Origin of the sequence: Xanthomonas nasturtii, from assembly GCF_023337365.3 — a bacterium.
Lineage (GTDB): Bacteria > Pseudomonadota > Gammaproteobacteria > Xanthomonadales > Xanthomonadaceae > Xanthomonas > Xanthomonas nasturtii.
Genome location: NZ_CP142084.2, coordinates 980418 through 1036657 on the forward strand (window position 1 = coordinate 980418; position 56240 = coordinate 1036657).

Annotated in this window: 50 protein-coding genes, 1 other RNA gene and 6 pseudogenes (2 of these 57 cut by a window edge); 25 read left to right on the forward strand and 32 right to left on the reverse strand. The window is 65.5% G+C overall.

The features are described 5' to 3' along the window. Window positions 1–562: the beginning of a methionine adenosyltransferase gene (gene metK / locus M3O59_RS04105; RefSeq protein WP_064630915.1), read on the reverse strand. 650 nt of this gene lie to the left of the window's left edge; only the first 562 of its 1212 coding nucleotides appear in the window; the start codon lies at window positions 560–562; its stop codon lies off the left edge, out of view. Window positions 563–805: 243 nt separating this feature from the next. Here metK and M3O59_RS04110 point away from each other — a divergent pair, with 243 nt between their 5' ends. Beyond that, a complete protein-coding gene (locus tag M3O59_RS04110; protein WP_064630917.1) occupies window positions 806–1909 on the forward strand; it encodes a metal-dependent hydrolase in 1104 nt (367 codons plus the stop codon). On the opposite strand, the pseudogene M3O59_RS04115 reads toward M3O59_RS04110, so the two are convergent. From M3O59_RS04115 to M3O59_RS04130, 4 genes and pseudogenes are all read right to left on the reverse strand, one after another. After that, window positions 1903–2733, reverse strand: a pseudogene (locus tag M3O59_RS04115) (class I SAM-dependent methyltransferase). The gene M3O59_RS04110 and the pseudogene M3O59_RS04115 sit on opposite strands and share 7 nt — an antisense overlap. A gap of 28 nt (window positions 2734–2761) precedes the next feature. Beyond that, the gene (dusB, locus tag M3O59_RS04120) at window positions 2762–3760 is read right to left on the reverse strand and encodes a tRNA dihydrouridine synthase DusB (protein WP_116906934.1); all 999 of its coding nucleotides are present in this window, start codon (window positions 3758–3760) and stop codon (window positions 2762–2764) included. A 606-nt stretch (window positions 3761–4366) separates the two neighbouring features. Beyond that, window positions 4367–5323, reverse strand: a complete 957-nt coding sequence (locus M3O59_RS04125; RefSeq protein ID WP_116906721.1) for a ribokinase — start codon at window positions 5321–5323, stop codon at window positions 4367–4369. A 90-nt stretch (window positions 5324–5413) separates the two neighbouring features. Beyond that, complete coding sequence (locus tag M3O59_RS04130) at window positions 5414–6712, reverse strand: NupC/NupG family nucleoside CNT transporter (protein WP_064630923.1); 1299 nt, start codon at window positions 6710–6712, stop codon at window positions 5414–5416. 522 nt (window positions 6713–7234) lie between these two features. Here M3O59_RS04130 and M3O59_RS04135 point away from each other — a divergent pair. The 5 genes from M3O59_RS04135 to M3O59_RS04155 all read left to right on the forward strand — a co-directional run bounded on the left by M3O59_RS04135 (window position 7235) and on the right by M3O59_RS04155 (window position 12688). Continuing rightward, window positions 7235–8203: a potassium channel beta subunit family protein gene (locus M3O59_RS04135; RefSeq protein ID WP_249048567.1), complete on the forward strand. Its 969-nt coding sequence runs from the start codon at window positions 7235–7237 to the stop codon at window positions 8201–8203. Window positions 8204–8361: 158 nt separating this feature from the next. Further along, complete coding sequence (gene hemP, locus M3O59_RS04140) at window positions 8362–8601, forward strand: hemin uptake protein HemP (RefSeq protein WP_181920656.1); 240 nt, start codon at window positions 8362–8364, stop codon at window positions 8599–8601. Between the two features lie 267 nt (window positions 8602–8868). Next, on the forward strand, window positions 8869–11100 hold the full coding sequence (locus M3O59_RS04145; protein WP_249045630.1) for a TonB-dependent hemoglobin/transferrin/lactoferrin family receptor: 2232 nt from the start codon (window positions 8869–8871) through the stop codon (window positions 11098–11100). 5 nt (window positions 11101–11105) lie between these two features. After that, a complete protein-coding gene (locus M3O59_RS04150) occupies window positions 11106–11735 on the forward strand; it encodes a ChuX/HutX family heme-like substrate-binding protein (RefSeq protein ID WP_249045631.1) in 630 nt (209 codons plus the stop codon). A 29-nt stretch (window positions 11736–11764) separates the two neighbouring features. Beyond that, the gene (locus tag M3O59_RS04155; RefSeq protein ID WP_249054533.1) at window positions 11765–12688 is read left to right on the forward strand and encodes a DUF6607 family protein; all 924 of its coding nucleotides are present in this window, start codon (window positions 11765–11767) and stop codon (window positions 12686–12688) included. Window positions 12689–12900: 212 nt separating this feature from the next. Here the strand turns inward: M3O59_RS04155 and M3O59_RS04160 are convergent, their stop codons facing one another. From M3O59_RS04160 to M3O59_RS04190, 7 genes and pseudogenes are all read right to left on the reverse strand, one after another. After that, window positions 12901–13254, reverse strand: a complete 354-nt coding sequence (locus M3O59_RS04160; RefSeq protein WP_064630977.1) for a DMT family protein — start codon at window positions 13252–13254, stop codon at window positions 12901–12903. A gap of 248 nt (window positions 13255–13502) precedes the next feature. Continuing rightward, window positions 13503–13979 (reverse strand): annotated as a pseudogene (locus M3O59_RS04165) (ABC transporter permease); the annotation flags it as partial. Next, a pseudogene (locus M3O59_RS04170) lies at window positions 13976–14715 on the reverse strand (ABC transporter ATP-binding protein). The pseudogenes M3O59_RS04170 and M3O59_RS04165, both read right to left, overlap by 4 nt. A gap of 65 nt (window positions 14716–14780) precedes the next feature. Then, a pseudogene (locus M3O59_RS04175) lies at window positions 14781–15738 on the reverse strand (ABC transporter substrate-binding protein). A 39-nt stretch (window positions 15739–15777) separates the two neighbouring features. After that, window positions 15778–16670: pseudogene (locus M3O59_RS04180) on the reverse strand (TauD/TfdA dioxygenase family protein). Between the two features lie 6 nt (window positions 16671–16676). Further along, the gene (locus tag M3O59_RS04185; protein WP_064630939.1) at window positions 16677–19160 is read right to left on the reverse strand and encodes an ABC transporter permease; all 2484 of its coding nucleotides are present in this window, start codon (window positions 19158–19160) and stop codon (window positions 16677–16679) included. Further along, entirely contained in the window at window positions 19157–19756 is a 600-nt protein-coding gene (locus M3O59_RS04190) for an ABC transporter ATP-binding protein (RefSeq protein WP_039565510.1), read from the reverse strand. The genes M3O59_RS04185 and M3O59_RS04190 overlap by 4 nt, the downstream gene beginning before the upstream one ends. A gap of 109 nt (window positions 19757–19865) precedes the next feature. Between M3O59_RS04190 and M3O59_RS04195 the strand changes: the two genes are divergently transcribed. The 3 genes from M3O59_RS04195 (at window position 19866) to M3O59_RS04205 (ending at window position 22752) form a co-directional block, all read left to right on the forward strand. Then, window positions 19866–20534, forward strand: coding sequence for an arylesterase (locus tag M3O59_RS04195; protein ID WP_181920655.1), 669 nt, complete (start codon window positions 19866–19868; stop codon window positions 20532–20534). Window positions 20535–20625: 91 nt separating this feature from the next. Beyond that, window positions 20626–21339 carry a response regulator transcription factor gene (locus tag M3O59_RS04200; protein WP_002811889.1) on the forward strand — a complete coding sequence of 238 codons (714 nt, stop codon included), beginning with the start codon at window positions 20626–20628 and terminating at the stop codon, window positions 21337–21339. Window positions 21340–21480: 141 nt separating this feature from the next. Beyond that, window positions 21481–22752, forward strand: coding sequence for a sensor histidine kinase (locus M3O59_RS04205; RefSeq protein WP_064630945.1), 1272 nt, complete (start codon window positions 21481–21483; stop codon window positions 22750–22752). A 50-nt stretch (window positions 22753–22802) separates the two neighbouring features. Here M3O59_RS04205 and M3O59_RS04210 read toward each other — a convergent pair whose 3' ends face one another. Further along, a complete protein-coding gene (locus M3O59_RS04210; RefSeq protein ID WP_064630947.1) occupies window positions 22803–23501 on the reverse strand; it encodes an SGNH/GDSL hydrolase family protein in 699 nt (232 codons plus the stop codon). A 182-nt stretch (window positions 23502–23683) separates the two neighbouring features. On the opposite strand from M3O59_RS04210, the gene M3O59_RS04215 reads away from it, so the two are divergent. The 7 genes from M3O59_RS04215 (at window position 23684) to M3O59_RS04245 (ending at window position 28803) form a co-directional block, all read left to right on the forward strand. After that, window positions 23684–24064, forward strand: a complete 381-nt coding sequence (locus M3O59_RS04215) for a diacylglycerol kinase (protein WP_116906715.1) — start codon at window positions 23684–23686, stop codon at window positions 24062–24064. 94 nt (window positions 24065–24158) lie between these two features. After that, window positions 24159–24785 carry a LemA family protein gene (locus M3O59_RS04220; RefSeq protein ID WP_064630950.1) on the forward strand — a complete coding sequence of 209 codons (627 nt, stop codon included), beginning with the start codon at window positions 24159–24161 and terminating at the stop codon, window positions 24783–24785. 215 nt (window positions 24786–25000) lie between these two features. Beyond that, window positions 25001–25891: a TPM domain-containing protein gene (locus tag M3O59_RS04225; protein WP_249045636.1), complete on the forward strand. Its 891-nt coding sequence runs from the start codon at window positions 25001–25003 to the stop codon at window positions 25889–25891. Then, window positions 25891–26382 carry a TPM domain-containing protein gene (locus tag M3O59_RS04230; RefSeq protein ID WP_249054540.1) on the forward strand — a complete coding sequence of 164 codons (492 nt, stop codon included), beginning with the start codon at window positions 25891–25893 and terminating at the stop codon, window positions 26380–26382. The genes M3O59_RS04225 and M3O59_RS04230 overlap by 1 nt, the downstream gene beginning before the upstream one ends. A gap of 53 nt (window positions 26383–26435) precedes the next feature. Beyond that, window positions 26436–27326: a prolipoprotein diacylglyceryl transferase gene (gene lgt / locus M3O59_RS04235; protein ID WP_064633749.1), complete on the forward strand. Its 891-nt coding sequence runs from the start codon at window positions 26436–26438 to the stop codon at window positions 27324–27326. After that, window positions 27323–28117 carry a thymidylate synthase gene (locus M3O59_RS04240; RefSeq protein ID WP_064633751.1) on the forward strand — a complete coding sequence of 265 codons (795 nt, stop codon included), beginning with the start codon at window positions 27323–27325 and terminating at the stop codon, window positions 28115–28117. The genes lgt and M3O59_RS04240 overlap by 4 nt, the downstream gene beginning before the upstream one ends. Window positions 28118–28323: 206 nt before the next feature. Next, window positions 28324–28803 carry a dihydrofolate reductase gene (locus tag M3O59_RS04245; protein WP_116906469.1) on the forward strand — a complete coding sequence of 160 codons (480 nt, stop codon included), beginning with the start codon at window positions 28324–28326 and terminating at the stop codon, window positions 28801–28803. 53 nt (window positions 28804–28856) lie between these two features. Here the strand turns inward: M3O59_RS04245 and M3O59_RS04250 are convergent, their stop codons facing one another. The 10 genes from M3O59_RS04250 to M3O59_RS04295 all read right to left on the reverse strand — a co-directional run bounded on the left by M3O59_RS04250 (window position 28857) and on the right by M3O59_RS04295 (window position 38414). Next, the gene (locus M3O59_RS04250; RefSeq protein ID WP_249046815.1) at window positions 28857–29816 is read right to left on the reverse strand and encodes a symmetrical bis(5'-nucleosyl)-tetraphosphatase; all 960 of its coding nucleotides are present in this window, start codon (window positions 29814–29816) and stop codon (window positions 28857–28859) included. Window positions 29817–29844: 28 nt separating this feature from the next. Continuing rightward, window positions 29845–30228 (reverse strand): Co2+/Mg2+ efflux protein ApaG, encoded by a 384-nt coding sequence (gene apaG / locus M3O59_RS04255; RefSeq protein WP_064633755.1) that lies wholly within the window; start codon window positions 30226–30228, stop codon window positions 29845–29847. A 36-nt stretch (window positions 30229–30264) separates the two neighbouring features. Continuing rightward, the gene (gene rsmA / locus M3O59_RS04260) at window positions 30265–31053 is read right to left on the reverse strand and encodes a 16S rRNA (adenine(1518)-N(6)/adenine(1519)-N(6))-dimethyltransferase RsmA (protein ID WP_064633757.1); all 789 of its coding nucleotides are present in this window, start codon (window positions 31051–31053) and stop codon (window positions 30265–30267) included. Between the two features lie 120 nt (window positions 31054–31173). Continuing rightward, a non-coding RNA gene (locus M3O59_RS04265) (sX9 sRNA) lies at window positions 31174–31250 on the reverse strand. A 124-nt stretch (window positions 31251–31374) separates the two neighbouring features. Continuing rightward, entirely contained in the window at window positions 31375–32346 is a 972-nt protein-coding gene (gene pdxA, locus M3O59_RS04270) for a 4-hydroxythreonine-4-phosphate dehydrogenase PdxA (protein ID WP_249048062.1), read from the reverse strand. 19 nt (window positions 32347–32365) lie between these two features. Beyond that, window positions 32366–33766 carry a peptidylprolyl isomerase gene (locus M3O59_RS04275; protein WP_249048061.1) on the reverse strand — a complete coding sequence of 467 codons (1401 nt, stop codon included), beginning with the start codon at window positions 33764–33766 and terminating at the stop codon, window positions 32366–32368. Next, a complete protein-coding gene (gene lptD / locus M3O59_RS04280) occupies window positions 33763–36201 on the reverse strand; it encodes an LPS-assembly protein LptD (protein ID WP_064633811.1) in 2439 nt (812 codons plus the stop codon). The genes M3O59_RS04275 and lptD overlap by 4 nt, the downstream gene beginning before the upstream one ends. A gap of 126 nt (window positions 36202–36327) precedes the next feature. Continuing rightward, the gene (locus M3O59_RS04285; protein WP_116906456.1) at window positions 36328–37236 is read right to left on the reverse strand and encodes a histone deacetylase family protein; all 909 of its coding nucleotides are present in this window, start codon (window positions 37234–37236) and stop codon (window positions 36328–36330) included. Window positions 37237–37274: 38 nt separating this feature from the next. Beyond that, on the reverse strand, window positions 37275–37832 hold the full coding sequence (locus M3O59_RS04290; protein ID WP_064633765.1) for a cob(I)yrinic acid a,c-diamide adenosyltransferase: 558 nt from the start codon (window positions 37830–37832) through the stop codon (window positions 37275–37277). Between the two features lie 3 nt (window positions 37833–37835). Continuing rightward, on the reverse strand, window positions 37836–38414 hold the full coding sequence (locus M3O59_RS04295; protein WP_116906457.1) for a hypothetical protein: 579 nt from the start codon (window positions 38412–38414) through the stop codon (window positions 37836–37838). Between the two features lie 196 nt (window positions 38415–38610). Between M3O59_RS04295 and ubiH the strand changes: the two genes are divergently transcribed. The 5 genes from ubiH (at window position 38611) to M3O59_RS04320 (ending at window position 43508) form a co-directional block, all read left to right on the forward strand. After that, window positions 38611–39819 carry a 2-octaprenyl-6-methoxyphenyl hydroxylase gene (ubiH, locus tag M3O59_RS04300; protein WP_116906458.1) on the forward strand — a complete coding sequence of 403 codons (1209 nt, stop codon included), beginning with the start codon at window positions 38611–38613 and terminating at the stop codon, window positions 39817–39819. After that, complete coding sequence (locus M3O59_RS04305; RefSeq protein WP_249046813.1) at window positions 39816–40997, forward strand: UbiH/UbiF family hydroxylase; 1182 nt, start codon at window positions 39816–39818, stop codon at window positions 40995–40997. Before ubiH ends, M3O59_RS04305 begins: the two co-directional genes overlap by 4 nt. A 126-nt stretch (window positions 40998–41123) precedes the next feature. After that, window positions 41124–41843: an alpha/beta fold hydrolase gene (locus M3O59_RS04310; protein WP_064633773.1), complete on the forward strand. Its 720-nt coding sequence runs from the start codon at window positions 41124–41126 to the stop codon at window positions 41841–41843. Between the two features lie 83 nt (window positions 41844–41926). Further along, on the forward strand, window positions 41927–42358 hold the full coding sequence (locus tag M3O59_RS04315; RefSeq protein WP_064633776.1) for a nuclear transport factor 2 family protein: 432 nt from the start codon (window positions 41927–41929) through the stop codon (window positions 42356–42358). A 202-nt stretch (window positions 42359–42560) separates the two neighbouring features. Then, window positions 42561–43508 carry a SphA family protein gene (locus M3O59_RS04320; protein ID WP_239687011.1) on the forward strand — a complete coding sequence of 316 codons (948 nt, stop codon included), beginning with the start codon at window positions 42561–42563 and terminating at the stop codon, window positions 43506–43508. 177 nt (window positions 43509–43685) lie between these two features. Here M3O59_RS04320 and M3O59_RS04325 read toward each other — a convergent pair whose 3' ends face one another. Further along, window positions 43686–44360, reverse strand: a complete 675-nt coding sequence (locus M3O59_RS04325) for a GntR family transcriptional regulator (RefSeq protein ID WP_116906461.1) — start codon at window positions 44358–44360, stop codon at window positions 43686–43688. A 234-nt stretch (window positions 44361–44594) separates the two neighbouring features. On the opposite strand from M3O59_RS04325, the gene M3O59_RS04330 reads away from it, so the two are divergent. The 3 genes from M3O59_RS04330 to M3O59_RS04340 all read left to right on the forward strand — a co-directional run bounded on the left by M3O59_RS04330 (window position 44595) and on the right by M3O59_RS04340 (window position 46929). Then, entirely contained in the window at window positions 44595–45491 is an 897-nt protein-coding gene (locus M3O59_RS04330; RefSeq protein WP_116906471.1) for a gallate dioxygenase, read from the forward strand. 10 nt (window positions 45492–45501) lie between these two features. After that, the gene (locus tag M3O59_RS04335) at window positions 45502–45861 is read left to right on the forward strand and encodes a protocatechuate 3,4-dioxygenase (protein WP_064633780.1); all 360 of its coding nucleotides are present in this window, start codon (window positions 45502–45504) and stop codon (window positions 45859–45861) included. Between the two features lie 66 nt (window positions 45862–45927). Continuing rightward, entirely contained in the window at window positions 45928–46929 is a 1002-nt protein-coding gene (locus M3O59_RS04340) for a LysR substrate-binding domain-containing protein (RefSeq protein ID WP_064633782.1), read from the forward strand. A 176-nt stretch (window positions 46930–47105) separates the two neighbouring features. Here M3O59_RS04340 and M3O59_RS04345 read toward each other — a convergent pair whose 3' ends face one another. From M3O59_RS04345 to M3O59_RS04375, 7 genes and pseudogenes are all read right to left on the reverse strand, one after another. Then, window positions 47106–48584, reverse strand: a complete 1479-nt coding sequence (locus M3O59_RS04345) for an AMP-binding protein (protein ID WP_064633784.1) — start codon at window positions 48582–48584, stop codon at window positions 47106–47108. A 204-nt stretch (window positions 48585–48788) separates the two neighbouring features. Then, window positions 48789–50258 carry an aldehyde dehydrogenase gene (locus M3O59_RS04350; RefSeq protein ID WP_116906462.1) on the reverse strand — a complete coding sequence of 490 codons (1470 nt, stop codon included), beginning with the start codon at window positions 50256–50258 and terminating at the stop codon, window positions 48789–48791. 82 nt (window positions 50259–50340) lie between these two features. Continuing rightward, a complete protein-coding gene (locus M3O59_RS04355; protein WP_064633788.1) occupies window positions 50341–51168 on the reverse strand; it encodes a p-hydroxycinnamoyl CoA hydratase/lyase in 828 nt (275 codons plus the stop codon). A gap of 45 nt (window positions 51169–51213) precedes the next feature. Next, complete coding sequence (locus tag M3O59_RS04360) at window positions 51214–51687, reverse strand: MarR family winged helix-turn-helix transcriptional regulator (protein ID WP_064633791.1); 474 nt, start codon at window positions 51685–51687, stop codon at window positions 51214–51216. Between the two features lie 142 nt (window positions 51688–51829). Then, window positions 51830–52225, reverse strand: a complete 396-nt coding sequence (locus tag M3O59_RS04365) for an EF-hand domain-containing protein (protein ID WP_064633793.1) — start codon at window positions 52223–52225, stop codon at window positions 51830–51832. 208 nt (window positions 52226–52433) lie between these two features. Then, window positions 52434–53156 (reverse strand): hypothetical protein, encoded by a 723-nt coding sequence (locus tag M3O59_RS04370; RefSeq protein WP_064633795.1) that lies wholly within the window; start codon window positions 53154–53156, stop codon window positions 52434–52436. 82 nt (window positions 53157–53238) lie between these two features. Next, window positions 53239–54131: pseudogene (locus M3O59_RS04375) on the reverse strand (SMP-30/gluconolactonase/LRE family protein). Window positions 54132–54395: 264 nt separating this feature from the next. Here M3O59_RS04375 and M3O59_RS04380 point away from each other — a divergent pair. Next, window positions 54396–55505, forward strand: a complete 1110-nt coding sequence (locus M3O59_RS04380) for a Gfo/Idh/MocA family protein (protein ID WP_116906463.1) — start codon at window positions 54396–54398, stop codon at window positions 55503–55505. Between the two features lie 311 nt (window positions 55506–55816). Here the strand turns inward: M3O59_RS04380 and rlmM are convergent, their stop codons facing one another. Continuing rightward, window positions 55817–56240: the final stretch of a 23S rRNA (cytidine(2498)-2'-O)-methyltransferase RlmM gene (gene rlmM, locus M3O59_RS04385; RefSeq protein WP_064633798.1), read on the reverse strand. The gene runs 620 nt beyond the window's last position; only the last 424 of its 1044 coding nucleotides appear in the window; the start codon falls outside the window, past its right edge; the stop codon is at window positions 55817–55819.

Below are 56240 nucleotides of genomic sequence, written 5' to 3' on the forward strand. Positions count from 1 at the left end.
GCACCACCGCATCGATCGCGGTCGCCACGCCGTCTTCATAGCGCAGGGTCACCTGCGACTTGGCGTCCGGACGCAGCCAGGACAGCGCCGAGTTCTTCTTCTTGCGGATCTTGGCCTGCTGCTCGACCAGGCGGTGCGCCAGGTGGATCGCGGCCGGCATGAAGCTGTCGGTTTCGTTGGTGGCATAGCCGAACATCAGGCCCTGGTCGCCAGCACCCTGCTGCTCGGGGTTCTTGCGGTCCACGCCCTGGTTGATGTCCGGCGACTGCTTGCCGATCAGGTTGAGCACGCCGCAGGTCTCGCCGTCGAAGCCGACGTCGGAGCTGTTGTAGCCGATGTCCAGGATCACCTTGCGGGTCAACGCTTCCAGGTCGATCCAGGCACTGGTGGTCACTTCGCCGGCCACGATCGCCACGCCCGTCTTGACCATCGTCTCGCATGCCACGCGGGCGCGCTTGTCCTGGGCCAGGATGGCGTCCAGCACTGCGTCGGAGATCTGGTCGGCGATCTTGTCCGGATGGCCTTCGGAGACCGATTCGGAGGTGAACAGGTAGCTGGACATCAGGCTTATATCCCTTAATTCGGATGAAAAGATGGGTGCGGATGATACACGCCCCGTGTGTCGGTTGCATTGTGCGCCTGAATGGACCGCTTTAGGGTTAAGCCGAGGTCGGCGCCCCGGCCGCATGCACTGCCCGGTGCGTTGCCGCGGCGATTAACTGCCCGGTGACGGAGCGATGCCGGCCGGCCGAATGCGGTGTCTAACATCCACGTCAGTGCATGGCCGGCCTGCTAGCATCGGCCGATGGATTCATTGACCCAGATCGTTCTTGGCGGCGCCATCGCTGCCGCCATCGCGCCGCCCGGACAGCGGCGTGCCGCCTTGTTGGCCGGCGCGGCACTGGGCACCTTGCCCGACCTCGACTCGCTGGCGTTGCTGCCGCTGACCGACGATCCGGTCACCCTGATGACCGTGCACCGCAGCGTCAGCCACTCGTTGTTCGTGCTGCCGCTCGTAGGCTGGTTGATCTGGTGGCTGTTCCGCCGCTACGGCAACGGGCGGGTGGCCAGCGCACCCACGCGCTGGTTCTTGGCCATCCAGCTGGCACTGATCACCCATCCGCTGCTGGATGCCTTCACCGTTTACGGCACCCAGCTATGGTGGCCGCTGCAGCCGCACCCGACGATGTGGTCGAGCGTCTTCATCATCGACCCGGCCTACACGTTATGGCTGTTGCTGGCCTGCGCGGTGGCGTGGTTTGCGCGCGCGCGCCCCTTTGCGCAACACGTGTTGGTGATCGGGTTGGTGGCGAGCACCGCGTATCTGGGCTGGTCGCTGATCGCCAAGCAGCTGGTCGACCGCGAAGCCGATCGTGCGCTGGCAGCGATGGGTCTGGCCGATGCGCCACGCTTCTCGGTGCCGATGCCGCTCAACACCTTGCTGTGGCGCGTGGTGGCGATGACGCCCAACGGCTATGTCATCGGCGAGCGCTCGCTGGTGGCCGACAGCGGCCCGATGCAATTCCGCGGGTTTTCCAGCAATACCCAGGCCTTGGGCGAAGTGGCCGGGTTCGATGCGGTGCGCCGGCTGACCTGGTTCAATCGCGGTTTCATGCGTGCACGCCTGGTCGACGACGATCTGATGCTCAGCGACCTGCGCATGGGCCTGGAGCCGGACTACAACTTCAATTTCGTGGTCGCCCATCGCGATGACGGGCAATGGCAGCCGATCGTGCCGCGGCAGGTGCAGGCGGCGTATCGCGCGCCGGTGGCGCGCGACCAGATCGGCGCGGTGCTGGCGCAGATGTGGCAGCGCATCTGGCGCGAGCCCAGGAGCACCGTGTTGACCGGCGATCTGGAACACGCCGGCAGCACGCCGGTCGCTGCACCCGCCTCGGCGACTCAGTAGACCGTGGCGCGTGCCTGCACGAACGAATAGAAGAACACCGCGTTCGGGTCGCCTTGCACCTGCGCCAACTCGCGGCGCATGCCATCCACGATGGCTGCGTCCACCGCGCCGGCCTGCAACAACTGGTCGGCTGCCGACAGCAGCACTTCTTCCCAGAACGCGATCATGGTCTTGCGCCGGCCCGGTTCGCGGTTGTCCAGATGCAGCGTCTTGATCTGCGTCTGCACATCGCGGAAGCCGCCGGCCAGCAGCAGGTTGCCCAGCCTGGCACCGACGAACGGGTCGCCGCCCTGGTCGTACTGGAAGTCGTTGAACGCCATCCAGTAACGCCACAGGTTGGGCGAATACGGATGCAACAGGAACGAGGCATTCATCACAACGGTCACGTACACCGGCGCGCCGGGCGGCAACACACGCCGCACGTCGTTGAGCACGCGTGCAGGCGAGGGCACGTGTTCGAGCACCCAGCGCAGAAAGGCCGCATCGAACTGGCGCGCCTCGAACGGCAGGTCGCCCGCATCCGCCTGCTGTAGCGTCTAACGCGCGCGGCACCACGCCAGGAGGCGTTGGAGATTTGCCCACGCCGCGCCCAGCTGCGCCTCGCTCAGGTCCGCGCCGGTGACGTGCAGGTCGGGAAACCGCCGCAGCAGGATCTGGGTCTGCGCACCGACACCGCTGCCCACTTCCAGCAGGCGCCGCGCGCCGCCGTAATCGATCTGGTTGAACAATGTGGGCTCCAGCAAGCACGCCTGTTTGAGCAGGCGCGCCTGTTCGGTGGCCGAAAATCCGTGCAGACAGGTCGGGGTGTCGCCTGGTGCACTCATGCGTGCGGCTCCAGCAATGCAGAAAAACTCAGGCAGCGTCCGACAATGCGGGCGGCACGCCGGCGATCAAGGCGTCGAAGTAATCGCGCGTCAGCGCCAACTGCGCTTCCGGCGTTTCGGCACGGTTGACCACCGCACGGAAGTCCGCGCTTTGCGGGTGATCCTTGGCATACCAACCCAGGTGCTTGCGCGCGATGCGCACGCCCTGCGGTTGGCCGTAGAACGCATGCAGCGCGTCCAGGTGGCCGAGCAGGGTGTCGCGCACGAAGGCCAGCGATGGCGGCGGCAATACCGCGCCGGTGGCCAGAAAATGCGCCACTTCGCCAAAGATCCACGGACGTCCCTGCGCCGCGCGCCCGATCATCACGGCATCCGCACCGGTCTCACGCAGCACCTGCGCGGCCTTGTGCGGCGAATCGATATCGCCATTGGCGACCACCGGAATCTGCAACGCAGCCTTGATCTGCGCGATGGTCGCGTACTCGGCGCTGCCGGTGTAATGCTGGTCGCGGGTGCGCCCATGCACGGCCAGCGCGGCGATGCCGCAATCCTGTGCAATGCGCGCGATGGCCGGCCCGTTGCGGTGATCGCAATCCCACCCGGTGCGAATCTTCAACGTCACCGGCACGTTCACCGCCTGCACCACTGCAGTGAGGATGCGCGCCACCAGGTCTTCATCGCGCATCAGCGCCGAGCCGGCCCAGGCATTGCACACTTTCTTGGCCGGGCAGCCCATGTTGATGTCGATCAACTGCGCGCCGTGGTCGACGTTGTAACGCGCCGCCTCGGCCAGTTGCTGCGGCTCGGTGCCGGCGATCTGCACACTGATCGGGTCCGGTTCGCCGGCATGGTCCATGCGGTGCAGCGACTTGCGCGTGCCCCAGAAGCGCGGATCGGAGATGGTCATCTCCGACACCGCCAAGCCCGCGCCCAGCCGCTTGCACAGCAGCCGGAACGGCTTGTCGGTGACGCCCGCCATCGGAGCGAGGATCACCTTGGGGGCGATGGAGTAGGGGCCGATCTGCATGGCGGCATTGTAGCTGGGTGGGGAATGGGGAAGCGGGAAGCGGGAAGCGGGAAGCGGGAAGCGGGAAGCGGGAAGCGGGAAGCGTTTCCGGCCTTTCCTGCGCGGTTGCTGTGCGGTCGCACGACTTGATGGAACGAGGGCGGCGGCGAACATGTTGGCTGGCCGTACCCTCACCCCAACCCCTCTCCCGCGGGGAGAGGGGCTTATAGTCCTTCTCTCCGCGGAACTGGGAGACCAGCTTCTGGTCCTTCTCCGCGTCGGGGATAGGAGAGGGGCTTTTGGTCCCTCACCACTCGGGAGTGGAAGAGCGGCTTCTATCCTTCTCCCGTCGGGAGAAGGTGGCGCGTCAGCGCCGGATGAGGGTACGGGCGCCCGACGCTGCATCACGCCTCGCTCCTTGCATCACGCCTGATTCCTACCCCAACGCGTTTCGATAAAGAAACCCGAAGTTCCGGCAGCAACAGAGCTCGCAGCGTCCGTCGGCAGGCAAGGTTCAACATGCCGTCCGTGGCGCAAAACAATCTCTAACGTCCACACCAAACCCCTAAACGCAAAAGGCGACCGCATCGCTGCGGTCGCCTTCGTTGGTCGCTTGACGCGTGTGGCTTACGCCGCCACGTCAGGCACCATGCGCGGCATCGAGGTGGCGGCGCCTTCCATTTCGGTGGAGCGTGCGGCGTAGCGGATGGCAAAGCGTACGTGGGTGATGAAGCTGGCGTTTGGCGACTGCGCCAGCGAGGCCACCAACGCGCCGTTGAAGGCATCGCCGGCACCGGTGGTATCCACCGTCTGCGCGCTCTCCGCACCCACGCGGTAATGCGCTGCGGTGTCGCCGCGCAGCTGTTCTTCGGCATGCGAAATGAAGGCGCCCACCGCGCCTAGCGTCACCACCACGGTGCCGCCCGGCAGCAGCTTGCGGCACAGCGAGTGCAGCGTGTTGCCATCCAGCGCTGCAACATCGTCGGCGTTGATGCGCTCGCCGACATGGCGGCCGAGCAGCGCGGCGAATTCGGTTTCGTTCGGCGTCAACACGTCCGACAGCTTGAGCAGACCGATCGAGGTCGGTGCATTGGCCGGCGCAGCGTTGAGCACGGTCAACACGCCGCACTCGCGTGCGAGCGCCAGTGCGGATTCGATGGTTTCCGCCGGCGATTCCAGCTGCGCCAGCAGCACCCGCGCCGATGCCACCAGCGCGCGCTGGTTGTCGATAAAGCCCGCACTCAGCACCGAATTGGCACCGGCACCGATCACGATGGTGTTGCGGCCGTGGCCGTCGACATAGATGCCACCGGTGCCGGTGGGTTCATTGCTGGGCTCGGCGATCAACGCAAAGCCATCCTGCGCGGCCAGCGAACGCGCCAGCGCACCGCCGGCGTCGTCGCCCAGCGCGCACAGAAAATGCGTCCTGGCGCCGGCACGTGCGGCCGCAACCGCCTGATTGAAGCCCTTGCCACCCGGACCGGTGCTGTAGCGCCCGGCGATGGTGGCGCCCGGCGCAGGCAAGGCATCGCAGCGCCACACGTGATCGACATTGAAGGACCCGACAACGACGACCGAACTCATAAATACCCTTGCGTGAATGACTGACTTGAATGACTGGATGAAACGCGGCGTGTAGCGATTAGACCGTCACACCGATGAACCCGCGCCGCCTCAACCGAAATGCGAGAGTACGCCGGCAATGGTAGCGGTCATGAAGGTGGCGATCGAACCGCCCAGCACCGCACGCAGGCCGAACTTGGCCAGATCGTGACGGCGTTCCGGCGCCAGCCCGCCAATCCCGCCGATCTGGATCGCGATCGAGCTGAAATTGGCGAAGCCGCACAGGGCATACGTGGCAATCAGGCGACCTTCGGCGCTCAGGCCCACGCCCGGCACTTCGCCCTTCACGATGCGTGACAACTCGCTGTAAGCGACGAACTCGTTGATCACCACTTTCTGTCCGATCAACGACCCCACCGTGGTCGCATCCACCCACGGGGTACCGATCACCCAGGCGATCGGCGCCAGCACGTAGCCGAAGATCGTCGACAGGTTGGTCGGGCGGCCCAGCAGCGCAGCGGCGCCGGTGATCTCGCCCAGCCAGGTCAGCGGCGCGTTGATCAGTGCGATCAGCGCGATGAAGGCCAGCAGCATCGCGCCGATGTTCAGCGCCAGCCGCAAGCCATCGCCGGCGCCGGCCGCGGCCGCATCGATGACGTTGCTGGTGGTTTTTTCCACTTCCATCTTGACCGTGCCACGGGTCAGCGGCGTACCGGTTTCCGGCACCAGCAGCTTGGCGACCACCAGGGTGGCAGGCGCTGCCATGATGCTGGCGGCCAACAGATGCTTGGCATAAAACGCCTGCTGCGCCGGATCGCTGCCGCCGAGCATGCCCACGTACGCAGCCAGCACGCCGCCGGCGATATGCGCCATGCCGCCGATCATCATCGTCAGCAACTCGGACTGGGTCATCTTGGGGATGTACGGGCGTACCGTCAGCGGCGCTTCGGTCTGGCCGATGAACACGCTGGCGCACACGCTGGTGGTTTCCGCACCGGACACGCGCATCACCTTGGTGATCGCCCACGCCATCGCACGCACCACCACCTGCATCACGCCCAGGTGGTAGAGCACGCCCATCAGCGCCGAGAAGAAGATGATGGTGGGCAGCACCTGGAACGCAAAAATGAAGCCGTAGCTGTCGATGTTCATCAGGTTGCCGAAAATGAAGGTGGAGCCTTCATTGACGAAACTCAGCACCTTGACGAAACCCTTGCCCAGCGAGTCGAACACGTCGCGCCCGCCCGGCACCAGCAGCACCAGTGCGGCGAACGAGATCTGCAGGGCCAGACCGGTGGCGACCAGCTTCCAGTCGATCGCGCGGCGGTTGCTCGAAAACACCCAGGTGATGCCGATGAGCACCGCCAGACCGAACAGGCCGAAACCGATCCTTCCCAAACCTTCGACCATTCCAATCCCCGGAGCTGCTGACGGCAAAACGGGAAGCCTAGAGCAGGGGGTGACAGGGGGCAAGGCGAGTGGCATTCAGACGCTGTCGGTTGGCCCGCAGCCGAGATGCGGCGGGCACCGGTCGTGCCGTGGTAGCGAGCCGGTGGGCTGCGCTTGCGCAAAGTGGGTGGCCCCAGCGCCGGCAGCGTGGCGGCAGCCAGCGCCGGGGGCGAACGCGATCCGTGCCCCACACTCCGCGTTGTTTCGCTGACCGATGAAATCCGGTCGCGCTTGTACGCGTACCGATGCGGCATCCGGATCGCCACAGCGTCGGCCCGTAGCGGCGGCCCCGCACGTTCAAGTTCGCAGACACGAACACGGCCGGGCTGTTTCATTGGGGAGCGACGACTGGCGTTTCTGTGCGCCGCGCCTGTCTCGCCTTCTCGCTCCCGCATCGCCACGCCCTGTCGCCACGGCAATGCCACGGCCTACACTGCGCACGCCGGTCCGGGGCAGGTGCCCTGGAGGTTGCGGGAGTTCGCCATGCTTTACCGTCGTCTGGGTTCCACCGGGCTGCAGCTGTCGGCCTTGTCGTTCGGGGCCTGGGTCACCTTCGGCAAGCAGATCGGGCGCGGCGAAGCGCGCAACCTGATCGCCGCCGCCTGGGACAACGGCATCAACTTTTTCGATAACGCCGAGGTCTATGCGCGCGGCCGCGCCGAGGAAGTGATGGGCGATGTGATCGCCGACCTGCGCTTGCCGCGCGATGGCTTTTGCGTGTCGAGCAAGGTGTTTTTCGGTGCGGTCGAGAGCCCGCGCCCGACCCAGCGCGGGCTCTCGCGCAAGCATGTCACCGATGCCTGCCATGCCGCGCTCAAGCGCCTGCGCGTGGAGTATCTGGATCTCTACTACTGCCATCGGCCCGACCCGGACACGCCGATCCAGGAAACCGTGCGCGCCATGGATGCGCTGATCCGCCAGGGCAAGGTGCTGTACTGGGGCACCTCCGAATGGAGCGCAGCGCAGTTGCGCGAGGCCATTGCCATTGCCGAGCGCGAACACCTGCATGCGCCCGCGATGGAGCAGCCGCAATACAACCTGCTGCACCGCGAGCGGCTGGAGCACGAATACGCGCCACTGTGCGAAGGCGGGCTGGGCACCACGATCTGGTCGCCGCTGGCGTCTGGCCTGCTGACCGGCAAGTACAACGCCGGCGTGGAGGCAGACAGCCGCCTCGGCCAGCCAGGCAATCAATGGCTGCAGGACGAAGTGCTGGGCGCACCGGAAGCGCGGCGGCTGGAGCGCGCGCGCGTGTTCTGTGCGCTGGCCGCCGAGCTGGGGCAGTCGCCGGCACGCTTGGCCATCGCCTGGTGTCTGCGTAACCCGCATGTGTCCAGTGTGATTCTGGGCGCCAGCCGAGTAACGCAGTTGGAAGAGAACCTGGGCGCCCTGGAGACCTTGAGTCAGGTCGATGACGCTGGCTGGGCGCGCGTGGAGTTGGTCACGCGCTGAGCGGGCTGGTTCGGGAGATAGGCGACGCCGCGGTTGTGCGTGCGATGGTGCCGCCGGGCGCTGACAGGTGCGTCGATTGAGTGCATGAATCGAAATTCGAGAAAAGATCCAAAAATCATGTCTTCCAAATGAGAATAGCTCTTGATCATTAGATGAGAATGGTTATTATTTGTCTCGCCAACCGACTGGAGATCCAGATCATGACCGCTCATCCCGTGCTGCTCCGCTCCGAACCGGTCAACCTGCGCGAACGTGCCGCGCCGCGTGCCGTGCCTGCCGAAGACCTCATCAGCAGCGAGGCCTTGCTCAAGGGCCGCCGCGAAGTGCTGATCCAGCATGGCGACCGCGTCTATCGCCTGCGCCACACCAGCAACGACAAGTTGATCCTCACCAAGTAATCCAGCAACGAGCAGGCTGCGCAGCACCGAACGGGCGCAGCCGCTGCCGCAACGCGATCGCATGCGCACCACCGGTGCCGCTCACGCGTCCCGGCACGCCACGCTCGGTCGCCATCGCATCTGGCACTACCGCACTCGTTGCGTGCGAGTGCCGCAAGACCGCAGCGGGCGCTGCCGCCGCCGCCCGCCACTTAAGCTCTCACCCTGGCTGCCGTGCGCGGCTCGCACCGCGATGCGCACGGCAGGGGTTTCCCGCAAAGGTCTCTGATGATCCGCCTGCATCCGCTGGTGGTCGCGCTGTCGCTGGCGCTGCCTGCTGTTTCGTTGTCTGCCCATGCTGCCGAAGGTGATGCTGGCGCGGAAGCCGCGCGTGACGTGCACGACTTCGACCGGCTGCAGGTCACCGCCACGCGTACCCAACGTGCGCTGGTGGACGTGCCCAGCACGGTGGATGTGATCGACCGCGAGCAGCTCGACAACCTACTGGTGCGCGAACTCAAGGATCTGTTCCGCTACACGCCGGGCGTGGCGGTCACCAGCACCAGCGGCCGCTTCACCGGCGCCAACGGCATCCGCATCCGCGGGCTGGACGGCAACCGCGTGGCGATTCTGGTGGACAACGTGCCGGTCTCGGACACCTTCAGTTTTGGCAGCTACCTCAATGCCAACCGCAACTTCGTCGATCTGGAAACGCTCAAGCGTGTCGAAGTGGTGCGCGGGCCGGCCAGCTCGTTGTACGGCTCGGATGCACTGGGTGGCGTGGTGGCCTTCGTCACCAAGGATCCCGCCGATTATCTGAGCGCAGACAAGCACAGCTACGTCGGTCTGAAGTTCGGTTACGAAGGCGACTGGAATGGCCTGTTCGCCGGTGCTACCGGCGCATTCGGCGGCGAGCGCTGGAGCGGCATGGTGGCGGTGAGTCATCGCCAGGGCCAGGAAGCGCAGAACCAGGGCGACAACCGCAGCCGCGATTTCACCCGCACCGCGGCCAATCCGCAGCGCATCGATGGCCGCAGCGTGCTGGCCAAACTGGTGTACGCGCCAAGCGCGCAACAGCGCTTCAAACTTACGGTCGAAGGCAACGAAGACTACGGCAGCATCGATGCGTTGACGGGCATCGACACACGTAACCCGACTGCATCGCTGCGCATCCTGTCGCAGGAAGGGCGCGACCATCAGACCCGTGCGCGGGTGTCGCTGCGGCACGAGCTCGATGCGCTGGATTCCGCACTGGCCGACGATCTGCAGTGGCAGCTGTATCGCCAGGACAGCGAGAGCCTGCAGCGTACCAACGAGTTGCGCGGCAACAACACGCGCCGCCATAACGAACACAATTTCGACCAACGCGTCTACGGGTTGCTGGTCAATGCGCACAAGTCCATCGACACCGGCACGCTCAGCCACGCGATCACCTATGGCCTGGACGGCACCTGGACCGACACGCATGCCAAGCGCGATGGCTATTCGGTCAACCTTGCCAACGGCGCCATCACCAATCGGGTCGGCCAGGACGTGTTTCCGGTACGCGATTTCCCGACCAGCGAAACCACCAAGCTCGGGGTGTATGCGCAGGACGAAATCGGCCTGTTCGATGGACGCTTGTCGCTGACGCCGGGCGTGCGCGTGGATTATTTCCGGCTGTCGCCGCAGGTGGACGCTATCTTCCGCGAAGACAATCCGGGCGTCGCCGCCGCGACCCTCGACCAAACCCAGGTCTCGCCCAAGTTCGGCGCGGTGTGGCGGTTCTCCGATGCGTGGTCGGCGTACGCCAACTACGCGCACGGCTTCCGCGCCCCGCCGTACAACGACGTCAATATCGGCTTCACCAATCTGCAGGCCCGCTACACCGCCATCGCCAATCCGGATCTGAAATCGGAAACCAGCCGCGGTGGCGAACTGGGGCTGCGCTTCAACGATGCGGTCGGCTATCTCGGGCTTGCGGTGTACTACACCGATTACCGCAACTTCATCGAATCGTACGCGCCAGCCGGCGTGAATGCCGACGGCCTGGCGCTGTTCCAGTCGCGCAATGTGGACGATGTGGTGATCAAGGGTGCCGAAGCGCGCGGCGGTGTCGATCTGGGCGCGTTGGCGGGCTGGCAGGGCTGGTCGCTCAACAGTGCCGTGGCGTATTCGGAAGGCGACAACCTCACCGACGGTACTCCGCTCAATTCGGTCGACCCATTACGCGGCACCGTCGGCGTGGCCTTCGATGGCGATGCCTGGGGCGCCGAATTGATCGGTACCTTCGTGGCGCGCAAACGTCGCCCGCAGCTGGACAGCTATTACGCGCCGGCCGGCTACGCCACGCTGGATCTGATGGGGCATTGGGAATTCGCACCCGGTGCCAAGGTCACCGCCGGCATCTTCAATCTGGCCGATCGTCGTTACGTGGACTGGAACGCACTGCCCAACGGCACGCTGGCCAGCAGCACGGTGCTGGACCGCTTCACCGGCGCCGGGCGCACTGCTTCGGTCAGCCTGGCCGTGAGCTGGTAGCGGCCATGCCCAACGTGCGCGCATTGCCGTTGTCATCGCAAGCCTGTGCCACCCGCGCAGCATTGCCGCGGCCGCAACAGTTGGCGGCCCTGGGCACGGTGCTGTGCCTGTATCGGCCTGCGTTGGGCAACGAACTGGATGGCTGGCAGCATGCGGTCGCTGCGGCCGCGTGCCGGCAGGTCGACAGCGACGGCGTGCGCGAAAGCATCTGGTTCTTCGATGCTGCAGGCCAGTGCTGCTGGCGGCTGTGCCTGCTGCCGGACAGCGATTTCCTGAGCTGGGACCGCCTGGTCTCGCGATTGCCGCCGCTGCCGATGGACACGCACGAGTTGGGTGTCGGCGAGCGCTTATGGCGCCGCCTGGCCGGACGCCTGCGTGGCGATGCCTGGCGGTTGAGCGCGCTACGCTTGCAGCCTTCGGCCAGCCACGACCACCCCATCTCTGCCAGCCTGGCCACTGTCTCGGCGCTGGGCGCGGAGGTTGCCGCACGGCTGGCGCGCGAGGGCATCGACGGCCGCGTGGCCGTGGACGATTGCTGCTGTGCACGCGCTGCGGCCCTGCGCACTGCCGCAGCAACCGCACGCGGTTCCGATCCCACCGACATGACCACGTCGCTGCTGTACTTGCGCCGCTGACGTTCCCACGACCACAACCGAGAGTTCCGATGAGCCGACTGTTAACCCGCTGTGTTGCCGCCACGCTGAGCCTGTTGCCGTTGATTGCCGCCGCCGACGCCCAGCGCGATCGCCAGAGTATCCTGGCGATGCAGGGCGAATACGCAGTGGACTTTGCGTTCGACGAAACCGTGCTGCTCAAACCCGGTTACGAGCGCGCCTCGGCGATGCGTAGCGGCGCCAGCGAAGTGGTCATCGTGGTGGAGGATTCGCCGCGCAAGCTGGTGCTGCAACATCTGCTGGTCGACGAAAAGACCAAGCATGTGACCAAGCATTGGCGGCAGGACTGGGTGTACGAGACGCCGCAGCGTTTCGAATTCACCGCCGATCAGACCTGGACCGTGCATGCGCTGGCACCGGCCGTCACCCGCGGTGCCTGGACCCAATGCGTGTACGAAGTCAGCGACGCGCCACGCTATTGCGGCACCGGCCGCTGGGACTATGCCGACGGCCACCCCACCTGGACCAGCGATCTGAGCTGGCGCCCGTTGCCGCGCCGCGAGTACACCAAGCGCAGCGACTACAACGCGCTGTCGGTGATCAACCGCCACACGCTCACGCCCAACGGCTGGACCCACGAACAGTTCAACACCAAGGTGGTGCGCAAGCCCGACGGCAGCCAGGAAGCGATTGCGCGCGAGTTCGGCTTCAACGACTACCGCAAGACCACCGAGGTCGACTTCGCCCCGGCCTATGCGTACTGGAAAGGCACCCAGGCCTATTGGGCCAAGGTGCGCACGCGCTGGGCCGCGTTTCTCGACACCCCGCCTGGCCTGCACCTGAAAACCAAGCCCGATGGCATGGCGATGATCATGCCGATGTTCGAGCAGGCCGAGGCTGCGCAGAAGGGCAAACGCGTCAAGGACGCCCAGATCGATGCGGTGTTCGCGCAGTGGGTAGAGGCAGCGAACTAGGCACCCAGATGTCGTAGATGCGGGAGCCGATCTACGATACGAGCTCGAAGCTTCAGGAGCGCGTGGGCTTCCCGCATCTGCCCCGATGATCAGTCGGAAGACATACCGCTGCTAGGCGGCGATGTCCAGATACAAGGAGCGCGCTTGCGCGCGATTGAGGCTTTATCGATAACGCCTCATCGCGCGCCAGCGCGCTCCTACGGGGCTTAGCCTTACTCTTTGAACATCAAGAACGCCGCCACCAGGATCAGGCCGAACGCCGCCCAGTGATTCCACTTCAACGACTGCCCCAGGTAGAACGTGGAGAAACCGGCGAAGACCAGCAGCGTGATCACTTCCTGCATGCCCTTGAGCTGCGGGGCCGAATACACCGCGCTGCCCAGCCGATTGCCCGGCACCTGCAGGCAGTATTCGAAGAACGCGATGCCCCAGCTGACCAGGATCGCGATCATCAACGGTGTGCTCTTGTACTTCAGATGCCCGTACCAGGCGAAGGTCATGAACACATTGCTGGCGAGCAACAACAGGACCGGATACAGGTAGGCAGTGAACGGGGCGGTAGGCATGACGGCGGACGGCAGGTAAGGGGCCGGCAGCATAAGCCAGCTCCGTTAAGCGCACGCGACCGTGCCGATGAGCCCGGCACGCAGGTTACGGCCGCCCATGGATGGCCCGAAATGCGTGCGTGCAGCACGGCCAGGTCCTCACCGGCTGCACACGGCTGCGGCCAGGTTCAGCGCTAGCGCTACATGCCTCAGCGGCGCACTGTCGGCTGCTCGATCGTCCGGAACACCAAGCCTTCCACCAGCAAGCCCAGCACGAACACCAGGCTGCCGGTGTCCAGCCCGAACCACAGCAACGCCCGCGGCAACAGCGCGATGGCCGGCAGCGGGTTGAACATGGCGGTCAGCGTGCCGAGCACATCGCGTCCCCAGCGCGTGGAGGCCGCCAACGCGGTCAGCACGAATGCCAGCACCACGCCCAGCGCCAGCACGCGCAACGAGGTGCCGACACGGCGCAGCAATTCGCCCGACAGCAGCCCGTCGTAGAACGCGCGTGCGGTCTGCAGCGCGCTGGGCGGCATCAGATCGTCGCCGACCACGCGCGCGGCGATTTCCCAGACGGCGACCAGGACCACCAGGCCCAGCGCCTTGCGCAGCCACGGCGGTGCCTGCCAGCGCGCCGGCGTGGCCGCGGCGATCAGGGCGGGGTCCAGCGGCTGCAGCGCCACGTGGTATTCGGGCCGCACCGGCAGAATCGGCGGCAGGGCAACGGTATTGCTGCGGCTCACGGCAGCGCCTCCCGCTGACGCACGGCAGGGCGACGCAGCGGCGCCATCTTGTCGTCGTCCAGCGTGTCGTCGGGCAGATCGAACAGCAGCCGGTGAATGCGTTGCGCAGTCTGTTGAAACGCGACGCTACCGGCGCCATGTGGGCCGAAGGCATGCGCGTTGAGTTCGGCGCGCACCTGGCCCGGGTGTGGCGACAACAGCAGGATGCGGTTGCCGACCACCAACGCCTCTTCGATGGAATGGGTGACGAACAACAGCGTGAAACGCGATTGTTCCCGTAGCTCCAGTACCTGCTCCTGCATGCGCGAACGCGTCAGCGCATCCAGTGCTGCGAACGGTTCGTCCATCAGCAGCACGCGCGGGCGCAGCGCCAAGGCGCGTGCGATCGCCACCCGCTGCTTCATGCCGCCGGACAAGGTGTGCGGGTAGGCATCTGCGAACGCGCTCAGCCCCACCTGGGCCAGACTGTCATCTGCCCGCTCGCGCGCCTCGGCGCGCCGAGGCCGAACACCACGTTCTCGCGCACCGTTTTCCACGGTGCCAGCTGATCGAATTCCCGGAACACCACCACCCGGTCCGGCCCCGGCCCATCCAGGCGGATCTGCCCCTCGCGCGGGCTGACCAAGCCGGCCACCGCCTTGAGCAGGGTGGATTTGCCGCAGCCCGAAGGCCCCAGCAGCACGAAGCGATCGGCGTCATGCACATCGAAACGCACCCGATGGGTGGCACGCACCACGCGCTGCGCAGAGGCGTATTCCAGGCTGAGACATGATCGACCTGCAGCAAGGGCGTGGACATCGCTCAGCTCCCGCCCGCAATCAGCGGGTCGTCGAAGAAGTAGTCGCTGACCTTGGCCGGGGGCCTGCTTGATCGCCCCGCTGTGCTGCATGAACTTGCCCAGCTTCAAGGTGTTCTGCGGCGGCACGGTGAACTGCACCTTGGGGGCCTTGAGGATCTGCATCACCAGCGACAAAGGCGCGGTAGGTCTTGGGATTGTCGCTGCGAAATTTTTCGGTGGCGTACAACACCGTCGCCGACGACGGGCCGCCTTCGATGTCGTAGGAACTTGTCACGATATGCGCGGCCGGGTTGCGCGCAAGCTCCTGCTCCTGGAACGGCGGGCTGGCGAAATGCGCGGTGATCTCGGTACGGCCGCGGATGATCGCAGCGGCCGCGTCCGGATGCGGCAACGCCACCTGCAGCGCGTCGAGTTGGTGGGTGCCCTTATCGCCCCAGCGTTGCTGCGAGGCATGCTGCAGAAAACGCGATTGCACCGACACGCCGGTGGCCGGTACCGCAATGCGATCTTGCGGGGTGAAATCGCCGATGGATGTGATGCGCGGGTTATTGCTGACCAGGTGATACGGAAAATTGCCCAGCGACGCCACGCCACGCACATTCTGCCGGCCGCGTGTGCGCTCCCAGATGGTGAACAACGGGCCCACGCCAGCACCGGCAATGTCGATCGACCCGGTGAGCAGGGCATCGTTGACCGCCGCACCACCGGCGAGCTGCAGGAACTGCACATCGATGTCCACACTGGCGGCCTTGCCCTGCTGCTCGATCAACTTCTGGTCCTGCGCCACGTCCAGCAGCAGGTAGACGATGCCGAACTGCTTGGCGATGTGCAGCTTGCCCTCGGCCTGCGCCTGCGCACTATGCAGCAGCGGCAAGGCAAGGCAGCCAGAAACAGCAGCGCGATGTGCCGCGAAAAACGCCGGCGCTGCAAAGGTGCGTGAGAAGTGACGGTCAAACGCATGCGGCGCTCCAGTCGGAAGGGGAAGGGGCAGGCGTGCGCTCAGAGCGGCGCATCGCCTTCGATGGTGGTGCGGTTGAGCCGGCGATGCAGATGATCCGGCGTGCCGGCAGCCAGATGCGTCACCGAGCGGTTGTCCCACAACACCATGTCGTACGGTTGCCAGTGATGCCGATTCACCAGCGCAGCGCGCGTGGTGTGCTCGAACAGTGTCTGCAACAGCGCCCGGCTTTTGTCTTCCGGCAGGCCGACAATGCGGGTGGTGAAATGCTCGCTGACGAACAGCGCTTTCTGGCCGGTGTCCGGATGCGTGCGCACGACGGGATGCTGCACCGGTTTGACTTCGGCAATCTGCTCAAGCGTCAATGCCGGGCGCCACGGATTGCGTGCGCGCAGCTCTTCGTATTTGGCGAGATAACTATGTTCGGCGCGCAGGTCCTGCACGCGGCGCTTGAGCGGCTCGGGCAGCGTTTGCCAGGCCAGATGCTGATTGGCGAACAGGGTATCTCCCCCTTCGCTGGGCAGCTCCTGCGCATGCAGCAGCGAGCCCAGGCTCGGCGTCTCCTTGTAGGACAGATCCGAGTGCCAGTAATGCCCGGCATCGCCCAGGCCGGTCGGTTCGCCGTTTTCCTTGATGTTGGACACCACCAGCACTTCCGGGTGCCCGCGCAGCTGGAAATTGCGCAGCACATGAATCTGCAGCGGCCCGAAGCGACGGCTGAAATCCACCTGCTGCGCGGGCGTGATGCGCTGATCGCGGAACACCAGCACCTGGTGATCCAGGTGCGCCCGGTGGATGCGCGCGAAGGTCTCTGCACCCAGCGGTTGCGAGAGGTCCAGGCCGATCACCTCGGCGCCCAGCGGGCATCGAATGGCACGATCCGGGCGCTGGAGGGTGGCAGCGCATGCCGTTGTCGGCATGCGCCACACTTCACCCGTGCTTATTCGCTACGCAAGGCCAACGCCGGCGGCGTGGACAGAATGCGTCGGGTACCCGACCAACCCGCCAGCAGGCTCAACGCCAACCCGAATGCACCGCCGAGCAACAGGCGCGGCCAATCCGGCGTCAACGCAATCTCGAAGGCTTGTTGCCCCACCACCGCACCGATCACGGCCGCCGCGGTCACCGCCAGCGTCGCTGCCAGCAAGCCGAGCGCGCCGAACTCCACCAGCACTGCGCCACGCAACTGGCCGCGACGCGCGCCCAGCGTGCGCAGCACCGCGCTGTCATAGCGGCGCTCGCCGGCGGTGGCCTGCAAGGCCGCCAGCAGCACCAGCACGCCGGCCAGCAGGCTGAAACCCATCACCAGTTGCACCGCCTGCGCCACCTGGTCGATCACCTCGCGTACGCGGCCCAGGATGGCGTCGATGTCCAGCAACGAGATGTTGGGGTAGTCGCGGCTCAGAGACGCCAGCTTGGCTGCATTGCCGGGCGGCAGATGGAAGGCGGAAATCAGGTTGTAGGGCGCATCGCCGACCGATCCCTGATTGAGCAGCAGGAAGAAATTGACCCGGAACGAGTCCCAATCGGCCTTGCGGATGCTGGTCACGGTGAAAGTGCGTTGCTGTTCGCCCAGCAGCAAGGTGATGCGATCGCCCAGTTTGAGCTGGTAGCGCTGTGCCCAGCCTTCTTCCACCGAGGCTTCCGCTGCGGTGCTGTCGGCTGCCCAGAACTTGCCCTGCAAGAGCGTATTCGCCGGCGGGAACGCATGCCGCCAGGAAAAATTGACCGGGCGGTTGTCGCCGTCGCCATCGTCGGCCGGGTCGCGGTCGCCGCGCACCGGCGGCTTGTCGTTGATGGCCACCAGGCGCCCGGTGGAGAACGGCTCCACCGCCGCACCCTCCACCCCCAATCCGCGCAGCGTCTGCAGCACCGGCTCGGTCTGTTCGGGCTGGATATTCATCAGGAAGTAGTTGGGCGTATCGGCCGGCAGGCGGTCTCGCCATTGGCCGAGCAGGCCGGGGCCGACCACGGCCAGCAGCAACAGTGCGCACAACGACAGCGACAGCCCGACCAACTGCACCACGCTTAGCCCGCGTCGCCGTGTCAGCGACGCAAGACCCAGCTTCCAGGAACCGCGCAGGCGGTGCTGGATCGGCCGCAGCAAGGCCAGCAGGCCCAGCCCCAGCAGCATCGCCACCAGGGCCAGCGCGGCCAGGCCGCCCAGTACCCAGCCGGCCAGTACCAGATTGCCGGTGGCATACACGGTAAGCGCCAGGGTCGCGGCCAAGGCCGCGCCATACACCAGCAACGAACTCGGCGGCACCGCGGCAAAACTGCGGTTGAGCACGCGCATTGGCGGCACGTTGCGCAGCCGCAGCAGCGGCGGCAGGCCGAAGCCCAGTAACAACGTCAGGCCGATGCCTGCACCGGCCAGGGCAGGGGTGGCCTGCGGCAGCGGCAGGCGGTTCGGAATCAGGCTGCCCAGTGCCTGCACCAGCCCTTCCTGCGCCAGCATGCCCAGCCCGATACCGACCAGGCAGGCCGGAATCGCGGTCAGCAGCAGCTGCAGCGACAGCATCGCCAGGATGTCGCGCTGGCGTGCGCCCAGGCAGCGCAATACCGCCACGGTGTCGATACGCCGCATCGCAAAGCGGTTGGCCGCCAGCGCGGTCGCCACGCCGGACAACAGCACCGCCAGCAATGCCGACAAGGCCAGGAAACGGCCGGCGCGATCGAACGCCGCACGCATGCCGCGTTGGGTGTCTTCGATGCCGACCAATCGGTATTCGCTGGCACGCGGCTTCAGCCAGGCGCGAAGATCGGCGATGGCATCCGGCGCACCGGCGAACATCAACCGGTAGGAGGCGCGGCTACCCGGCCCGAGCAGGCCGGCACCGGCGATATCGGCGCGATTGACCAGCAACGGCGGCGACAGCTGCATCAGCTCGCCGGAGGCATCCGGCTCAGCGCGCAGCACGCCGGTAATGGTCAGGTGGCCGGCGCCGAACTCCAGTGGTTCGCCCACACGCAGGCCCAGCGCTTCGAGCAGGCGCGGATCGGCATAGGCCTGGCCAGGGGGGGGCGCCGTGGCCGGTGCGCCTTCGGCACCGCTGCTGTCCTTGGACACCAGCAACTGACCACGCAGCGGGTAACCGGCGCCAACGCCGCGGATATTGGCCATCTGGCTGGCGTCGCCATGGAACAGCACGCTGGGGAAGCTGACCATCCGCGTGCTCTGCAGGCCACGTCGTTGCGCTTCTTCGGCGAAGTCGGCCGGAATCTCCTGGCGGCCGGTCACGCCCAGATCGCCGCCGAGCACTTCGGCCGCGCTGGAGGTCAACGCGAGCGTCACCCGGTCGACCAGCGTGCCGACGGCGGTCATTACCGCAACGCCCAGCACCAGCGCGGCGAACACGGTGAGCAGGTCGCCGGCCAGGAATTCGCGGCGTACCGCGCGTGCGGCTTGTCGCAGCACGTTCATGCGGCCGGACCGGTCTGTGCGTGCAGGCGGCCGCTGTCGATGCGGTAGATGTGCTTGCAGCGCTGCGCCAGGGTCATGTCGTGGGTGACCAGCACCAGGGTGGTGTCGCTGGTGGCATTGAGCGCGAACAACAGGTCGCTGATCTGCGCGCCGGTGGCCTGGTCCAGGCTGCCGGTGGGTTCGTCGGCGAACAGGATGCGTGGGCGGGCCACGAAGGCGCGCGCCAGCGCCACGCGTTGCTGCTCGCCGCCGGACAGCTGGCGTGGGTAATGGCGCGCACGCGCACTCAGGCCGACCGCCTCCAGCACCTCGCGCACCCGTGCGGGGTCCTCGCGCCCGGCCAACTCCAGCGGCAGTGCGATGTTTTCTTCGGCGGTCAGCGCCGGCAACAGGTGGAAGCTCTGGAAAACGAAGCCCACTTCGCGGGCGCGCAGCGCAGCGCGGGCTTCTTCGTCGAGCTGGCCCAGGTCCTGGCCCGACAGCGCGATGCTGCCGCGGCTGGGCAGGTCCAGCCCGGCCAACAGGCCGAGCAGGGTGGTCTTGCCCGAACCGGACGCGCCGACGATGGCGATGCTGTCGCCTTCACTGACCGTCAAGCTCACGTTGTCGAGGATGTGGAGTGTTCCCTCCGGTCCACTGACGGACTTGCCGACCTCGCGGACGTCGATGGCGGTGCGGGTGCTGGAGCGGGGGGCCAGACTGTCGATGAGGAATCTCCGAATGCGTGAAAGAACACTGCGATATGGCGCGCTGGCCCTGTGGCTGCTGACACTCTCCCTGCTTGCGCCGGGGATTGCCTCTGCCAAAAGTCCGGTGGCGACCGCACCGATTCTGGTGGTGGGCGACAGCTTGAGCGCTGCGCACAACATTCCGGTGCAGTCCGGCTGGGTGACCTTGCTCGACCAACGCCTGAAGCGTGACATGGCGACGCCACCGGCGGTCGTCAATGCCAGCATCAGCGGCGAAACCACTTCCGGCGCGCTGACCCGGCTGCCCGGTCTGCTGGAAAAACACCATCCCGGCGTGGTGGTGATCGAACTCGGCGGCAATGATGCGCTGCGCGGGCTGACCCCGGCCCAGCTCAAGGGCAACCTGGAAAAGATGATCCAGCTGAGCCAGCAGGCCGGCGCCAAGGTGCTGCTGCTCGGGATCGATGTGCCGCCGAACTATGGCCCGGCCTATCGCGCGCGGCTCAAGGCCACCTATGCCGATCTCTCCAAACAGTACAAGACCGCGCTGGTGCCGTTCTTCCTGGAAAAGGTCGCGTTGCAGCCGGGCCTGATGCAGGCCGATGGGCTGCATCCCACCGCCGCCGCGCAGCCCAAAGTGCTGGAAACGGTGTGGCCGGCATTGCGCCCGTTGCTGGGCCGCTAGGCCGCAAGCGGCACAAAACGTTAGCGAGTCTTCACGCCCTTTCCACCGTCGATCCGGCATGTTTCACAAAGCTGAAGACCGAGGAAAGTCCATGCGTCAGACCAAGGAAACGTCCGGCCTCGTGCTGGTCGTCGAAGACAATCGCAATATCTCCGAAATGATCGGCGAGTACCTGGAAGGCCGTGGCTTCGAGGTCGACTATGCGCAGGACGGACTCGACGGTTACCGTCTGGCCGCCGAGAACAGTTACGACGTGGTCGTGCTGGATCTCATGCTGCCACGCCTGGACGGGATCGAAGTCTGCCGCCGCCTGCGGAACGACGCACGCAAGTCCACCCCGGTGCTGATGCTGACCGCCCGCGACACGCTGGACGACAAGCTCACCGGCCTGGGCTTCGGTGCCGACGATTACCTGACCAAGCCATTCGCGATCCAGGAACTGGAAGCGCGCCTGCGAGCCCTGATCCGCCGCGAGCGTCGCCAGGTGGGTTCGGAAGTGCTCAAGGTCGCCGATCTGGTGCTTGACCCGGTCAGCATGCGTGCGACCCGTGCCGGCACCGAGCTGCAGCTGTCGCCGATCGGCCTGCGTTTGCTGACCATCCTGATGCGCGAGTCGCCGCGTGTTGTGACGCGCCAGGAAATCGAGCGCGAGATCTGGGGCAACGGCTTGCCGGATTCGGACACCCTGCGCAGCCATCTGTACAACCTGCGCAAGATCATCGACAAGCCGTTCGACCGCCCGCTGTTGCACACCGTGCAGAGCGCCGGCTATCGCATCGCCGACATCGCCCAACCGATGGCCTGATGTCCCCCGACCGGCCGCCGTTCTGGCGGCCGGTCGGTGCAGGCGCCTACGCGCCAATGGTTACCCCGTGCTGCCGGATGGTTGCACGACGGACTCACGGAAGCGTTGCCTATACTCCGGCGCTCTCCCCTGGATGCAGCAATGCCACACGGGCTCCCGCGAAAAATACGTCTCGCCTTCCTGCTACAGGTCGCGCTGGCGAGCCTGGCGCTCGTGCTTGCCGGGTATCTGGTGGCGTTCGTCATCAAGTACAGCCTGGTACGCACCGTGCTCGCCGACGAGGCAGTGCACTTCTGGCGGATGCAGAAGAGCATGCCGGACAACCGGCCGCCGAATACGCGCAATATCCAAGGCTATTTTTCGCCCGCAGGCACTGCTGCCGAGGCGGCGCCGCCGGCGCTCCGCCGCCTGTCGCCCGGTTTCAGCGAAGTGGCGGCCGCCGATGCGCTGGTGTATGTGGACCAACGCCCGGAAGGCCGGCTGTATCTGGTGTTTTCGCGCTCGCGTGCGGCGCATCTGACGCTGTGGTTCGGCGTGGTGCCGGCGATCGTGGTGCTGCTGGCGATCTACGGCGTGTCGTGGTTCACCTACCGTGTTTCCAAGCGCCTGGTTTCCCCGATCAGTTGGTTGGCACGGCGTGTGTCGCAATGGGACCCGCGTAACCCGGATGTGGACGAACTGGCGCCGGAGCGCTTGCCTGCCGAACTGCAGGGCGAAACGCGCCAGCTCGCCGCCGCCCTGCATGCGTTGGGGCAGCGGGTCAGCGACCATGTGGCGCGCGAACGCAATTTCACCCGCGATGCCAGCCATGAGCTGCGCACGCCACTCACGGTGATCCGCGTGGCCAGCGACATGGCATTGGCCGACGACCAATTGTCCACGCGCACCCAACGCAGCCTGCGCCGCATCCAGCGTGCCGGCCACGATATGGAAGCGGTGATCGATGCATTCCTGATTCTGGCGCGCGAAGCCGAGATCGACCCGCAGAGCGAGACCTTCGATGTCGCCGAACTGGCCAGCGAAGAAGTGGAAAGCGCACGCGAATTGCTCGGCGACAAGCCGGTGTCGTTGCGCATGGTCGGCGAGGGCAGCCTGCAGATGTTCGCGCCGCCGCGGGTGATGCGGGTAGTGCTCAGCAATTTGCTGCGCAACGCCTGCGCCTATACCGATACCGGCAGCATCGAGGTCGCAGTCACCCACGACCGTATCGTGGTGCGCGATACCGGGATCGGCATGAGCGAAGAAGCGCGTGCGCGTGCATTCGAGCCGTTCTTCCGCGCCGATCCCACGCGCCCGCAAGGCACCGGCCTGGGCCTGTCGATCGTGCGCCGGCTCTGCGACCGCTTCGGCTGGCGGATCGAGCTGCACAGCGAAACCGGCGTCGGTACGTCGGTGGCGGTGGTGGTGGCCTGAAGCGGCGCGACGCTTCGCATCGCGTGTACAAACCGCCGCTGCGTGCGCAGCTACTGCTCCAGGATCGGTGCAACCACCTTGCGCCAGATCGCATAGCCATCGGCCGTCATGTGCAGCATGTCTTCGCGAAACAGCTCGGGGCGCGGCTTGCCGCTGGCATCGAGCATCGGCGTGTAGACATCCACGTAGTCCACGCGCGGCAGTGGTGCGAGTGCGTCCTTGATCAGCCGGTTGGCAGCGATCACCGCCGGCAGCAGCTGCGCACGCGATGGGCTGGGCTTGATCGACAGATAACTGATGCGTGCCTGCGGCAGGTCGCGGCGGATGCGTGCCACGAAGGCCAGCACATCATCGCGCACCTGCTCGGGCGTGCGGCCGCTGTTGAGATCGTTATCGCCGGCATACAGCAGCACCTGGCGCGGCGCGTAGGGAATGACGATACGGTCTGCGTACCAGGTGCTGTCGCGGACTTCCGAGCCGCCGAAGCCGCGGTTGATGACCGGTTTGCCCGGGAAATCCTGGGCCAGCGTCTCCCAGAAACGAATCGACGAGCTACCGACGAACACGATGCCGTGCCTGGGTGGCGGCTGACGCGCGTCGCGGTCGGCGAAGCGTTGCATGTCCTGTTCCCACGCAGCGTTGGAGACCTGCGCCGGCACCACGGGAGCGGTGTGCAGCGCGTCGGCGTGCACATGGCCGGACAACAGGGCAAGGGCGCACAGCACGGTGCGCAGGCGACGGATGGTCATGCAGGAACCTTCAACAGCGAAGCGGGCTGCCATGGTGCGACAGGCTGGAAGCTGAGGGCAAACCGGCGCGCAACTGGCGGGGCGCGACGCCACGGTGCAAGATTCGCACTTTCCTCAGCGGCTACCATGCCATGCGTTCTCTCTATCTCCCGACGCGCCCTTGCGGCAGGAAGCACTGACGCATGGCCGATCAATTGGGACACGTGCCGCGCGGCCCGCGCCGCATGCTCAAGGCGGCGATCTGGTCGTGGCAGGGCTTACGCGCAGCGTGGTTGCATGAATCCTCGTTCCGGCTGGAAGTCTGCCTGGCTGTGGTGCTGGTGCCGCTCGGGCTATGGCTCGGGCAATCCGGGCTGGAGCGTATCGCGCTGATCGCACCGTTGGTGATCGTGCTGGCCGCCGAGCTGCTGAATTCGGCGATCGAAGCGGTGATCGAACGCTATGGTCCAGAACATCACGTGCTGGCCGGGCGTGCCAAGGACATGGGGTCGGCCGCGGTGTTCCTGCTGTTGATCAACGTGCTGCTGTGCTGGGGATTGATCCTGTTGCCGCGCCTGTTCTGAAGCGGTGCGGCTGGCGAGCCGGGCAGGGTCATGTGCATGCGGGCTTGACCTGGCCCATGGCATGCTCGGGCCCTCTTTGAACGGAATCGCCGGCATGCCTGTCCTGATTCGCGCCCTGGTGTTGCTGATCCTGACCGCCTCGCTGTCCGGTTGCGGCTATAACGCGATCCAGCAGAAGGAAGAAGGGGTCAAGGCCGGTTGGTCGGAAGTGCTCAATCAGTACCAGCGCCGCGCCGATCTGATTCCCAATCTGGTGCGCACCGTGCAGGGCTACGCCCAGCAGGAACGCCAGGTGCTGACCGAAGTCACCAACGCGCGTGCACGCGTCGGCCAGATCCAGGTCAACGCCGATGACGAAGCATCGTTGAAGCAGTTCCAGCAGGCCCAGGGCGAACTCGGCAGCGCACTGTCGCGGTTGCTGGTGGTCAGCGAAAACTACCCGCAGCTCAAGTCCGACCAATCGTTCCGCGATCTGCAGGTGCAGCTGGAGGGCACCGAAAACCGCATCACCGTGGCGCGCGGTCGGTATATCCAGACCGTGCAGGACTACAACACCTACATCCGGTCGTTCCCGCAGGTAATCACCGCCAAGATCTTCGGCTATCAGCCCAAGCCAAATTTCAGCGTGGAAAACGAAGCGCAGATTTCGCGCGCCCCGCAGGTGGATTTCGGCAATCAGCAGGCGCCGCAGCAACAGCCTGCACCGCAGCCTGCACAGTAATCAGCAGCCCACGCAGTATGCAGAAGCCCCTCTCCCCTCGGGAGAGGGGTTGGGGTGAGGGTACGGCGCGAAGCATCTGTGTTTTCCAACTGCACGTCGCTTCGCTCGCACCCTCATCCGCCCCTTCGGGGCACTTCTCCCCCATGAAGGGGGACAATGTCCCGGTGGGAGAAGGGAACGACGGAATGTCAGTGCGCATCAGGTAGGAGTTGGCAATGCGGCGAACGTTTTTGGGAATGGTGTGGATGATGGCGTTGCTTGTGCTGCCGGCGTCGCTGCTGGCGCAGGATCTGGCTGCCATTCCGCCGCTGCGCTCGCCGGTCGTCGATGTCACCGGCACGCTGGATGCGGCACAGATCCAGCAACTTGAACAACAGGCACTGGCCCTGCAGCAACGCAAGGGGGCGCAGCTGCAGATTCTGATCGTGCCGACGACGCAGCCGGAAGCGATCGAGCAATATACCCAACGCGTGTTCGACCAATGGAAGATCGGCCGCACGGGCGTGGACGACGGCGTGCTGCTGCTGGTGGCCAAGGACGATCGCCGCGTTCGCATCCAGCCCGGTTACGGCCTGGAAGGCGCGATCCCCGACATCACCGCCAACCGCATCATCCAGGAGTATCTGGCGCCGCGCTTTCGCGAGGGCGATTACGCCGGCGGCATCAGTGTCGCAACCGCGACGCTGGCCGGCCTGATCGAGGGCGAGGCCTTGCCGGCGCCGGTCAGCGGACATGCCGATGGCGGCAACGGTGCGGGCGGCGGTGGCTGGATCATGGCGCTGTTCATCGGTTTCGTGGTCGCCATGGTGGCGCGCAGCATCCTGGGCGGCTTACCGCGCCCGCTACGCGCCTTGTTGACCGGCGTTGCCGCTGGCGGCGCTGCATTGTTGTTTACGTCGTTGCTGTTCGCCAGCGCAGGGGCGGCGGTGATCGGATTGCTGGCTGGCCTGGCCTCCGGCTCGCCGGGCCGTTTCGTCGGCGGTGGTGGCTGGGGCGGCGGCGGGTTCGGCGGATTTGGTGGCGGCGGCCGTGGCGGTTTCGGCGGCGGTGGCTGGGGTGGCAGTGGCGGGTCATCAGGAGGCGGTGGCGCCTCGGGGAGCTGGTAATGCGGTGGCTCAGGCATGTTTTCGCGCCATCGGCGCAGCGCAGTTTTCCAGCCGCGTGCATGGATGCCATTGCCGCGGCCGTGGCTGCCAGCGAGCGTTTCCACACCGGCCAGATCATGGTCGCTGTGGAGGCGGACCTGCCGCTGGACGTGCTGTGGCGCGGGCACAGCGCGCGGCAGCGCGCCGAGCAGGCCTTCGCGCAATTGCGCACCTGGGACACCGAAGCCAATAACGGGGTGCTGATCTATCTGCTGCTGGCCGACCACGCCATCGAAGTGGTGGCCGACCGCGGCCTGCGCAGCCAGGTGCCCGACGCCTGCTGGGCGGAGGTGTGCCGGCGCATGCAGCAGTTCCTGCGCGAAGGTCAGTACGAGGCGGCGGTTCTGGCTGGCATCGAGGCGGTGACCGAGCTGTTGGCCGAGTATTTCCCGGCCACAGACGGTGTGCAGCATGAAGACGAGCTGCCCGATCGTCCGCAGCTCTTAGGCTGAGCGCGCCCGAGGTGTCAGAATAGCCGCCTCGCTCTACGTGATACGCGGTCCGCATGATCTATCTGCACGCCATCGACCCCATCGCTTTCTCGCTCGGCCCGGTGCAGGTGCACTGGTACGGCTTGATGTATCTGGCGGCGTTTTCCTCGGCCTGGGCGCTGGGCCGTTCGCGCATTTTGCGCGGCCGCCTGCCCGGGGTGGACTTGGACGGTTTCTCCGACCTGCTGTTCTACGGCATGCTCGGCGTGGTGCTGGGCGGGCGCATCGGCTACATGCTGTTCTATGCCTTCGAGACCTTCCTGGCCAACCCGCTGATCCTGTTCAAGGTGTGGGAAGGCGGCATGAGCTTCCACGGCGGCCTGCTCGGCGTGTTGATCGCCTGCTGGCTGTGGGCACGCAAGCACCGGCTGCATTTCTTCGACGTCATGGATTTTGTCGCGCCGCTGGTGCCGCTGGGCCTTGGGTTCGGGCGGCTCGGCAACTTCGTCGGCGGCGAGTTGTGGGGCAAGTTCACGCAGGCCGGCTGGGGCGTGATCTTTCCGCATGCGCCGGAGCTTGCCAATCAGTTGCCGGCGCAGATCCAGGCGCAGTACGCCGCTGGCGCATTGAATCAGTTCGCACGCCATCCCTCGCAGCTTTACGAAGCGGCGCTGGAAGGCGTGGTGATGTTCGTGGTGCTGTGGGCGTTCTCGATGAAGCCGCGCGCACGCTATGCGGTGTCGGGCCTGTTCGCGCTGCTGTACGGCGTGTTCCGCTTCATCGTTGAATTCGTACGTGTGCCGGACGCACCGATCGGCTACCTGGCCTTCAATTGGCTGACGATGGGCCAGATTCTGAGCCTGCCGTTGATTGCGGTCGGCCTGGTGCTGCTGGCGATGTCGCGCCGCGCGCCGGTGTTGCAGCCGGTGCTGCCCGACGTCGCAGTGGCGGAGGCCGCGAAGTGAAGCCGTATCTGGATCTGCTGCAGCACGTGCTGGAACACGGCGCGGAGAAGTCTGATCGCACCGGCACCGGCACGCGCAGCGTGTTCGGCTGGCAGATGCGCTTCGACCTCAATGCCGGTTTTCCGTTGGTCACCACCAAGAAGTTGCACCTGCGCTCGATCATCCACGAGCTGCTGTGGTTCCTGCAGGGCGATACCAATATCGGGTATCTCAGCGACAACCAGGTGCGCATCTGGGACGAGTGGGCCGACGCCAACGGCGATCTCGGTCCGGTCTACGGCAAGCAGTGGCGGCGCTGGACTGGCCCCGATGGCGTCGAGATCGACCAGATGCAGTGGCTGGTGGACGAGATCAAGCGCAATCCCGATTCGCGCCGCTTGGTGATCAGCGCCTGGAATGTGGGCGAATTGCCGCAGATGGCGCTGATGCCGTGCCACAGCCTGTTCCAGTTCTACGTGGTGAACGGCAAGCTCAGTTGCCAGCTCTATCAGCGCAGTGGCGATATTTTTCTGGGCGTGCCGTTCAATATCGCCAGCTATGCGCTGCTGACGCACATGGTGGCGCAGGCCACCGGCCTGGGCGTTGGCGATTTCGTGCATACGCTGGGCGATGCGCACTTGTATTCGAATCACTTCGACCAGGCCCGCGAACAGCTGGCGCGCACCCCGCGCGCGCTGCCCACCTTGCGCCTGAATCCCGAGGTCACCGACCTGTTCGCGTTCCGCTTCGAAGACATCGCCATCGAAGGCTACGACCCGCATCCGGCGATCAAGGCACCGGTGGCGGTATGAGTCGGGAGAGTAGTCGGGACCGGGGACCGGGGACCCGGGACCCGGCAATAGCAACAACAGCAGCAACGGAGCTTTGCCAGGATTCGCCCGCCGGGTCCCCGGTCCCGGGTCCCCGGTCCCGAACAGCACCAATGGCAACAACAAAGCTTCCCCAGGATTCGCTCTCCGGGTCCCCGGTCGCCGCTCCCCGCTCCCGGCTCCACCTCATCGTCGCCTTCGATCGCAACAACGCCATCGGTCGCGATAACGACTTGCCCTGGAAATTGCCCGATGACCTCAAACGCTTCAAGGCGTTGACGCTGGGCAAGCCGATCCTGATGGGGCGCAAGACGGCACAGTCGTTGGGGCGTGCGTTGCCGGGGCGCTTGAATCTGGTGCTGACGCGCTCGGGGCAGGTACCGTTCGACGGTATGCAGGCGGTGGCATCGGTGGAGCAGGCGATCGAACGCGCCGCGCAAGATGGCGCGCAGGAGCTGTGCGTGATCGGTGGCGGTGAAGTGTATCGCCTGACCATGGAGCGTGCCGATCTGCTGGCGGTGACCGAAGTGGACACTGCAGTGGACGATGCCGACACGCATTTTCCGCCCATCGACCCGGCGGTGTGGTCGCCCGTGCGGCGTGAGTTGCATGCTGCTGATAGCCGGCATGCTTATGCGTTTTCGTTTGTGGATTACCAGCGCCGCTGAGCCATGCGCTCTGCAATGCCCGCCATCGCCATGACGACGGGCGCCTTGCGCAATCAATCCTGTGGTGGATCGGCTTGCGGGTTTGGAGCCGCTGCAGCGTTCGTCGCATTGCCGCCGCGGTTGCCGCGCGAACGCTGGCGCCCCTGACGCTCGCGTGGACGCCGCGGAGCACGCGCCGTCGGTGCCGGCCCGGTCACTTCGCGTCCCGGCACCTGCACCACGCGCAGCTCGTCGGTATCCAGCTGCAAGGCAGTGAGCTTGCCGCCCCACACCGCGCCGGTATCGATGGCATGCACGCCCTGGGTGATGGTCAGGCCCAGCGCAGACCAATGCCCGCAGACGATCTTCAGATCGCGCTCGACCCGGCCCGGCACTTCGAACCATGGATACAGGCCCTGCGCCTGCGTCCCCGGCGTGCCCTTGTCGTCGGTGGCGATGCGCCCGCGCGGGGTGCAATAGCGCATGCGCGTGAACAGATTGATGATCGCGCGGCTGCGGTCGTAACCGCTCAGGCCCGGCGACCAGCCCGGCTGATCGCCGTACATGTTGCGCAACAGTTTGCGGTAACCACCGCCCTGCAATTGCTGCTCGACCTCGCGCGCATGTTTCTCGGCCGTCTGCGTGGTCCACTTCGGCGCCAGCCCGGCGTGAATCATCATCCAGCCCAGTTCGCGGTCCACGTGCGCCAGCTTCTGCATGCGTAGCCAGTCGAGCAGCGCGTCGCGATCCTCGGCCAGCACGATGCGCAGCAGATCCGGGTTGACCTTGCGCTGTTCTTCTTCCGAACGTGCGCCGATCGCCAGCAGCGACAGGTCGTGATTGCCCAGCACCACCACGCTGTGTGCGCGCAACGAATGCACCAGACGCAGCGTTTCTAGCGACTGCCCGCCACGGTTGACCAGGTCGCCGCAGAACCACAGCGTGTCATGTGCGGAGTCGAAATTGATTTTTTCCAGCAACCGCTGGGTGATGTCGTAGCACCCTTGCAGGTCGCCGATTGCCCAGACGCTCATTGCGCGCGCTCCATCAGTCCAACATCCATCAGTGCAGCGTCCTGGGTACGCTCAGCACGAAGGCGGCGATCGGGGCGGTGAATTCGGTGCCATCGTCGGCCACCATGTCGTAGTGGCCTTGCATCTGTCCCTGCTCGGTCTCCAGCAGCACGCCGGAGGTGTAGTGGAAAGCTTCGCCCGGGCGCAGCCACGGCTGCTCGCCAACCACGCCCTCGCCATCGACCTGCTCGGTCCGGCCATTGCCATCGGTGATCAGCCAATGCCGCGCGATCAGGCGCGCAGGCACGGCGCCCGCATTCTGGATGCGAATGCTGTAGGCGAAAGCATAGCGGCCCTCGTCCGGGGTGGATTGATGAGCGAGGAAGCGGGGCGATACCTCGACCTCGACCCGATAGCGCGGATCATCTTGCATGGCGAAAGTCTAAATAAAACCGTGTGGGAGCGGCGCTCAAGCCAGCTCGACATTGGCCAGCCGGATGAAATCGGCGACCTCGAGTTGTTCGGCACGTGCGTCCGGGCGCACCTGGGCAGCTTCGAAATGCGCCGGTTCGCAGACGGTGGACAAGGCATTGCGCAAGGTCTTGCGGCGTTGCCCGAAACCGGCACGCACCACGTCGGCGAAGCGGCGGCGATCCTTGATCTGCACCGTGGCCGGGTCGCGCGGCACCAGCCGCACTACTGCCGAATCCACCTTCGGCGGCGGCCGGAAGGCGCCCGGCGGCACCACGAACAGCGCAGTGACCTCGCAATACGCCTGCAGCATCACGCTCAACCGCCCATAGACCTTGCTGCCGGGGCCGGCAGCCATGCGGTCGACCACTTCCTTTTGCAGCATGAAGTGCATATCGGCCACCGCGGCAGCATGGTCCAGCGCATGGAACAGGATCGGCGAGGAGATGTTGTAGGGCAGGTTGCCGACCAGGCGGATCGGCGTGCCGTTGGCCAGCGCGGTGAAATCCACGCCGAGCACATCGCGATGGATGATGCTCAGTTCGCCGATGGGCGCAGCGGCCTCGGTCAACGGCGCAATCAGGTCGCGATCGAATTCGATCACGGTCAAGGCGCCATGCTTGCGCAGCAGCGGGAAGGTGATGGCGCCCTGGCCCGGACCGATCTCGACCAGATGCTGGCCGGCGCGCGGGTCCACCGCCTGCACGATACGGTCGATGTAATACCGGTCGGCAAGAAAGTGCTGGCCAAGCGACTTCTTGGCCGGTGCGCTGAAAGAAGAATTCATCTGTGCAGTTTAACGGAGGCAGCGCCTGCACGCGGGCCCGTTGCGCGCACCAGGCGCCGCCAGATGGGCGACGTGCACGCTACCGCATGCTTGGTACAGGGATCGCGTGTGGTGTGGAGCGGCTGACACACCGTAGCAAGCAGCCGTCGGGTGGGTGCGGACGGCGCGCTCACAACCGCAGTGGACGAGTGATACATGCCGCACCGAGCACCGGCCGCACTCCTCTGGCGGCTGCGCCGTCGTACTTGTTGGCCGCTTTACGGCCTGGGGATGGGCGGCGTGCCCGATGCGGCATGCCGGCAACAGGTAAGCGCAGGCGGGTTAGCGGCGTGCCGCCAGGCGCGCGCATAGCTCGGTGGCCGCCATCAGGCTGGACGGGTCTGCGATTCCGCGGCCGGCCAGTTCCAGCGCGGTGCCGTGATCCACCGCCACGCGCGGGTAGGGCAACCCGAGGGTGATGTTCACTGCCTGCTCGAAACCGCTGTACTTGAGCACCGGCAGGCCCTGGTCGTGATACATCGCGACCACCGCATCGAAACCGCTCAGTTTTTGCGGCAAAAACGCAGTGTCCGCCGGCAGCGGGCCGATCAGCTGCATGCCCTCGCCACGCAGCCGCTCCAGTACCGGAATGACGATATCCAGTTCTTCACGGCCCAGGTGCCCGTCTTCGCCGGCATGCGGATTGAGGCCGAGCACGGCGATGCGTGGATGCTCCAGGCCGAAGTCGCGCTGCATCGCGGTGTGGGTGATGCGCAGGCACTGCAGCAGGGCACCGGGGGTGATCGCATCTGCCACTGCACGCAGCGGCAGATGGGTGGTCACCAGCGCCACGCGCACGATGCTGTTGGCCAGCATCATCACCACCGGGCAGTCTGCCTGTTCGGCCAGTAGCTCGGTGGTGCCGGTGTAGGGAATGCCGCCGGCGTTGATCACTGCCTTGTGCACCGGGCCGGTGACGATGCCCTGCAGGCGGCCGGCCAGGCACGCGCCCGCGGCCTCACGCAAGCCGGCAATCACCGCCGCTGCATTGGCTGGGTCTGGAGCGCCAAAGCGCGTTGCCACCGCCTGGCGAACCGGATGCAGCGGCAGGTCGCCTGGCGCGCGTGCCGGCTGGCCGGGATCGAGCAAGCGCACAGACAACGACAGCGCCTTTGCGGCGCCGTGCAGGGTGTCGGGATCGGCGTAGGCGATCAGATGTGCGTCGGAACGCAGCCGCTGCGCGAGCCGGACGCACAGCTCCGGCCCGATTCCAGCCGGCTCGCCTGGCACCAGCGCGAGCGACGGGACCATCATGAACTCCGGGCGTCCGGAATCAGGGCGTCGGCTCTGCCGGCGGCGTCGTCGGTTCCGCAGGCGCTGCCGGGTCTGCCGACTTGGCGGGAGCGGCTGTGGCGTTGTCATCGGCGCGGTCGCCGGTACGGTAGCTCACATACGCTTCGCCGCGCAGTTCCTGCAGATAGCGGTTGTACTCTTCTTCCAGCTTGCGGCGACCGATCGTTTCACGGATCTGCGCACGCTGATTTTCGGCGCTGACGTCGGTCTGGCGGCTGCCGACGCGCTGCACAATGTGCCAGCCCGCCTGCGTACGGAACGGCTCGGACACCGCGCCGTCTGCCAGTCCTTCGACCTGCTTGCCAAAGTCCGGGCCGAACGCATCGGCCGGGAACCAACCCAGATCACCACCCTGACCACGGCTATTGGTGTCTTCGGAAGACTCCTTGGCCGTTGCCTGGAAGTCGGCGCCGCCGGTGATACGTGCGCGCAACGTATCGATCTTGGCCTTGGCCTGCGCCTCGGTCTGGCTGTCGTTGATGCGCACCAGGATGTGGCGTGCGTTGTATTCGGTGACCAGCTTCTTTTCGCCGCCGGCATTGGCGTCGCGCATTTCCACCAGCTTGAGCAACTGGAAACCGCTCGGGCCGCGCAACGGACCGGCGACCTGACCGGGCTGCATGTCGCGGATCAGCTGGGCGAATGCGTTGGGGATCTCGTCCAGGCTGCGCCAGCCCAGGTCGCCGCCTTCCAGCGCATTCGGGCTATCCGAATAACGCACTGCGGCTGCGGAGAAATCCAGCTCGCCCTTGTCGATCAAGGCCTTGACGCCATCGACCTTCTTCTGGCCGGTGGCGATCTGCTCGGCGGTCGCACCTTCCGGCAAGCCGACCAGGATGTGCGCCAGGTGGTACTGGCTACCGGTGGTGGCCTGCTGGGCCAGCGCGGCGTCCACTTCGCCTTCGCTCACGCTGATGCGGCTCTGCGCGAAGCTCTGACGCAGGCGCTGCACGATGATTTCGTCGCGCACCGAAGCGCGGAAATCGGCATAACCCATGCCGTCGGCGGCCAGCTTCTGGCGCAAGCCATCCACGGTGGTGCCGTTCTGCTGGGCGATGCTGGCGATGGCGCGGTTGAGTTCCTCGTCGCTGACGCGGATGCCGCTGCCGTCGGCGCGGCCGACCTGCAACTTGACCAACACCAAGCGCTCGAGCACCTGGCGCTGCAGGACGTCGTCCGGCGGCAGCTGGTTTTCGCGGCCGGCGTACTGCGACTTGACGTTGCGCACCGCGCGATCAAGCTCGCTCTGCAGCACCACGTCTTCGTCGACGATGGCTGCAATGCGATCCAGCGGCTGGGATTGCTGGGCCGAGGCCAACGGCGAAACCGTGCTGGTGATGACCAGCAACGAGGCAAGAACGACAGAGAAAGGCTTGGTCATGGAATCAGGTTCGGATCGTAATCGTCCGGATTGCTCGTGGTGTTGGTATTGCTGGGCGGGACCAGGTACAGGTCGTCGCGGTAATAGCCGAGAATAGCACGGCGCAAAGTGCGATCCGTGTTCTGGCCAAACGAGCTCAAGCCCTTGAGGACAAACTCGAACTGGATGGAGTTGTCCATCTCGCCATCGCGGTTGCGCACGAAGCGGCGCACCAGTGCGCGGACCGCCAGGCAGCAGCTGTCCCACTGCACGCCACCGATGATTTCCAGCGGCTCGCGATCCAGCAGCGAGTAGTAATAACGGCCAACCGCACTCCAGGTGGGGTTGATCGGGTAAAGGAACGAGAAGTCGGCCTGTTTCAACTGGTCGTTATTGCTGATCAGATCGCGGCGATAGCGGTAGGCCAGATTGATGATGCCGTCGTTGCCCAGCAGGTAGCGCGTGCGCAGGCTGGCCAGATCTTCCTTGCGCGAGTTCGGGTTCCATTGGTAGGTGGCGCCCATGGACCAGCGGTCGTTGATCATGTAGTTGGCATCGGCCACCCAGGCGGACTTGCCCTGTTCGATGGGTTGCTCGCTGTTGGCAGCGGAGCTGTTGATCGTCACCAGCGAATCATTGAAGTACAGGATCTGACCGGCACTCAGCGACAGCTTCTCGCGCCCATCCTCTTGACGTAGCCAGCGTGAGGTCACGGCCAGGGTCAATTGGTTGGCGTCGTTCTGGCGATCGGCACCGGTGTAGCGGCTGTCGCGAAACAATTGACCGTAGCTGAAGGTGAACGGACGGGTGTCGAAGACCGGCAGATCATCCTGGTCGCGGTAGGGCACGTACAGGTAGTACATGCGCGGTTCCAGCGTATTGAGATAGTTGGTCCCGAACAGCGAGGTTTCGCGATCGAAATACAGGCCTGCATCCAGCGAGGTGATCGGAAGGCTGCGCGTGGGAGAGCGGTTGCCGGTCAGCGGCGCGGTGTTTGCGACAATGGAATCCAGCTGATACGCGGTATAGCGCCACGCCACGGTCGGGGTGATGAACCAGGCTGCGCCCGACAACGGCATCGAGATGTAGGGTTTGACGTCCAGGCGCGAGCCGCTGCCGTACTCCCTGTTGCGGATGTTGGTGCGGACGTATTCGTCGTTATCGTCTCGGCTGTTTGTTTCGCCTGGAGTGCTGGGGCTCGGAGGCTGGACGAAGTACGAGTCGTCATGAGTGAAACGCACCGCTTCGGCATACACGCCCGCTTCGAAGATGCCGAACGGCTTCTCCCAGGTGAAATACGCGCGCGGCTGCCGGTTGTAGGGCAGCGCCTGTTCGTCCAGCGTGTAGTCGGTCAGCTGCCAGCGGTCGGCCATCAGGCCGGCTGTCCAGGTTTCGCCGGTGCCGTAGATGCCCACGGTGCTTTGCAGGCTGGACGCCGAGCCCATGCCATTGATGCGGCTGGTGAAGTCCTCCACATAGCGCGTGTCGCTGACCCAGGAGATGCTGCTACGCGCCTGCCAATGGCTGTTGACGTTGTGGTAGCCGCTATAGAAAACGCTGCCGCGGTCTTTCTTGCGCAGGTTGTCATTGGGCAGATAGTTGCCGGTGATTTCGCCGCGACCGCCCTCATAGAGGTAGCGGAATTCGGTGCCGAACATGAAACCGCGCTTGCTCATGTAGCGCGGCAGCAGGGTGGCATCGTAGTTCGGCGCCAGGTTGAGGTAGATCGGTTGCAGGTAATCGAAACCGTTACGCCCGGACAGGCCGAATTGCGGAAACAGCAAGCCGGTCTGGCGGCGGTCGTCGATCGGGAACTTGAACCACGGGAAATACAGCACCGGCACCTTGCCGATCTGCAGCACCGCATTGCGTGCGGTACCGAAACCTTCTTCGTTGTCGACGTCGATCTCCGGCGCGCGGACCCGCCAGATCGGCTGCGAGGGGTCGCAGGTGGTATAGGTCGAACGGTGCATCTGCCCGACCTGGCCCTGCAGGTCCACCGATTGGGCCGCGCCATTGCCGCGCCGGTCTACCAGCTGGTACTGGATGTTGCTGACCTTGTGGGCGTCGGTGTCCTGATTGCCTTCGGCACGGTCGGCGACCATGCGGAAGGAGGTGTCCTGGTAGCGGACATTGCCTTCGGCGATGTAGTTGCCGGTTTCGGTGTCCATGCGCAGGTTGTCGGCTCCCAGGAACTGGTCGCCGCGCTTGAGCGCCACATTGCCCTGGTACTGCGGAGTGGTGCTGGTGCCGGACAACTGGTCGCCTTCGATGTCGGTCGGCAGCTGCTGGCGCATCTCGGCGGCCTTGGCGTCGGCGGCGGGGGCGCCATCGAAACCAGGCAGCGGGTCCACGGCCGGGCACAAACCCCAGTTCAACGGCTTGTCGGCAGCCATGGCCGGGAGGCAGATGGCGATGCTCAAGGGCAGGGGCAGCAGGCGGAGAGCTCGGCGCACGCGTGGGTTCAACCAATAAAATGGCGACTAGCTTGCCGCATACCCCGCATAGGGGCAATGAAGAGCGCCCGCATCGGGGGGGCGAGGTTCATCGCAACCGGTGGCGCGACTGCTGTCCCGGCAGGCTCAGCGCAGTGCGGCCACGTGCGCCACACTGCTTTCGCGTAGCGCCTGCAGGTCGTAGCCGCCTTCCAGCATGGAGACCACGCGGCCGCGCGCATGGCGGTCGGCCAGGGTGCGCAGGGCACCGGTGAGCCAGGCGAAATCGTCGTCGTCGAGCATCAGGTCGGCCAGTGGGTCGCGCAGATGCGCATCGAAGCCGGCGGAGATCAGGATCAGCTGCGGGCGGAAGGTATCGATCAGCGGCAGCATCTCGTCTTCCCACACATTGCGAAAGCGCAGGCCGTCGCTGCCAGGCGGCAGCAGCAGGTTGTGGATGTTGCCCACGCCGCGCTCGTACACGCTGCCCGAGTGCGGGAACAACCCGGACTGGTGCGTGCTGAGGTACTGCACGGCCGGGTCGCGCTCGAAGATCGCCTGGGTGCCGTTGCCGTGGTGGACGTCGAAATCCACGATGGTGATGCGCTCCAGCCCATGCCGGTCGCGCGCGTGGGCGGCGGCCACGGCGATGTTGTTGAACAGGCAAAAGCCCATCGAGACCTGCGCGGTGGCGTGGTGGCCGGGCGGGCGCACTGCGCAGAAGGCGGTGCGGGTCTGGTCCTGCATCACCGCGTCCACGGCGGCGATGCCGGCGCCTGCAGCGCGCAGGGCGGCCGCGCGCGAGGCGGGCACCATGCGCGTGTCCACGTCCAGCTGGCGATAGCCGTCGAAGGCGGTTTCCAGCACCGCGTCCACCTGCTCGCGCTCGTGCACCCGGCACAGGTCGCCGAGCTTGGCCAGCGGCGCCTCGCGCCAGTCCAGATCCGGGAACGCGGCGCGCAGGGCCTCGACCACCGCTTCCAGGCGGGCGGGGCTTTCGGGGTGTTCAGGGCCGGCGTCGTGACCGAGGCAGGCGGGATGGGTAAAGACCAACATGGGGCAACTCTAGCCTCTCCGTCGAGCCGGGCACATGCTCAACCGCGCCGGCGGTCATGCCGCCACAGGACTTCCTGCTGTCCGTCGACACGCGCAAGCACGCGCGCCAGCACGAACAGCAGGTCCGACAAGCGGTTGAGGTAACCGATCGCCTCGCTGCGCACCGCTTCCTGGCGCGACAACGCAACGGTCTCGCGCTCGGCCCGGCGCACGATGGTGCGGGCCAGATGGCAGCGCGCGGCCGCTTCGCCACCGGCCGGCAGGATGAATTCCTTCAATGCGGGCAGTGTGTCGTTGAAGGCGTCCAGCTGGCGCTCCAGCGTCTCGATGTCGGCCGCCTCGATGGCCGCGTGGCCAGGAATGCACAACTCGCCTCCCAGGTCGAACAACTGGTGCTGCACAGTGGTCAGCAGTGCGGCGATCGGCTCCGGCACCCCGGGTGCGGCCAGCAATACGCCGATGGCCGAATTGGCTTCGTCCACGGTGCCGTAGGCATTGACGCGCAGCGCGTCCTTGCCGGTCCGGCTGCCATCGCCCAGGCCGGTGCTGCCGTCGTCGCCGGTACGCGTATAGATACGTGAGAGTCGGTTGCCCATGACTCAGCCGGCGTGGGGCTGGCGACGCGGGGCGGCCAGCGGCTCGGCAGCCACCTGGATTGCCGCCGCAGCGGCCACATACAGCGCGGCGCTGCGCAGGTACGGGCCCAGCCAGTCGGTGTAATTCTTGAACCAGCCGGACACGGTCGGTTCGGCCACGCTGGCGCTGATCCAGTAGAAGCTGCCCTGGGCGATCAGCTGGCACAGCGCCACGGCGATCAGCAGGGCGGGCACCAGCCTGGCCAGCGCGCTCCACTGCGCGCCGTGATAGTGCCGGCGCAGCCACACGCCGCCAGCCCACAACGCGAAGTACGCCGGGATCAGGCACCAATACGCCGGCGACACGCAGTAGTGCTGCCAGAAGCTCAGGCCCTGTTGGGTGATCACCAGCCAATCCACTGCCACCGCAAGCCCCATCAACAGCGGGAATGCCAGCCGGGTGCGAGCGGCCAGGTGGAAGCCACCGATGAAGAACACCGCCCAGGACGCGTCCGGAACCGGCGCGAAGTGGTTGATCCGCGTGGCCGCCATCAGCAAGGCGAGCAGGCTCAGAATCAGGGTGTCGTGCGAGCGAGGAGTCATGCGCGAAGGGAGCCGGATCACAGGTCCGCGAGTGTAGCGTGGAAGCGGCGCTGCCCGCGCCTTGCGGCAGCGTGCAATCGGCGCGGGGAGTGCCTGCGGCACCTGCGAGCCATGCGGGCCGCAGGCGGCAGCGGGCGCGGCAAGATGTCCCAGCCTTCGGCGGCAACGCGCATGGGCGAAGGCTTATCATGTCGGGATGACACTTCCCCATGACGTTCTGATCGTTGGCGGCGGCCTGGTCGGCTCCAGCCTGGCGATTGCGCTGGACCGCCTCGGCCTGGATGTCGGGCTGGTGGAGGCCACCCCGGCCGGCACGCCGCCGGCGGTGTTCGACCAACGCAACCTCAGTTTCGCCGCGGCCACCGTGAATGCGCTCGGCGCGCTTGGGGTGATGGCCAAGCTGCGCAGCCCGCCCGGGCCGATCCGGCGCATCCATGTCAGCCGCGCCGGCGACTTCGGTCGCGTGCAACTGGACGCGGCCGATTACGGCCGCGACGCTTTCGGCCAGGTGGTGGTGGCGCGCGACTTCGGCGATGCCTTGCAGGCGCGCCTGGACGAATTGACCCATCTACGCCGTTACCGCCCGGCACGTTGCATCGGCGTGGAGCCGGTGCAGGACGGCCTGCGCGCGGTGCGCCTGACCACCGAGGCTGGCGAGCAGCGTGTGCACGCCAAACTGGTGGTCGGCGCCGATGGCAGCAACAGCGCGGTGCGCGAGTTGCTGCACATCGACACCGACACGCACGATTTCCTGCAGACCTTGTTCGTGGCACGTGTGCGCGCCTCCCGGCCGCCCGATGGCACGGCCTGGGAGCGGTTTGGCGAACACGGACCAACCGCATTGCTGCCACGCGGCGACCGCCACTACGGCGCGATCCACTGCGTGGCGCGTGCCGAGGCCGACGCCGTGGCCGCGCTCGATGACGCCGGCTGGCTTGCCCGCTTGCAGCGTGCGGCCGGCTGGCGTGCCGGGCGCTTTGTCGCCAGCGGCGAGCGCAGCGCCTACCCGCTGGTGCAGGTGCTGGCCAACGACCTGGTCGCCGAGCGCGTGGTCCTGCTCGGCAACGCGGCGCAGACGCTGCACCCTATCGGTGCGCAGGGCTTCAATCTGGGATTGCGCGATGCACTGACGCTGGCCGAGTTGATCGAACACGATCGCAGCGATGCCGGTGCCGGCGCGTTGCTGGCCGAGTATCTTGCGCGGCGGCGGGTGGATCGCGAGCACACCATCGGGTTTTCCAGCGGTCTGGCGCGGCTGACCGGCAATCCGGCACCGTTGCTGCGGCCGTTGCGTAGCCTCGGTTTGTTCGCGACTTCGCAGGCAGCGCCGCTGCAATCGATGCTGGTCGGCGGCGCGATGGGCTTCCGTGGCGATGTCCCGCAGCTCTGCCGGGGTATCGCATGAGCCGCCGCTGTACGCGCGATGCGGTGATCGTCGGCGGCGGCGTGGTTGGTGCCGCCTGCGCGCTGGCGCTGACCGACGCCGGCCTGAGCGTGGCCCTGGTCGAAGGGCGCGACCCGGCAAGCTGGCGCGCCGATCAGCCGGATCTGCGCGTCTACGCCTTCGCTGCCGACAACGCCGCATTGCTCGACAGCCTGGGCGTGTGGAACGCGGTGCGCACCGCGCGCGTGCAGCCATATCGACGCATGCGGGTCTGGGATGCCGGCGGTGGCGGCGAGCTTTGCTTCGACGCCGATACATTGGGTCGCGAACAACTCGGCTGGATCGTCGAACATGCGTTGCTAGTCGATCGCCTGTGGGCGGCCGTGCACAGCGCCGGGATCCAAGTGCATTGCCCGGCGCGCGTGGCCGAACTGGAGCAGGACACCGGCAGCGTGCGCCTGCGCCTGGACGATGGCAGCCGGCTGGAAGCGGCCATTGCCATCGCGGCCGATGGCGCGTCGTCCACCTTGCGCGATTTGACCGGCCTGCCGGTGTCGCGGCACGCCTACGCGCAACGGGGCGTGGTTGCTTTCGTGGAGACCGAACAGCCGCACCAGGCCACTGCATGGCAGCGCTTTCTGACCACCGGACCACTGGCGTTTCTGCCGTTTGCCGATGGCCGTAGTTCGATTGTCTGGACGTTGCCCGATAGCGATGCCGAACGTGTGCTGCAACTGGACGACGCGACGTTTTCGCGCGAGTTGACCCAGGCCTTTGCCGCGCGCCTGGGTGAAGTGCGTGTGGCCTCCGCACGCACGGCATTCCCGCTGCAACGGCAATTGGTGGAGCAGTACGTCAGTGGTCGCGTGCTGACCCTGGGCGACGCCGCGCATGTGGTGCATCCGCTGGCGGGGCAGGGCGTCAACCTGGGGTTGCGCGATGTCGCTGCACTGCGTGCGGAAGTGCGCGCCGCGCTCGTCAAACGTGCGGATTGGGCCGCTGCGCACCGGCTGCAGCGCTGGGCGCGTACCCGCCGCAGTGAAAATGCCGTGGCCGCGTACGCTTTCGATGCGATCAACAACGTGTTTTCCAACGACGAGATGCACCTGACCCTGCTGCGTGGATCTGTGCTCGGCCTGGCCGGCAGGCTGCCGCCGCTGGTCGATGTGTTGTGGCAACGGGCATCCGGCGGCGCGTAGGCAATCTTACGTCTGCCGGCCTGCTCTCTGCCTGGCCGGCCCAGTCGACGCTTTATGTCTAAAAGCTTATAGCGTAGGCCGCATCTTCCATACGACGCACGCGGCCGGCGTGGCTACAGTCGCGGCATGACTTCCGTTTCGCACACATCTAGACCCACCTTGCTGCTGCTTTGCGGCCTGCTCTGCGACGCCGTTATCTGGCAGCCGCAGCGCGATGCGCTGGCCGATCTGGCCGATGTGCAGGTACTGGATTTCCCCGGGTTCGACAGCATCGTGCAGATGGCTACCCATGTGCTGGCCATCGCACCGCCGCAGTTTGCGCTGGCCGGGCACTCGATGGGCGGGCGGGTGGCGCTGGAGATCATGCGTCAGGCGCCCGAGCGGGTGACGCAGCTGGCACTGTTCGATACTGGCATTGCGCCGCGTCGCGATGGCGAACGCGAGGAGCGCCAGGCGCTGGTGGATCTGGCGCAGGCGCAAGGCATGCATGCGCTGGCGCTGGCCTGGTTGCCACCGATGCTGCACCCCGCACGCATCGCCGATACCGGCGTGATGCAAGACCTCAGCGCGATGGTGCAGCGCCAAACCGCGCAGAGCTTTGCCGGTCAGGTCAACGCGTTGCTGGAGCGCCCGGATGCCGCGCCGGTGCTTGCGCAGATCCGCTGCCCCACCTTACTGGGGGTTGGGCGCCAGGATGCCTGGAGCCCGCTGGCACGGCATCAAGACATGGCGCGGCAGATTCCGCAGGCGCGCTTGGCCGTGTTCGAAGAGTGCGGGCATATGGCGCCGGTGGAAGCACCCGCTGCGGTGACGGTGGCGCTGCGCGATTGGTTGCAGGCCGCGTGATGGCGCAGGTGAAGCGGCGTCTGCCTAGCCGCGGCAGCTGCTGACCGCGTCGACCGGTAATGGCTGGACTTCAAGGAGGCTGCATGCACGACGATGCATCGATCATCATTGCCTGCGAGCAATTGATCCGCCGGTTTGCGCTTTACAACGATCGCCACGATTACGAGCAACTCGCTGCATTGTTTACTGACGATGGCGTGTTTGCGCGCCCGAGCGCACCTGACGTGCCCGTGCATGGACGCGAAGCGATCTTGGAGGCTTTCCGCGCTCGCGCGCCACGCAACACCTGTCATTTGATGCTCAATACCCTGGTCAGCGTCCAATCGAGCACGCTGGCCCATGCGCATAGCCATGTGCTGCTCTACAGCGCACCGCAGGCCGACGCGTCTGTCCCCTGGACGGCGCAGGCGCCTGCACTGATCGGCACCTTCGACGATGTGCTGGTGCACCAAGACAACCAATGGTTGTTCAAGCAACGCCTCGGCGCATTGCTGCTGCGCGTCGAGGCGCACTGACCGAGATTGATCGCGGTCTGTCTGTTCAACGATGTCGCCGGCCCTGACAGGCGGCATCTCGACACTGCTCTCCCCCAAGTCGCGTTGCCTCAATCGCCCATCTTCGTTGGAGAATCGCCTAGTGGAACGCGCATGTTCGTTTGTTGCTCGTCGTCGCTCATCGCTCCGGTCGCATCGCCTGCGCGCCGGCAGCTTGACTCTGCTGCTGGGTGCGCTGGCGCCGGCGGCGGCCTCCGCACAAGCCGTGCCTGACACAGTTCCGGTGCCGCAAGGCATCAACCTGGGTGGCACCAGTTTTTTCGATGGTTTTGGTTCCACCCAACCTGGTTGGACGGTGATCGAATATCTGCGCCATGCACACCTGAATGCCGTGCTGGATGCGCAAGGCAAAGATTCGCCGGCGTTTCGCGATCCGAAGATCAGCAGCTCGGCAGCGCTGACCCAGCTTATCTACGTGACGCCCTACAAATGGCTGGGTGGCACGATTTCCGTCGACGCCATCGTGCCGCTGGTCAACCAGAATGCCTCGTTTGCCGCCGACAGCCCGGTGCGGTTGAGCGACAACGGATTCGGCATTGGCGATATCGCGATCGGGGCGGCGTTGCAGATGCCGCCGGTGATGCGCAACGACCGGATCTTGCTGTTTCAGCGCTTCGCCCTGGTGGCATTTGCACCGGTGGGCAAGTTCGATCGCGACATCGCGATCAACCAGAGCACCGGCTACTGGTCGTTCTCGCCGCATTGGGCATTTACGGTACAGCCCACCGATAACTGGGAGGTCAGCATGCGGCTGCATTACATGTACAACTTCCGCACCGACCGTGCCGGTGGAGTGCCGCCAATTCCTGGTTTCCAGTTCCGCAACGGCCAGGCAGGCGATCTGGCGTGGCTGAATTTTGCCAGCTCGGTCAAGGTGACCGAGCAGCTGCGGGTCGGTGTCAACGGCTTCTACCTACAGCAGCTGCAAGATAACCGGACCAATGGCCAGCGCGTGCCCGACAGCAAACGCACACAGTTCTACATGGGGCCAGGGCTTTCGTGGCGGTTGGACGCGAAGAACGTGCTCAATTTTAATGTCTACCTGCCGGTCGAGGTCAAGAACTCGGTAGCCGGAAACACCTTCAACCTGATGTTCGTGCACTCGCTATAGCGCAAGCAAGGCGGCATGCACGCCGATCGTCTTGGTCGGCGTGCATGGTCGAATGGCGCCATGTCTTGCTGTATGCGTGGTCATGCGTCGCAGGTACGACCGACATCCGCTTCACGTACATCGATGCCCGATGCCAGTCCCTTTATTCGGCGCGCGGCCCCGTGCACCCACGAGGCATCACAGGCCCATGCTGTGCCGCTGCGTATTGGCATGTTCGCGGAACAGCAATTCCGCACGTGCGCCATCGCGTTGCTCGATAGCCGCGACGATCGCACCATGCTGGCGGTGCCCGTAATAGAGGTCGTCATAAGCAAGCGTGGCAGTGCGCTGACCGAACACCACGTTGACCGGGCTGACGAACGGCACCAGCGTGCAGCGGTCCACGGTCTCGGTAAGGATCGGTTTGTTGGCCGCCACCACGATGGCGCGATGGAAGCGGGCATTGATCGCGCCGTAGGTCTGCTCGTCGCCGGCATCAAGGCTGCGCTTGGCAAACAGCCGGTCGCCTTCGCACAGACAATCACGCAGGGTGGAGAGCAAGGTGGCCGATGCGCCCTGTTCGGCCACCGTGCGCGCTGCCATGCCCTCCATCAGCGCACGCACCGCCAGGGCATCCAGGCTTTCCTGCTGGCTGAAGCGCCGTATCGCATAGCCACGGTTACCGACCTGCACCAACAGGCCCTCCTGGCATAACGCCGGCAGCGCCTGGCGAATGGGCGTGCGCGAAATGGCCAGGCGCTCGGCCAGGGCCGCCTCGGTGATGCGCTCGCCGGGGGCAAAGGTGCCGCACAGGATCAATTCGCGTAGCTGCTGTACCGCTTGCAATCGGTGGGTGTTCGCCATTGGCTCCATTCTCTCGCGCCGTACTGCAGCGCACGTTCCTTCGAAGGGGGAAAACTCGCAATTATTTGTATAAAAACCTTGCAGATGAGGTCGCTTGATGGCAATTTGGATCCCAAGGATACCGTTTTGGCGATCCGGAGTGGTTGGTCGTCCGTGTTGGGATCCATTGCATCGTCGATCCTGACTCAATCAATGGCGTGCGCGCTGCCTTTTGCTGGTGGCGGTGCGTCGCAGGAGCAAAGCATGGCTAGCATCATCGGCGGCATCGGAACCTCGCACGTTCCCACCATCGGCGTGGCCTACGACAAGGGCAAGCAACAGGATCCGGTGTGGAAGCCGTTGTTCGACGGCTACACGCCGGTGGCTGAGTGGCTGGCCGAACAGCGGGCCGACGTGCTGGTGTTCTTCTACAACGACCACTGCACGACCTTTTTCTTTGATCTGTATCCGACCTTCGCGCTGGGCGTCGGCGAGCGCTTTCCGGTTGCCGACGAAGGCGCAGGCCTGCGTAACCTGCCTGCGATCCGCGGCGATGTGCAGCTGCAAGCGCATATCGCCGAGTGCCTGGTCAACGACGAATTCGATCTGACGGTGTTTCAGGACAAGCCCATCGACCACGGCTGCGCGGCTCCGCTGCCGCTGCTGTGGCCGCATGTGCCGGACTGGCCGGGCACGGTGGTGCCGATTGCGATCAACGTCCTGCAATACCCGCTGCCGACGGCACGCCGTTGCTACCGCCTGGGCCAGGCGGTGCGTCGTGCGATCGAGTCTTACCCGCAAGATCTCAGGGTGGTAGTGGTTGGCACCGGCGGGCTATCGCATCAGATCCATGGCGAGCGCACCGGCTTCAACAACACCGAGTGGGACATGGAGTTTCTGGACCGCTTCCAGCACGCGCCGGAAACGCTGACAGATCTCACCCACACCGACTACGTACGCCTGGGCGGTGCAGAGAGCGTGGAGCAGATCATGTGGCTGGCGATGCGCGGCGCCCTCGACGGGCCGATCCGCAAGCTGCATCAGAACTACTACCTGATGACCACCACCGCGATGACCGTGGTGCTGTACGAGCCGGGCGAAGAAGCGGCCGGCGCGCCGCGTTCGGCCGAGCTGCTCGCACGCACTGCCGACGCGGCATGAGGAGCTGCTGATGAATCCGCAAACCCATGGCATGGAGCAGATCGGCGGCACGTATCTGTTCGATCTGCGCACCAGCAATCGTGCGCTGCGCCTCAATCGGTTTTTCTGGCACATGATCCGCGCCCCATGGCGCGATCGTTTTTTACAGGATGCGGAAGTCCTGATGCAGGAAGCCGAACTCACCGAGCAGGAGAAGGCGCTGATCCGTGCGCGCGACTGGCTCGGGCTGGTGCAGTACGGCGCCAATTTCTTCGTCATCGAAAAATTCGCGCGCGTGGTGCGTATGACCAATCTGCAGGTCTACGCGATCATGCGCGGCGAATCGTTCGAAGACTTCATGCAGACGCGGCGTGTGCCCGATGCGCGCTGAGCTGCCCGCGGCAGCTGTGCGCCGCCTCGCCGCGTTAACCGACTTCCCAACGTAAGGCCTACCCCCATGACCATGTCCTCCGTGTTCTTCGAACACCGCATCAAGGTCCGGCATCTACGTGTCATCGAGGCGCTGGACCGGCAGAAAAGCCTGCTACGCGCCTCACGCGTTTTGAATGTCACCCAACCCGCGCTCACACGCGCCTTGCAGGAGATCGAAGAGATCGTCGGCGCGCCGTTGTTCGAGCGGCACTCGCGCGGCGTGCGCCCCAATGCGATGGGCGAGGTGCTGGTGCAGACCGCGCACGTAGTGCTGGGCCAGTTACGCCGCGCGCAGGACACCTTCGAAGGGCTGCTGCAGGACGATGCGCTCACGATCACCGTGGGCGCGTTGCCGGTGGCGGCCAGCGGCTTGCTGCCAGCGGTGCTGGCTGCGTTGTATCGCGCCGAACCCACGCTGCGGGTGCGCCTGCTGCACGGCCGCACCGATGAATTGTTGCCCAAGCTGGCCGGCAACGAGATCGACCTGGTGGTGGGGCGGCTGTATCCGCTGGCCCGTTACGACGCGCTGATCCGCAAGGTGCTGTACCAGGATCCGATTGCGCTGGTGGCGCGCAGCGACCATCCGTTGTTCGCCAATGGCCCGGTGCGCATTGCCGAAGCTGCGGCGTACCGGCAGGTGCTGCCGACCCTGAGCCAGCATGTGGAACGCGACGTGGCACAGGTGATGCGCGAACACGGCCTGGCAACGCGCGACCAGTTGCGTTCCAGCTCGGCCAGTTTCACTCGCGAAATTCTGCTCGGTACCGACAGCATCGCGGTGATGCCGAGCATGATGGTGGCCGGGGATATCGCACGTGGCGAGTTACGTGCGTTTCAGCTGCAGCAGCCCTCGCAGGCACGCGCGGGCGGTGTGATCTACCGCGACGGCAGCGCAATCCACAAACCCGGCGTGCGTTTGCTGATGCGCGAGCTGGAGAACCAGCTCGCACTCATGGCCGAACAGGGCGCGGTGTGGGTGGACGACCGCGTTGGCGAAGACGATTTGTTGCTGGATGCGTCTGCATGATTTTGGGTAAAGCCTGAGCGCTGCCTCGCTGCTCAGGATGATTTGCACCAACGATCAACGGGCGTCCAGCGCATGGCTGTTTGACACATTGGACAACGTGTAGAAAGCAAACGACGGGCAGCCCACGCTGCCCGTTGCGCTGTTCGGGTCGCGCAGGTAGGTCGGTGCGATGCGCGTCAAGCCTCATTGGCCAATACGTCCTTCAAGCGCCCTTTCTGCAATTTGCCGGTCGCCGTGCGCGGCAACGCATCGACCACGCGCAGGTGTTTGGGCACTTTGTACTTGGCCAATCGTTCGATCAGATAGCTGCGGATCTGTTCCAGGTCCGGCGCCTCATCGGCCGGAACGATCGCCAGATAGCCCACCTCGCCCCATTGCGGGTCGGCCATGCCGACCACCGCGCACTCGCGGATCTCCGGGTGATCGGCAAGCACCGCCTCGATCTCTGCCGGGTACACATTTTCGCCGCCTGAAATGAACATGTCCTTCTTGCGGTCGACCACCCAGAAGAAGCCGTCGGCATCGCGCTGCACGATATCGCCGGTGCGGAACCATCCCTGGCCATCGAGTACCTCGGCGCTGGCCTGCGGGTCGCGCCAGTAACCGGGGCTGAGATTGGGGCCGCGCAACAACAGCTCGCCGGGAACACCCACCGCGCAGTCGTCGCCATTGCCATCGACCACGCGGGTCTGCACCGCTGGCGAGGCAATGCCGACCGCGCCGAGCTTGTTGCGGATCACCTCGCAGTTCACCGACATGCCGAACACGGTGCCGGCTTCGCTCATGCCGAAGCCGCAGACCATCGGGATGCCATCGTCCAGCCAGCCGAGCAGATCGTCGCTGGCATGGGGCGCGCCGCCGCTGACCAATGCGGTGAGGTGCCGCAGCGCTGCGGCATCGAAACCGGGCTGATTGCGAAAGGCCTGCATCATCTGTGGCACGCCAACGTAGTGGGTGATGCCCAGCGATCGGTCTGCGAGCCAACCCAGCGTACGCTTGGGCTCGAAGCCATTGGACACCTGGATCGAGCCACCCACCGCCAGCACCGGGCGCACATTGGTGACCAGGCCGATGATGTGAAACATCGGCGCTTCGCACAGGAAACTGCTGGTCGCATCCACGCGCGTGGTGACGCCGAAGTTGTGCGCCACCTGCTGCAGGTTCTGCTCGCTCAGCAACACACCTTTAGGCTGGCCGGAGGTGCCGGAGGTGAACAGGATCAGGCTGACGCGATCCGGCGGAATCCATGGCGTGTCGGGGGGCTCCAGTGCTTCGGCGCTGGCCACGAAGCTTGCCAGGGTTTCCACCTCCGCGCGTCCGGCAGCGACATCGTCGCCCAGCAACAGGCACGGTTCCGCGCGCTGCAGCAGGGCATCCAGTTCGCTTGCACTCAAGCGCCAGTTGAGCGGCACATAGATCGCCCCGACCCGCCCGCAGGCGAAGTGCAGCGCCACCTGCCAGACCGAATTGCGCGCCAGGACCGCGAGCCGTTGCCCGTCGACGCAGCCGCGCCTGTGCAGTAATGCGGCGAGGCGGCCGATCAGGTCGTCCAGTTCGGCGTAGGTCCATTCGATACCCAGCAACAGATCGCGCGCGGCGAGCTGTTGCGGCGAAAGACGGGCGTGGAAAGCGATCGAGTCGGTCGGCATGGCCATGGCGCTGTCTTCCGGTAGATGGGAGTGACTGGCGTGAGTGCGACTGCTGTATGCGGAAGGTTTAAACGTGATGCAAAGCGTTTGGTACGAACGCTTCGAATGCAGGTAAACGATGCGCAGGTAACGGTGAGCAAGCAGCGAGCCGGTCGTTGACATGCAGAAACTGCCACCACGCAGCTGATCGCACGGTGGCTCGATCGCGCACTAGCTCAGATACACGGTCTTGGTTTCGAGGAAGGCATGCAGGCCTTCGATACCGCCTTCGCGGCCGATGCCCGACTGCTTGACGCCACCGAACGGCATGCTGATATCGACCCACATGCCGTTGATCGCATGACTGCCACTGCGCACGCGCCGTGCGATGCGATAGGCACGTTCGGCGTCTTCGCTGTAGATCGTGCCGTGCAAACCGTAGTCGCTGGCGTTGGCCTTGGCGATGAGATCGGCCTCGTCGTGGTAGTCGATGAAGCACACCACCGGGCCGAAGATTTCCTCGCGGGCAATGGTCATGTCCGTCGTGACCTCTGCAAACACGGTGGGCTCGACGAAGAACCCACGCGGCAGGTGCGCCGGGCGGCCGCCGCCCATGACCAGGCGCGCGCCCTCGGCGTTGCCTCGCGCGATATACGACTGCACGCGTTCAAGTTGCCGGCTCAGCGCCAGCGGTCCCATGCCGGTGTCGGCGGCGAATGGGTCGCCCAGTTTCACCGTGCTCAATGCGGCGCAATACGCCTGCAGGATTTCCTCGCGGCGCTGCGCCGGTACCAGCACGCGCGACAACGAAAAGCACACCTGCCCGGCGATCGGCATGGAGTAGGGCACCAGACTGGGCAGCACTTTGGCGAGGTCGGCATCTTCAAGCACGATGGCCGCCGATTTGCCGCCCAACTCCAGTCCAACCCGCGCCAGCCGTGCGGCGCAGGCAATGCCGATCGATCGCCCTGCCTGGGTGGAGCCGGTGAAGCTGACCTTGTCCACGTGCGGGTGGCGGATCAGTTGCTCGCCCACCTCACGGCCGGCGGGGAGCAGATTGAAGACGCCATCGGGGACTCCAGCGGCGCTGATGCATTCGGACAGGATGTAGGCGTCGATCGGCGTTTCCGGCGAGGGCTTGGCCACCACCGTGCAGCCGGCTGCCAGCGCGGCGGCGACCTTGTAGCACAGCAAGACCAGTGGCGCGTTCCATGGCGTGATTGCGGCGACCACACCCACCGGGTCCTGCACCACATGCACGCGGCCGCCGTTAGGGCGCACGCGCGGTTCGACGAAGGCATGCGTGGCAATCAGGTCGGCGTAGTAGTCGAACAGATCCGGTGCCTGCTGCGAGGCGCGCGTGCTGAAGCCGATGGTGGCGCCGACCTGCCCCGTCCACGCGTCGGCCAGTTCCGGCATGCGCGCTCGCAGGTGTTCGGCCACCCGCTTGAGCACCACGCTGCGTTCGGGCGGCGAGAGCTGCGGCCAGGGGCCGCTGTCGAACGCGTTGCGCGCAGCGGAGATGGCCGCTTCGGTATCTGCGTGCGAGGGTTCGGTGTAGCGCAGCAGCAGCTCTTCGGTGTGCGGTGCGATCACATCGGCATGCCGATCGCCGGTGCTTGCGCGCCACTGGCCGTCGATGAACAGGCCCAACGGCCCACGCGCGGCGATCCCGCGCAGCGTTGCGGATAAGGCTTCCATACTCCCTCCTCGGTGCAGAAAACCACTGGCAGCGCCAGCGATGCGTGGCTGCACGCATCGCTTCAGGCGCCATAGGACTTGCTTAGGCGCTGTTTTTCTTGATGTCGTATTCGCCCAGGCCGGGCTTGTAGCTCTTCTCGTCGATGAATTGACGGATGCCTTCCTTGCGCGCGTTGTTGTCGAACGAGTTCGCTGCTTCCTGCATGCGCACCAGATAATCTTCGGCTTCGTCGTAGGTCATGGTGCCGACGCGGCGCACCGCATCCTTGGCGTATTTCAATGCGACCGGGTTCTTGCGCAGCAGCAGCTCGGCCACTTCGCGCGTGCGTGCTTCCAGCCGTTCCAGCGGCACGCTTTCGTTGACCAGGCGCCATTCGGCGGCCTTCTTGCCATCCACCATTTCGCCGGTCAGCGTCATCCACATCGCATCGCGCATGGACAGCAGTTCCACGGCGACCTTGGTGACGCCGCCGCCTGGCAGGATGCCCCAGTTGATTTCCGACAGGCCGAACTGCGCTTCGTCGGCGGCAATCGCCAGATCGCACGCAAACAACGGGCCGAAGCCACCACCGAAGCACCAGCCATTGACCATGGCGATGGTCGGCTTTTGATACCAGCGCAGGCGGCGGAACCAGCCATACGATTCGCGCTGCGAGCGACGCACGCCGCGCAGGCCCTGCGCTTCGGTTTCGCGGAAATACTCTTTCAGGTCCATGCCGGCCGACCACGCGGTGCCTTCGCCGCCGAGCACCAGCACGCCGACGTTGTCGTCGAACTCCAGCTCGTCCAGCACATCCATCATGCGGCGGTTGAGCGCCGGGCTCATCGCGTTGCGCTTGTCGGGGCGTGCGAACTTCACCCAGGCAATGCGGTTTTCGATGCGAACCGATACCACGTCATGCTCGTTCAAGCGGCGTCTCCTTCGAATGGTGAGAGTGCTGGTGTGTGTGCGGGATCAGAGCTCTTCGGCCAGCGCGGTGTCTGGCGCGGCGGCGCGTTCCAGTGTGGCGCTGGCGTTCAATTTGCAGAGCAGGCGCAGCAGCGTCTGTTGCTCGCTGGCCTGCAGGCCGGTGCAGGTGCGTTCGACCGCGCGCGCCAGGCAGCCTTGCGCAACCAGCAGCGTGCGCTCGCCCAGGGCGGTCAGATACAGGCCCTTGCTGCGCCGGTCGCGGCCGGCCAGGCGTTCGATCAGGCCTTGATCGGCCAGCGCATTGGCGATCTTCATGCCGGCCGCGCGGTTGACCAGCAGGCGGTTGCCCAGCTCGGTCTGATCGCAACCGGGTTGGTCGCGGATGTGGATCAACGCGGTCACGCGCGCCGGAGTGAGGTGCAGCTCGGCCAGTTCCTGGCGCGCGGCGTGGCTGGAGGCCAGGGTGGCCAATTGCAGTTGGTAGCCAAGGTCGGCGGCAAGTGCCAGGCGAGCGTTCATCGGTCTATCCAAATTGTATCCGTTAAATACAATCTAGCCGACCGAAGCGGGCCCTGCAAGAGGGGGCGATGGCGTGATGCGAACCGCGGTGCGCGGCTGCGTAGGACAGCCGTGCCCATGCGGTTTCAACGATTCATGCAGATTACTGAATCAGCCAGCCCGCGAGCTGTTCACGGGTCAGAAAGCCGCCGTGGCGGACGTCGAGCGCGTCGAATTCGTCGGCCAGTGCGGGGTTGGCCTGCGCTTCGGCGCGGCTGATGCGGCCATCGCCATCGGTGTCCATGGCCTGAAAGTCGATGCGGTAGCTGCCGACCACGCTGCTGGGCTGGATCGAACGCACGATCACGCTGGATTCGCCGCGTGGGCGCTCCAGCTGTGTTTGATGGGTGACCTCGCCGCTGGACAACGGCTGGGTGCGGACGGCGCTGGGCGCGTCGATCAGCGGCATGCTGCTTGCCGGTGTGGGCGCTTGCTGTGCGTGCGTGGCAGTGCAGATCGACAGCGACAGGACGAGTGTGGCGATACGGCGAGTGGTCATCAGATCCCCTTGATGCGGAACAGCCGGCAAGCATAGAGCGTGGCGGAGACTTTGCGGCGTGCGCGACGGCAGTGCGTGGATGGTGACGGGGGGGATATCGCGTTTGAGCGGTTGACCTGGGCAGACATTCCTGATCGCGTTGTTGCGTCGTTGCGGGCAGGGCGGGCATTGCGCACTGCATCGCACAGTGCCCGCCGTGTGCTGCCACTCAGCCGGGGATGAATGGAAACACGATCTTCAGCAGGCCCTTCAAGCCACCTTCTGCAGTGCTGGCAACGGCTTTGGCGCCGAGGCTGTTGAGCGCGCGGCGCACGTCTTCCCACCGCAGTTGCGCGATGTCCTTCTTGAGCAGATCCGAAACCTCTTCCGCGGTGGGCGTGAGCTTCTGCAATTCGCGCACGGTGGCCTGCGGATCCGGTTGCAGATAGCCCCAACGTTCGGCGATTTTCAGCAGGGTGTCGAAGCGCACCGCCACCACTTCGCGGTTGCGTTCGTACACCGGCAGCGCACCGACATCCAGAATGGCCTGCTCGAACTGCTGCGCATCGTCGGGATGTTCGATCCGCACCGCCAGAAATCCTTCCTTGCGGCTGCGCTCGCTGACGTGCTTTGCGCCGGAGCGCAGATTGTCTTCGGTGAGCACGTTTGCGACGATGCGCTGCATCGCGGCGTCGCCTTCTTCGGGCACCAGCGAGCGCCAACGCGCATAGCCATCGCGCCGCAATGCCTTGACCTTGGCAGAGGTCACCCGCAAGTGCAGGGCGACCATGGCATTGGAGCTGTTGCGCGAGATGGCGCCATCGCGTTCGAGCAGCACGAAGATCAGCAGTTCCAGGTCACGCTTGGTCAGCGACTGAAACCCCTGCAACAGGGTCAGGCGCAGGAATTCGTTGCCAAAGGCGGCCGCGTCCTTCAATTCGATCGGTTGCATGGGGGAGTCCTCCACAGGTGACCTGCAGGATGCCAGGGCGCTGTTGCGCGGCCTGAGAACCAATGCGACGCACACGCCAGTTTCAGAGCCCGGTTTCGCGCCCGCGGCGATCGGACCTGAATATTTCAACTGCGCCGCGGTCCTGCAAGGTGACAAACACCTGCCGGCGATCGGCGCCGCCGAATGCAACGTTGCTGGCCTTGCGGCCCTTCAACGCGACTGTGCGCAGCAGCTTGCCCTGCGGCGACACCGCTGCAATCTGCCCGGCATCGGAGCGGGCGATGTACACATTGCCGTCGGCATCGCAGCGCATGCCGTCCATGCCGAAGTCGGCAAAGCTGATCAGCAGGCGCTTGTTGCGCAGGCCGCCATCGTCAGTACGGTCGTAGACCCATACCTTGCGCGACATGCTTGCGTTGACGTAGCCCCGTTTGCCGTCGAGGCCGATGGGCGTGGTCATGCCCGCTTCCAACAGGCGCACCACCCCGGTGCGGCTGATGTGCCACAAGCGCCCGCTGTTGTCCTTCCAGTTGGGGTCGCTGGCGTAAAAGCTGCCATCGGGCGCCAGTGCCAGATCGTTGGGCCATCGGCATCGGGCAATGCCGCAAATGTGCTCACCGCGCGCGTGTGCATGTTCACTTGCAGGAGCTTGTGGCCGGTGTGATCGGCAACGAACATGCTGCCGTCGCGAAAGCGGATGCCATTGCCGGCACTGCCCGCGGGCAGGGTGACGAATACCTCGGCCTTTGCGCTGCCATCTGCTTGCAGCGCGATGCGTGCGATGGTGCCGTCCTTGCCCAGATTCACCGCGTACAGCGCGCCATCCGGCCCGGCGGCCGGCCCTTCGGCATTGTGGGTGAATGCGCCATCGCCGATCAGATCGCGCGCGACGAACAGCGCATCGTCAGCACCTGCCAGCGAACTGGACAACAACGCTGCCAGCGGCAGGAAACGCAGGCGGGCAACAGCGATCATGCGGCTTGCTCCAGATGGGACCGTTGGCAGTGTGCCAGAACGTGCGCAGCGACCATGGCGGCGATCACGCACGATCAAGTAAGGTGCGCGGGCAGCATTGGCCGACGAGCCACCAGCACATCTTCGCTTTGCTGAGACGCGGGCGCGCCTGGACTCGATGCGGCATGTACTCACTGACACTCCGGTTTGCGTGCGTTGTCGCAACTAACCGACGGTCGCGCGCAATGGTGTGTTAGCCGCTCATATCTTGCGAAGGAGGTTTGCATGTCCGTGGAATCGATCACACGTCGCCGCTTGCTCGCTGCTTTCGGCGGTGCAGGCATCCTGCTTGCGGCACCGGCTTGGGCAGTGCCGAAGAAAAAGCCGGGAAAACCGTTGAATGTAGCGTTGGCGGGCCTGGGCAGTTACGCCAGCGAACAGCTCGCGCCCGGTCTGGCACTGACCAAGCACTGCAAGCTCGCTGGCATCGTCACCGGCACGCCTGCAAAGATTCCGCATTGGCAGGCCAAGTACGGCATCGCCGATCGCAATGTCTACACCTACGAGAATTTCGATCGCATTGCCGACAACGACGAAATCGATGTGGTCTACATCGTCACGCCCACGCATCTGCATGCGCCACTGACCGTGCGTGCTGCTGCCGCAGGCAAGCACGTGTGGTGCGAAAAGCCGATGGCGATGCATGCCGGCGAGTGCGAGGCGATGATTGCGGCCTGCAAGCGCAACAAGGTGGCGCTGACAATCGGCTACCGCATGCAGCACGAACCCAATACGCGTCGTCTGATTGCGATGGCCAGCGAGAAGCCGTTCGGTGCGATGCAGCGCGTGCGTGCCGAGGCCGGTTACAACGGCTATCACGATGCGGCCAAGGAGGACCGCCCGTGGCGTTTGCGCTCCCAGTTCGGTGGCGGTGCGATGTACGACATGGGCGTGTATCCGCTCAATGCCGCGCGTTACACGGTGGGCGCCGAGCCGCTGGCGGTGACGGCCAAGCGCTGGACCGACCGTCCCGAGTTGTTCGATGAAGTGGACGAACATATGGATTTCACGCTGGAATTCCCCAATTCCGTGCGTGCGTCGTGCAAGACCAGCTTCGGCGCCAACATGAATGTGCTGCGCGCCGAATGCGAGCGCGGCTGGTACGAGTTGTCGCCGTTCCAGAGCTATCAGGGCGTCACCGGCAAGGCCAGCGACGGGCGTGTGTTCGATGCCAAGGTGCCGCACCAGCAGGCGTTGCAGATGGACGAAGACGCGCTGGCGATCATGAACGGCACGCCGCTACGGGCGCCGGGAGAAGAAGGCCTGCGCGACATCCGCATCGTCGACGCGATCTATCGTTCGGCACGAGAAGGCAGCAAGCGCATCGCGCTGTGATGGCGGCCCGCTGCGTCGATTGGCGGAGCGGGGTCTGAAACTGCGCTGAGCAAGCAGGCTTGCTCAGCGTAGTTGGCAAGATGCACTGCGGACTGGTTGTCTGGCACTTGGCAAGTGTCGCCAGGCGCGGTTGGCCTCGACTGCCAACTGCGCAGTTGGAATGCCACAGAAAGGCGCGTTAGGGCGCCTGTCAACAACTATGGCGGATTGCGCCGGTTGTTAATCGAATGATCGAAGCGATCAGCACCGCAGCAACCCCGCGCCAGCCAACCGCTCTACGATTCCCGATTCCCCAATCCCGACTCCCGCCCTCAATCCCGCATCGCCAGCACCGTGATCTCTTCGCGATCGTGATACAGCTGCTTGGCGCGCACGATCAATGATTTCTCTGCCTGCTGCTCGAACAGGTCCAGGCACAGGCGGGTTTCGTCCCAGCGCTTTTTCATCGGCAGTTTGAGGTTGAAGATGGTGTTGCGGCACCAGCCTTCGCGCACCCAGGTGGCCATGCGTTCGGCCACACGGCGCGGTTGCTCGACCATGTCGCAGACCATCCAGTCCAGCGGTTGCGCAGGCTTCCAGTGAAAGCCGTCGGCACGCAGATGCTCCACCAGCCCGGTCTCCAGCACATGCTCGCGCAGCGGGCCGTTGTCGACGCTGGTGACGTGCACGTGCTGCCGCGTCAGCACCCAGGTCCAGCCGCCGGGTGCCGCGCCCAGATCGGCCGCGCGCATGCCG

Bases quoted from the DNA above. Each gene is read 5' to 3' on its own strand.
- M3O59_RS04130 (WP_064630923.1), bottom strand. From the start codon at position 6,712: ATGGTCGAAGGTTTGGGAAGGATCGGTTTCGGCCTGTTCGGTCTGGCG.
- M3O59_RS04225 (WP_249045636.1), top strand. From the start codon at position 25,001: ATGCGGCGAACGTTTTTGGGAATGGTGTGGATGATGGCGTTGCTTGTG.
- M3O59_RS04310 (WP_064633773.1), top strand. From the start codon at position 41,124: ATGACTTCCGTTTCGCACACATCTAGACCCACCTTGCTGCTGCTTTGC.
- hemP (WP_181920656.1), top strand. From the start codon at position 8,362: ATGGTTATTATTTGTCTCGCCAACCGACTGGAGATCCAGATCATGACC.
- M3O59_RS04380 (WP_116906463.1), top strand. From the start codon at position 54,396: ATGTCCGTGGAATCGATCACACGTCGCCGCTTGCTCGCTGCTTTCGGC.
- M3O59_RS04150 (WP_249045631.1), top strand. From the start codon at position 11,106: ATGCCCAACGTGCGCGCATTGCCGTTGTCATCGCAAGCCTGTGCCACC.
- M3O59_RS04145 (WP_249045630.1), top strand. From the start codon at position 8,869: ATGATCCGCCTGCATCCGCTGGTGGTCGCGCTGTCGCTGGCGCTGCCT.
- ubiH (WP_116906458.1), top strand. From the start codon at position 38,611: ATGACACTTCCCCATGACGTTCTGATCGTTGGCGGCGGCCTGGTCGGC.
- M3O59_RS04155 (WP_249054533.1), top strand. From the start codon at position 11,765: ATGAGCCGACTGTTAACCCGCTGTGTTGCCGCCACGCTGAGCCTGTTG.
- pdxA (WP_249048062.1), bottom strand. From the start codon at position 32,346: ATGATGGTCCCGTCGCTCGCGCTGGTGCCAGGCGAGCCGGCTGGAATC.
- M3O59_RS04370 (WP_064633795.1), bottom strand. From the start codon at position 53,156: ATGCAACCGATCGAATTGAAGGACGCGGCCGCCTTTGGCAACGAATTC.
- dusB (WP_116906934.1), bottom strand. From the start codon at position 3,760: ATGCAGATCGGCCCCTACTCCATCGCCCCCAAGGTGATCCTCGCTCCG.
- M3O59_RS04220 (WP_064630950.1), top strand. From the start codon at position 24,159: ATGCCTGTCCTGATTCGCGCCCTGGTGTTGCTGATCCTGACCGCCTCG.
- M3O59_RS04275 (WP_249048061.1), bottom strand. From the start codon at position 33,766: ATGACCAAGCCTTTCTCTGTCGTTCTTGCCTCGTTGCTGGTCATCACC.
- M3O59_RS04285 (WP_116906456.1), bottom strand. From the start codon at position 37,236: ATGTTGGTCTTTACCCATCCCGCCTGCCTCGGTCACGACGCCGGCCCT.
- M3O59_RS04125 (WP_116906721.1), bottom strand. From the start codon at position 5,323: ATGAGTTCGGTCGTCGTTGTCGGGTCCTTCAATGTCGATCACGTGTGG.
- M3O59_RS04250 (WP_249046815.1), bottom strand. From the start codon at position 29,816: ATGAGCGTCTGGGCAATCGGCGACCTGCAAGGGTGCTACGACATCACC.
- M3O59_RS04210 (WP_064630947.1), bottom strand. From the start codon at position 23,501: ATGACCATCCGTCGCCTGCGCACCGTGCTGTGCGCCCTTGCCCTGTTG.
- M3O59_RS04200 (WP_002811889.1), top strand. From the start codon at position 20,626: ATGCGTCAGACCAAGGAAACGTCCGGCCTCGTGCTGGTCGTCGAAGAC.
- M3O59_RS04295 (WP_116906457.1), bottom strand. From the start codon at position 38,414: ATGACTCCTCGCTCGCACGACACCCTGATTCTGAGCCTGCTCGCCTTG.
- M3O59_RS04215 (WP_116906715.1), top strand. From the start codon at position 23,684: ATGGCCGATCAATTGGGACACGTGCCGCGCGGCCCGCGCCGCATGCTC.
- M3O59_RS04230 (WP_249054540.1), top strand. From the start codon at position 25,891: ATGCGGTGGCTCAGGCATGTTTTCGCGCCATCGGCGCAGCGCAGTTTT.
- M3O59_RS04110 (WP_064630917.1), top strand. From the start codon at position 806: ATGGATTCATTGACCCAGATCGTTCTTGGCGGCGCCATCGCTGCCGCC.
- M3O59_RS04135 (WP_249048567.1), top strand. From the start codon at position 7,235: ATGCTTTACCGTCGTCTGGGTTCCACCGGGCTGCAGCTGTCGGCCTTG.
- M3O59_RS04340 (WP_064633782.1), top strand. From the start codon at position 45,928: ATGACCATGTCCTCCGTGTTCTTCGAACACCGCATCAAGGTCCGGCAT.
- M3O59_RS04325 (WP_116906461.1), bottom strand. From the start codon at position 44,360: ATGGAGCCAATGGCGAACACCCACCGATTGCAAGCGGTACAGCAGCTA.
- M3O59_RS04195 (WP_181920655.1), top strand. From the start codon at position 19,866: ATGAGGAATCTCCGAATGCGTGAAAGAACACTGCGATATGGCGCGCTG.
- M3O59_RS04290 (WP_064633765.1), bottom strand. From the start codon at position 37,832: ATGGGCAACCGACTCTCACGTATCTATACGCGTACCGGCGACGACGGC.
- M3O59_RS04365 (WP_064633793.1), bottom strand. From the start codon at position 52,225: ATGACCACTCGCCGTATCGCCACACTCGTCCTGTCGCTGTCGATCTGC.
- M3O59_RS04350 (WP_116906462.1), bottom strand. From the start codon at position 50,258: ATGGAAGCCTTATCCGCAACGCTGCGCGGGATCGCCGCGCGTGGGCCG.
- M3O59_RS04205 (WP_064630945.1), top strand. From the start codon at position 21,481: ATGCCACACGGGCTCCCGCGAAAAATACGTCTCGCCTTCCTGCTACAG.
- M3O59_RS04315 (WP_064633776.1), top strand. From the start codon at position 41,927: ATGCACGACGATGCATCGATCATCATTGCCTGCGAGCAATTGATCCGC.
- rsmA (WP_064633757.1), bottom strand. From the start codon at position 31,053: ATGAATTCTTCTTTCAGCGCACCGGCCAAGAAGTCGCTTGGCCAGCAC.
- M3O59_RS04185 (WP_064630939.1), bottom strand. From the start codon at position 19,160: ATGAACGTGCTGCGACAAGCCGCACGCGCGGTACGCCGCGAATTCCTG.
- M3O59_RS04360 (WP_064633791.1), bottom strand. From the start codon at position 51,687: ATGAACGCTCGCCTGGCACTTGCCGCCGACCTTGGCTACCAACTGCAA.
- M3O59_RS04345 (WP_064633784.1), bottom strand. From the start codon at position 48,584: ATGGCCATGCCGACCGACTCGATCGCTTTCCACGCCCGTCTTTCGCCG.
- M3O59_RS04160 (WP_064630977.1), bottom strand. From the start codon at position 13,254: ATGCCTACCGCCCCGTTCACTGCCTACCTGTATCCGGTCCTGTTGTTG.
- M3O59_RS04330 (WP_116906471.1), top strand. From the start codon at position 44,595: ATGGCTAGCATCATCGGCGGCATCGGAACCTCGCACGTTCCCACCATC.
- apaG (WP_064633755.1), bottom strand. From the start codon at position 30,228: ATGCAAGATGATCCGCGCTATCGGGTCGAGGTCGAGGTATCGCCCCGC.
- M3O59_RS04335 (WP_064633780.1), top strand. From the start codon at position 45,502: ATGAATCCGCAAACCCATGGCATGGAGCAGATCGGCGGCACGTATCTG.
- M3O59_RS04305 (WP_249046813.1), top strand. From the start codon at position 39,816: ATGAGCCGCCGCTGTACGCGCGATGCGGTGATCGTCGGCGGCGGCGTG.
- lgt (WP_064633749.1), top strand. From the start codon at position 26,436: ATGATCTATCTGCACGCCATCGACCCCATCGCTTTCTCGCTCGGCCCG.